Raw genomic sequence first — 57,671 nt, forward strand, 5'->3', positions numbered from 1 at the left:
TAACAATGCCATTGCGAGAGTGGGCGCTGCAGGTTTGTCGGCTGAAAGCCCTTGGGGTGGTGAAGACCCGGCCAAGGCAGACAAAAAAGGCCAGCAGGCGCTCAAGCAATATCAGCAGCTGCGTCAGGAAATTGAGGTTGCCCACTCGACAAGCCTTGCCAAAATTGACCTGGAAGAACGGAACTCACAGGCCAAACTGATCGCCACGGCAAAAGCTGCCGGGGCTAGTCAGGCAGATGTGCAACGTGTCATGTCTTTAAACGCAGAGAATTTCCAGCGGCAGCGGTTAGAACTGGCTGAACAATATGCGCCAGGTCAGGCGACGGTGCGTAAGGAGCAGGAAACCAGCCGGGAGCTGAAAGCGCTGTATAACGCACGTTTGCTGACGGAACGCGATTATCTGGTCGCCCGCCATACCCTACAGCAGGATATGGCCCGCGAGAGGTTAAAGGCAGAGGCTGATGCCATTGCGGCCCCACGGCAAAACATCGCCGGGGATGTTGATCCCTCCGTTCAACTGAGTAACCAACTGGCGCAGCAGCAGGCCCAGTATCAGGCGTACTACCAGCAAGGTTACATTGACAAACAGCGCTATGAGCAGTTGTTGCAGGCGGCAACACAGGAATCAACTGACGCGCAATATCAGCAGGCAATGAAACTTTACGCTGGGCAGAGCCAGGTCAATAAGCTGCAGCTTGGGCTGATTGATACGATGCGGGAACGCTCCACCAACATGCTGACCGGGTTACTTACCGGTACCCAGACCTTCAAAGACAGCATGGTGGGTCTGTTTTCCTCCCTCACGCAGTCCATCGTTCAGAATCTGATAGAAATGGCGGCTCAGGCTTTGCTGACCAAAACTATTTTATCTACGTTTATGAGCTTTGGCGGTGGAGCGGCTGGCGGTGGTAATAACCCTGGCACTGTTCCGATGTTCGCAAACGCCAAGGGTGGCGTTTACTCGTCACCGTCCCTGAGTGCCTACAGTGGCCAGGTGGTAAGCCAACCCACAACGTTTGCGTTTGCCAAAGGGGCTGGCTTGATGGGCGAAGCGGGGCCGGAAGCCATTATGCCGCTCAAACGTGGCGCAGATGGTTCATTGGGCGTCCGGGCGATGGTTGCTCCACAGCAGACGGCTGCAGCCCCGATTGTGTATATCACAGTAGAAGCTGGCGGTAATGTCAGTACCCAGGCCGATCCAGGCTGGGAAGAGTTTGGCAAACAGATGGGGAATATTGCCGCTCAGGAAAGCCAAAAGGTCATCAATCGTAACCTGAAGCCGGGTCAGCCGATCTGGAAAGCAATCAAGGGGATGTAATGGCCATTCAGATATTTGGTTTCCCGGCGCGGGTTAATGCTGCCGGCGATACCCGATTCCGTATCCGGAAAGCGCAGTTTGGTGATGGATACATGCAGGTTTCAGGCGATGGGATTAACCCGGTTATTCGCTCTTGGGACCTGACCTTCATCGGTAAATATGACTACATCACGCCCATAATCGCCTTCCTCGAGACTCATCAGGGGGTTAAATCCTTTCAATGGACCCCACCAACCAACGTTCCCGGCCTGTACCGTTGTGAAGGCTATAAGTCTGTTGCGATGGGCGGGGAGAATTACTCTTTGACGGCCACTTTCACAGAGGCCTTCCACGTTTAATCGGAAATAATCATGCTGAATTCAGACCTGCAGAAATTGGAGCCGGGCAACCGCATTCGCCTCATTGAAGTAGATGGCACAAAGTTTGGTGCCGATATTCTGCGTTTTCACTGTGACACGCTGCCCTATACCCCAGAGGAACTCGCTGCTGCCGGCGGTGATGAATCCAAGTTGCCAGCGAAGCCAATATGGTGGCAAGGCAAGGAATATGGCCCGTGGCCGTTTACCGTTGAGGGGCTGGAAATATCCTCAGACAGCCAGAGCACCGAACCAAAGCTAACAGTGGCTAACCTTGATGGGTTGATCACCGCGCTTTGCCTCCAGTTTGAGGATATGGCACAGGCCAAGGTGCTGATCCACGATACGTTGGTTCACTACCTTGACGCCCGTAATTTTCCAGAGGGCAACCCTACAGCTGATCCGGTGCAGGAAAAGCTGCAGGTCTTCTACATCGATCGCAAGGCAACGGAAAGCGATGAATCGGTTGAGTTTGAAATGTCCAGCCCGGCTGACCTGCGGGGGCTACGTATCCCGACTCGGCAAATTCATAGCCTGTGTACCTGGTGCTCCCGTGGCTGGTACCGTACAGGCAAAGGCTGCGATTATGCTGGTACCCGATACTTTGACGACAAGGGCAACCCGGTTGATGATCCCAGCAAGGACCGTTGCGGTGGGTTGCTGAGCGATTGCCAGAAACGTTTTGGCGATAACGAGCCATTACCGTTCGGCGGGTTCCCCGGTGCTTCATTGATCCGACAGTAGGAGGATAGATGAAAGAGAAAACCATAGCGGCCATTATGGCGCATGCTGAGGCCGAGTATCCGCGTGAATGCTGCGGCATCGTGGCGCAGAAATCCCGCGTTGAGCGTTACTTTCCTTGCCGTAACCTGGCTGAAAACCCTACTGAACAATTTCACCTGGCGCCAGAAGACTACGTAACCGCATCGAAATGGGGCACAGTCACAATGATTGTGCATAGCCACCCTGATGCCACAACGCAGCCGAGCGAACTGGATAAGGCGCAGTGTGACGCGTTAGAACTTCCCTGGGTGATTGTCAGTTGGCCTGAAGGGGATTTGCGCACGGTTATGCCGCGTGGAGATTTGCCGCTGGTAGGGCGCCAGTTTGTGCTGGGCCATACGGACTGCTGGGGGCTTGTCATGAGTTATTTCCGGCAGCAGCATGGCGTTGAACTACGAGATTACCGGGTTGATTACCCGTGGTGGGAAAGGGGCGAAAACCTCTACACGGATAACTGGCACGAATGCGGTTTCCGTGAGTTTAATGGCCCGCCGCTGCAGGGGGATATGGTGATAATGCAGGTTTCGGCACCAGTAGCGAACCACGCCGGTATCCTGCTGGAAGATGGCATGTTACTGCACCACATGTACGGAATGCTTAGTCAGCGGGTGCCCTATGGCGGTTACTGGAAGGAACGAACTGTGAAGGTGCTGCGCCACAAAGAACTGATGTGATGCTATCATTCCACTTTTCAGCTTAAGGAAAAGGGTTATGAAAAAGGCTTTATTAATCACGGCACTTGTTATTTCTGGGTGTTCATCGATGAGTGATATGAGAAATTCACCGCCAGCATCATCCTTTACATCATCCAAGGATGCTAAATCTGTATCTGAGTGTATTCTTTTCGGATGGCAAGAGAAAAGTTCTAGATATGGAGATGTTTTTATTCAACCAAATAAAAATGGATTTACGGTTTACTCCCCATCTAATATAGAAATTGTTGATGTATTAAATGTTTCAGGTGAAACAAAAGTTGAATATAGGCATCAAAGCGGAATTTTTTCATACCGAATAGATGACAGAGTAAATAAAATAAAAAGCTGCATTTAAAATAACCCGCCACTCGGCGGGTTATTTATTGGAGGGAACATGGCTTTTATAGACGCACCGCTTAGAACCATCAATTTTCATGGTCCAATGGTTAAGTTATTTGGTCGTAAATTTGAGTATCGTGCACATAGTGTCCCCAAAGCTATTGATGCAATGAAAAATTTACTTGATGGTTTCGAACGGTACATGTTGGAAGCTCACAAGAGAGGGCTAACATTCGCTATTTTTGTTGGTAAGCGAAATATAGGGAAGGATGAGTTAGAGTTAACGAAGGGAACAGAAGATATCCATCTGGTACCTATCATTATAGGTAGTAAACGCGCTGGGTTATTTCAAACTATTCTTGGTGTTGCTTTGATTGCGGTTGCCGCCATAGCTACAGGTGGTGTTGGGGCTGCATTTACAGCTGGTGGAGCTTGGGGGGCAACTGCAATGGCTGGTGCCTCAATGGCCCTCGGAGGGGTTGTCCAAATGCTTTCCCCTCAAGCTGGTGGATTGCGTATGCGGCAAGATCAGGACAACAAACCGAGCTATGCCTTTGGTGGCCCGGTGAATACAACAGCACAGGGTAATCCTGTGGGTGTGCTGTACGGTACACGTGAGATCGGCGGGGCAGTTATATCTGCAGGAATTTACACCGAAGACCAGCAATAAAACCTTTTTGAACAGACAGCCGCAAAAGCGGCTTTTTTTTATGGGCAAAATATGGCACAGAAAATTATCCGTGGTCGAAAAGGCGGCGGCGGCGGTGGCCACACGCCTGTTGAGTCTCCAGACAGTGTTCAATCCATCTCCAGAGCCAAAATGCTGTTCTCACTGGGAGAAGGTGAGTTTGCCGGTCGGCTGGATGGTACAAACGTTTATGCTGATGGTACTCCAGTGCTAAACAGTGACGGGACTGAAAACTTTCCCGGTTTTCGCTGGGAATTTCGACCAGGTACCCAGGCACAAGATTATATCCAGGGCATCCCATCTGTTGAGAACGAGATCGCCATCAGTACAGAATTGAAAAGCGGCACTCCCTGGGTGCGATCAGTGTCAAATCTGCAACTGTCTGCCGTTCGCTTGCGCTTCGGTTGGCCGATGTTGCAATCACAGGCCGAGAATGGGGATGTTAACGGCTATCGTATTGAATACGCCATTGATATTTCGACTGATGGCGGCAGTTATGAGGAAGTATTAACGGCTGCGATCGACGATAAAACTACCTCGCTGTATGAACGTTCGCACCGTATCAACCTGCCGAAAGCTACAACCGGTTGGCAGGTACGCGTGCGCCGCCTGACGCCGAATGCGAACAGTGCCAGAATCGCAGACCGTATGAATATCGAGGCGCTTACTGAAATTATTGATGCCAAGCTGCGCTATCCAAACACCGCGCTGCTGTATGTGGAATTTGACTCCAAGCAATTCCCGAATATACCGAAGATCAGTTGTAAGCCGCGTGGACGAGTGATCCGCGTACCGGATAACTATGACCCGGAAACACGAAGCTATAACGGTGTTTGGACCGGTGGTTTCAAGTGGGCTTACAGCGATAACCCAGCCTGGGTGTTCTACGACATTATTTTAGCTGAGCGCTTCGGCCTTGGTGATCGCATCGATTCCTCTCAGGTATCTGAGTCCGAGCTATACCGCATTGCGCAGTATTGCGATCAGCTTGTGCCTGATGGACGTGGTGGCGACGGTACTGAGCCGCGTTTCACCTGTAACGTTTACATTCAATCGCGTGAGGATGCCTGGACCGTCCTGAGCGATTTAGCTGGCATCTTTCGTGGCATGACCTATTGGGGACGAAACCAAATGGTTGCCCTGGCGGATATGCCGCGTGATATGGATATCACCTACACCCGTGCCAACGTCATTGATGGGAAATTTACCTATTCGTCAGCAAGTGAGCGTACCCGCTATAGCACGGCGATGGTCAGTTGGTCCGATCCCGCCAACCACTATGCCGACGCGATTGAAGCTGTTTTTGATAATGATTTGGTTCGTCGCTATGACGTTAACCAGACGGAGTTAACAGCAATCGGCTGTACCCGCCAAAGTGAGGCCAACCGCCGGGGTCGTTGGGCGTTACTGACAAATAGCAAAGACAGGGCGGTAACGTTTTCTGTCGGTCTGGATGGCATGATCCCCATGCCTGGGCACATCGTTGGCGTTGCGGATCAGATGGCCGCCGGTAGGGTTATCGGTGGCCGCATCAGTAGTGTGGAAGGCCGAAAGGTGAAGCTGGATAGAAAGCCAGGCGCCAAAGTGGGTGATCGCCTGATTGTTAATCTGCCATCTGGTAAGGCACAGGCGCGTACCGTGCAGGCTGTGAATGAGCGTGTTGTGACCGTCACGACTGATTACAGCGAAACACCGGTACCGGAATCAGCCTGGTCGATAGATGCGGATGATCTCGCCGTCCAGCTGTATCGCGTCGTGGGTATTGCTGATAACGGTGACAATACTTTCACTATCAACGCGACAGAGCACGATCCAAACAAATATACCCGGATTGATACGGGGGCGCGTATCGATGATCGCCCCATCTCAATTATTCCTCCGGGCGTCCAGGCACCACCGAAAAATATCACCATAGAAAGCTATTCCTCTGTGAGCCAGGGGATCGCCATCACAACGATGCGAGCAGCATGGGGCTCGGTGGAGAACGCGATAGCGTATGAGGCTGAGTGGCGAAAAGATAACGGTAACTGGGTATCAGTCCCGCGCACATCGGCTTTGGGTTTCGAAGTCCCGGGTATTTATGCCGGTCGCTATTTGGTACGCGTTCGGGCCATCAACGCCAGCGATATTTCGTCAATCTGGGCGACATCGATGGAAACCTACCTGAAGGGTAAGGAAGGCAAGCCGCCGGTGCCGGTTGGGTTCAGGGCCTCTCCTCTGTTGTGGGGCATCCAGTTGGATTGGGGATTTCCATCCGGCGCAGAGGATACGCTGAAAACCGAAATCCACTATGCGGACAACGCTGCCGGCGACAACGCGATGCTGCTGGCCGATATTCCGTACCCGCTCCATACCCACACCATGACCGGATTGAAGGCGGGCCAGGAGTTTTGGTTCCGTGCACGCCTGCAGGACAGGACCGGCAATATCGGGGACTGGACCGGCTGGATTAAAGGGCAATCCAACGCGAACGCAGACGATTACCTTGAGAGCATTGGTGATGGATTCCTGACGGACAAAGACGGTGACCGGCTGACGGGTGACATCGATACAAACATTGAGGCCATACTGCAGAACGCCCTGGCCAATAACGCGACGGTAGAGCATCAGTGGGCGCAGTACGGTACGGTGCGTGCAGATATTCTCATTGTGAAGACCACGATCGCCGAGGTTGATCGGGCACTGGCCGAGATGTCTACCCAGGTGCAGGCGCAGATTGACGACGTTACCGCCGTTCTGGAGGACAAGCTGACGGCCACAGTTGACGCCGACGGCGCAACAGCCATCCACACACTGAAAGCCGGCGTGCGGGTCAATGGCGTTTTCTATAATGCTGGTATGTCGATCGCTGTTCTGGCGGAAACAGGGAAACCAGTAATTACCCGCATTGGCTTCAATGCTAATCAGTTCGTGCTGATGAGCGGCAGCGGTGACAAGCAGTATTCACCCTTTGCTGTCATCAATGGCCAGGTGTTTATCAGCGATGCATTCATTCAAAACGCCTCGATCACGTCTGCGAAAATCGCAGATGCAGCCATTACTAACGCCAAAATCAGCGGGTTTATTCAGTCTGACAATTTCAGCGCTACCAATGGATGGCGCCTTGATAAAAGTGGCGCCGGTGCCGGTCAGATACAAATCAACGGCGGCGACGGCGGCGGACGCATGGAGATACGCGGCGATCAGATTAACGTTTATGACGCAGGCGGAAATCTGAGGGTAAGGATGGGGAGGCTTTAATATGGCCTATGGGTTGGTTGTGAATGGTAAGGAGTTGGCTGCAGTGAATAGCCCATCATTGTTAGCCAACGATAAAGAACCCTGGGCCGATGGAAATCGACAGAAGATATATACCCCCCCGGATTATGTTCCGGGGAATCCAGTTTTTATTGTTGGGCAAACGGGCTATATATTTGGCAGCGCGACAAATCCGCCATTTTATGGTGGGATCACTGGGTGGCGAGCGGATGGGAATAGAATCATCGTTGATTTTTCATCGGCGAATAATCAGGCCTTTTTTACCGAGTTCAGCATATATCAGGTTCAGACTCCGCAATCAGTTTCCGGAACTTACGGAATAATTATCCAAAACTCTGTTGACTGGATGAGTATAAACAGTGCGCAGCGGCTTGGTTATGTTGCATGGAAAGGGGTGGTTACAATAAACGGGCAATGGACTTTGCCAACTGTTCAAAATGACAACACAAAAATTGTTTATGTTCGTTGTGATGATCCAGGTGTATCTGTGTATCACTCTGTGGAATATAACGAATTAACGGTATCGCGTGATAATGGGAGTGGTGAACCTTTCCGAACTACTGCCAGCGTGCAAGTTGTGATTATGAATAGCGGGTATTACCCGCCAACACCAAGCGGCTACGGCATGGTGATTAAAAATGCCGCTGGGAATAACACGTTTACGAGCGATTGTGAACCTTTGCTATGGGATGGGCGTTCAGTAAATGTCGGCAGGAATCCCGACGATTTAGTTGAAACGGGAATTCCGAGGCCTATGATCCCCCTTGCCGTAAATGCATTTATGCGTGGCAACTCAGAAATGAGTGGAGGTTATTATAACTATTACAGTTGTGGCTATAGATTTAACGGGTCGGCGGTTCAATTCTGGCGTGCTGATTCCGGAGCTAAAATACAGACGAAATGGAATGTATCAACGCGATGGTATTCGTCTCAAATGCCGCTAATGGTTATTAACGCTGACCACTACTTCTAACAACCGGCCATTGAGCCGGTTTTTTTATATCTGAATTCAGGAGAACATCATGCCAGCAGGCACTCTAACCCTAACGAATAACTCCGCTGTAGTTAAAGGTGCGGGAACTGCTTTTAACACTGAGCTGAAAGCCGGTGACATGATTGTGAGCGTTGTAGGTGGCGTAACCTATACGCTACCAGTAAAGGCCATTGATAGCGCTACCCAGGTCACACTGATTAAAGCCTATGACGGGCCGACGCAGGCCGGGGCCGCATGGTATGCCGTGCCGCGAGAGGCAATGAACCTTATCACCGCCCAACTGGCAGCAGAGACAGCCAAAGCGTTGCGAGGTCTAAACCTCGACAAAGATAACTGGCAGCAACTATTCAGCGGAACTGGGGACGTTACGGTTAAATTACCAGACGGCAGCGCGTTTACCGGCCCTGCTTGGAATAGCTTTACAGCGGCACTAAATTTAAAAGCTGATAAAACAGACCTTGATAAAAAAGTCGATGCAGCATCACTCGGCAACTCTGCAACTCGTGATGTGGGAACTGGCCCAGGAAACGTTGCGGCGGGGAATGATGGCCGGTTTAATTCAATCGATGGGAATTACGGCGGAGAGCTTGCACGAAATGCCGGGTTAGGTGTTGCTGTGAATGGTTCAAATACATCAGGAACATATAACACAACGCCTCGTTTTGAGACGATTATTCGAGGGCGGGGGCCGACTACAGACCCTCGCGGGGCCAAATTTTCATTATTGATGCAAGAGCAAGTCGATAACACTGCTAATGGGATACTTGAATTTGATGGTTTTGGGAAGAATTTTACGTGGAGGTTTAACCTTGAAGGGAATGGAACAGCACCTGGCTCATGGATTGGTAATTCTGACCGTCGGATAAAAACGAATCTTGAAACTATTGATAATGCACTTTCCAAAGTTGAAAAACTTACAGGATACACAGGGCTTAAAGATGGTCACCCATTTACAGGGTTAATTGCCCAAGATGTACAAGAGGTATTGCCTCAGGCTGTGTCCGTAACGGGGGATTTAAAATTACAAAATGGCGAGATGGTCGAGAATGTATTAGGCGTTAGCTATGGTGAGTTGGCTGGGCTGCTCGTTGAAGCAATTAAAGAGTTATCGGTAAAAGTCAGCCGTCAGGATGAAGAAATTAAAAAATTAAAAGAGTCAATGACTCGTTAATTTAGACACAATGAAATAACCACCAACTCCGCTTCGGCGGTTTTTTTATGGAGAAGTACGATGGTTTTAATCAGCGGTGTATTAAAAGGACCTTATGGAGACCCTCGACCAAGTGTGACAATCACGATGCGCTCTCTAAAAACCTCGTCAACGGTGCTTAACCTGGCAAAATCACAATCTGTGACAAATGACAGCGGCCAGTATTCGTTGAATGTGGAACCTGGTGCGTATGAAGTTATTATTTCTGTCTACGGTGCTCAGCCTGAGCGGGTAGGTGCGATAGAGGTTTATGCGGACTCGCTACCAGGTACACTCAATGACTTCCTGCGGCGCCCAGGTGAAAGCGACATCACGCCGGAGATTATTCAAACTGTCGATCGCATGCGTGTAGACGCCGCTGCATCAGCGGATAAATCTGCCGCATCAGCTGCAGCGGCAAAACAAAGCGAAGATAACTCGGCGGCCACGTTAGCAGCAGCGGTAAAAGAGAGTTCGCGTGCGGTCATCGTCCCTGCAGTAGTCAACGCGATCGGTAACTTTCAGGGATATTTTAAGTTGGCCACACTGCCGATAACCAACACAGGCGTGAATGGTGTGCACTTTATGGTTGCAGCGGGGAGGACGTACGGAACCCCAGGCATGGATATAAAGTTTGTTCAGTTTTCGGCACGCAACGCATCGACGACAGCACTCGATAGCAGAGGGCTAAAAGTTGCATCGCTGGGGCCGGCTGGGCAAGACGTTAAGTTTGGTGCAATTTACAACGCCCAAACAGCGCGGTGGGAGTTATGGATGCTAGGGCCTGCATACAGCATGCCATCGGTATCAATACTCGCAAGCAGCAGCTCAAACGCCATGTCAGGAATTGAATTGCTGAAGGATAATACATGGCAAAAAACCAAGCCTGATGGGTTTACTCCCGTCGCAGAAGATAAAATTTATTCTGGTTATAACGTGACGGTAGACGGCAATGGCTTCCTGAAAGCTGCATCACCGATCGCCAGGCTGACCGGTGAGCCTGAAAAAATGGCCGATGATTACCTGAACGGATTTACCTTGGCCGGCAACGTTGCCGTGAACAGTGAGGCTGCGGGGGTAACTGCAGATCGGGTTTCTGTCGGGGTCTACAAAATCACTGGTTCATTAGGCTTCGCTGAGGAAGGCTGGAGCATCGAGGTTCCTCAGGACGTTAACGGTAACCGCTTGTGCTTTGTGGAAACCAGTACTGGCAAGGACGGCACAATCTATGTGAAGGTCAGCAAACGCCGCTTTGACATCGATACAGCTGCGATTGTAGCTGGTGATCCGATGGATATTCCAGATGGTCGCTGGATTGACCTACGGCTTGAAATGCCTATGCGGGAGGTAGTTGAAGATCCATTGCCAGTAGAACCAGCTCAGCCGCCTGAAGAATTTGACCACCCAGTAGCGCCGGCGGGTGAAGAGTAACCTTTAAGATGCCGGGATAACCCGGCTCTTAAGTCATGGCTGAAACCAGTCGTCCGCACTTTCCCACGTTTCCTGCAGTATCTCCTCGATCGCCTCTCTATCAGCAGTGGTGCCGTTGCGCACAGAAAGCCCGTCCATACCTGCCATGCGAACAGTGGCTTCAACATCGGGAAATTTACGCTGCATCCGCTTGTTCAACTCAATGGCCAGTGCAGAGGCTGCGCCAGCGGGAAGTTGTTTTTTCTTGTCGATAGTCACTTCAACGTAAAGCATGATTGCCCCCTCAGTTGTCGCTTACCAGCCACTGATCCGATTCTTCAAACATTTCTTCCAACATCCGGTTCAGCTTTTCTTTGTCGTTTTTGCTGGCGTCGGTGTTCAGGCTGTTTGCCTGCATTGGTTTTACCCGAACGTCAGCGGCAGGAAAAATACCGTGAACCCGTTTGGTCAGTTCTGCTTTGATCATTTCAGCAGCACCAGGGAGTTTTGCCACATTGCGCTTATCAAACACGAGTTCTACGAACATTCATACGCCCTTAAATTTAACTGTGATTTTATACAGTATATTCGGGTGGGTTATTTTTTCAATGCTTAGCGAGCCAATGGGGCATAAATGGGGCATGGATAGTGCAAAAATGGGTGTTTCTGAGCGGGAGTAGGTTTTTCAAGAAAGATAAAAAACTCAGTAAAAACATAATATAAGCAGTATTGAGCAGGTGTGACAAAAAGAGGCTCATTACGGTATAGACGTATTGAGCCTTTGGGGGCTACTGAGTTTTTTCGTTTTGTTTTGGACTTACAATATTAATCAACTGCCCAGCAGAAATATGATTGTTTTCAGTTACCTCTAGATAACTAATTTCCAAGGTTGTTTCTTGGGCAACCGCATCAGTGAAAGCCTTCAACTCTTCGGTTGATGTAATTTCAGAGCTGGTTTTTATGACGAATGTTTCACCATTTGAAGCGCGGGTCACGGTGATGCTTATGTCTTGGTTAGTAGGGCCGGTACGCGTTACCCCTTTGATATAAAACTCATCTTGTTTTGTGACTTTGAGACGGTCAATAGATTGTCTCTGATTGTAAGTGTTGAGTTCTGCTCTCGTTATTGTTTCGTCACCTATCTTCACCGATTTCACTTTTGGGTCCTGGGATATGTTTTTTAAGAACTTTTCTTTCCCATCCTCCCCATGAGCTAGAACTTCACGACTTATGTTTGTTTGGCCAGTCTTTAGCAATTCTAACGCATTTTTTTGAGCCTGGTTGACGGCATCTGTCGATGTTTTGACAAGTTCGACTTGCGAACTGGCTTCGTGGCGTTGGGTTTCGTAATACTCATTTACCCAGTTACCACCAAAAGTGCCTGCCGAAATAACAATAGCAACAACAGCGCATAGCGCTTGCCGTCCTGTCATTTTTCCAATAGCATCTCTAAGCACCGTCACAGCTCCGTTTACAATAGCATCAGAATCACCATCCGCTTGGCTGGAACCTTCGCTAATATGATAAACGATGTCCAGTAAGTTCTTATCCGAATTAGTTAGTTTCTGCCTGTTATGGGTTTCATGCCTGATAACAGTGAATGCTTTTTGAATCTCATGTGTTAACTCAGCCATACCAAAAAGCATTGATGCCGTCAAAGAAGAATTATACCTTTTTTTATCTCCTTTCACATTAATGCTGATGGTTGGCCACCCTTTAAACTCTACCTCAGGGAAGTCGAATTCATCGGAGTCCAGATCCTTTCTGGAAAGCATGGATGCGATAAATGCATTAAAATCGTTTTCGCTTTCAATCAGATACTTTTCTGCTGTAGTCATTTTTTTCACCTTTTAACTCCCTGGCAAAACCTTGCGTGCCGATCGACTGCCGGCTTCGCGCTGCGTGTAATTATTCAAACAAAATGCTCTGGAATTGACCCCTGATTTTCGGCGGGTATGCCAGCTAAAAGCATTAAGGGATCATCGTCTCAGAATGGTTTTTCGTCGGTAGTTTTACCATGGTTTTACCATCATTTTACCATGTTAAAATTGTAGGTATAAAAAAACCAACCGTAACGGGTTGGTTTTTCTAAGTATTTTTGGTCGGCATGAGAGGATTCGAACCTCCGACCCCCGACACCCCATGACGGTGCGCTACCAAGCTGCGCTACATGCCGACGCTGTAGCAAATTATACTACCCTTTCTCAATTTCAAATCAAGAGCGCACCAGCTGACTGATTGTATTTTAAGCAATTAGTTGGCGATAAAGCGTTTCACATCGGTCAACACCTGCAGCAGCAGGGCGAGCTGTGGCTTCTCGTCCTTGATCTCTTTGTCGTTCTTATCATACGCGCGGTAGTTGCCGCTGCTGTCCAATACCAGGGTTTGTGTTGGTGTGGTGATCACCAACAAGCTGTTGTCACCGGTTGCGACCCAGTTGTTCCGGCGCTGGGCGGTAAACAGGTCTTCACCCTGCGAATAATCATTAGGGCTGGTTTTCACGTGCAGCAAACGCTGCATCAGCGTGCGCATCACGTCGTTATGGCCGGTCAATTTATTGATGGTCTGCGCCGGCGTACCCGGCCAATGGATAACCAAGGGGACTTGCAACTGTTGCTGGTTGAAACTGGTGCCTGCGCCCCAGTAGCCTTTGCCGGTGTCATTAAATTCAACGCCGTGTTCTGCGGTAATCACCACCACGGTTTTATCCAGAACACCACGCTCTTTCAGCGTACTAAGTACCTGAGCAATTTGCGCATCCACATCCTGCGCGCCTGCGCGGTAGCGCTGAATAAAGTCGGCAGGGGCTGGCGTTTTCTCTTTGGCAGCAGGTTCAGCGCCACGGAAATTAATATAAGAGAACCATGGGCGGCTACTGTTTTGGTCGGCCAGCCAACGTTGCCATTGTTGCGTGGTCGCCGTGTCATTTTGCTGTATTGGCGCCGGTAGCGTGAAGTCGGTCAACAGCGCCTGGCGATACAGGCTGGCGTTAAAGCCGTCTGACGAGAACAAACCAAACTGATAACCCTGGGCGCTGAGTGCGCTGACCAGAGCAGAAGGTTTGCGTGCGGCGAGAATGCTGTCCAGATAGGTCGGTGAAATGCCGTAGAACAGGCCAAACAGACCGGTATCCGCATGATTGCCGGAACTGTAGTGATCGCTGAAGCGGACATTTTCCTGTGCGAAGCGGGTCAGGGCAGGCATATCCTGCTTCATATCCTGCTCACGGACGCCGTCCACCACGATCATCAGCAGATTATAGCCGCTGCCTTTGTCACTGTAGCTAAGATCGCTAAGTGGATATTCTACCGCAACGGCTTCCGGATTCCCTTGCTGCACCAGGCGGCGTTCATATTCTTGCGAATCGAGCAGGCCATGTTTTTCAAGGAATTTACGCGCGGTCATTGGGTATGACAGTGGCAGGTTGGCCCGCTGCATGGTGATCGGGCGGTAGAAATTGGCGTCGGCCCAGATATAAATCAGGTGCGAGGCGAAAAAGGCACTGATAAACAGCGCAGCCAGCGGCTTACCGAACCTTTGACGATTCAGACTGCGTAGCTTTTGCCAGCTCCAGGTGCCAAACAGCATCTCGACCAGAAAGATCACTGGCACGCAGATAAACATCAGTTGCCAGTCGCGCGCCAGCTCACTTTGGTCCGGATTGACCACCAGTTCCCACACCACCGGATTAAGGTGAAGGTGGAAATGCGTGAATACTTCGCTGTCTACCAGCAACAGCGTCAGTCCGGCGGTGGCCAGCGCGGCGGAAATAAATCGCAGCAGCCGCTGCGACATCACCACAAAGGTGAGCGGGAAGATCACCAGCAGATAGCCGGCGAAAACGATAAAGCTGAAATGCCCCAGTAAGCTGACCAGGGCATAAACCCGGCCCAACAAGGAAGAGGGCCAATCGGTGACAAACAGGTAGCGGCTGCCCAGCCCGAGGGCAAGCAGGATATTGAATAAGGCGAACCAGTGCCCCCAGCTAATCATCTGGGAGACTTTTTCACGATAACGCTGACGGTTTGTCACCATAATTAATTATTAATGCGCTTTATCTTCACGAATAGAAGCTTGCAGAGCTTCTGCAAACGATCTTGCCAATGTTTTCCGCTGCGCGGGGGCAACACTGGTGTTGATCAGATTAGTTACCATGTTACCCAGCACCATCAGAGAAAGATCGGTGGGAGTATGGTGTTTTTCCAGAACATTAACCAGCTCAGAGAGCAGCTGTTCAACATGTTCGTCACTGTAACGGGATGATTGTGGCATAAAAATTGCGCTCAACGCCTGACAAAGTCCCATATCTTACCGTATAGGACAGTGATTTTCCGCTCTTTTATCGATTCCCTTTGTCTTTCAAACCCTAGCGTGGCAGGTGGTGCGAGTGGCCTCCGTTGCGGGCTCGGGCCAACTGCAAGCCTGTTGCCTGAAATTCAGGGGGTATTCCAGTTATTTACGACCTGTATGGGAGTTGGGAATTTATCGATGGCTGGTGATGTGATCGCTGCTTAAAAGTTGCAGCACGGTAGCCTTCAGTGTTTGAATACGCGCCTAAAGAACAGGAGGATTTACCATGAGTCTGGATATCGACCAGATCGCTCTGCACCAGTTGGTCAAACGCGACGAACAAACGCTGGACGTGGTGCTGCGCGATTCTCTGCTGCCAACCAATGCGGCGGTGGAAGAGATGATGGAAGAGCTGCATCGTGTCTACAGTGCCAAGAGCAAGGCTTACGGGCTGTTCAATGAAGGCAGTGAACTGGCGGACGCGTTGCGTACCTGCCGCAAGGAAGACAAGGACTTTTTGGCCTTCAGCCGTGCGGCGACCGGTCGCCTGCGCGATGAGTTGGCCAAGTATCCGTTTGCCGAAGGTGGCGTGGTGTTGTTTGGCCAGTACCGTTACCTGGCGGCGGAGTATTTACTGATTGCGGTTCTGAACAGCCGCAACAGTTCGCGCGTTAACGAAGAGCTGGATATCAATACCACCCATTATCTGGACATCAACCACGCCGATATCGTGGCGCGTATCGATCTGACCGAGTGGGAAACCAATCCGGAGTCAACCCGTTATCTGACCTTCCTGAAAGGGCGAGTGGGTCGCAAGGTGTCCGATTTCTTCATGGACTTCCTGGCGGCGGCCGAAGGGCTGGACACCAAGGCGCAGAACCGGGGCTTGCTGCAGGCGGTTGACGATTATTGCGCCGATGCGCAGTTGGATAAGAATGAGCGTCAGTCGGTACGTCAGCAGGTTTACAGCTACTGCAACGAACAGCTGCAGGCCGGCGAAGAGATTGAGCTGCAGGAATTGTCGAAAGAGATTGCACCGGTAGGTGAGAAAGATTTTCTGCAGTTCTCCAGCGAGCAGGGTTATCAACTGGAAGACAGCTTCCCGGCCGATCGCGGTACGCTGCGTCAGTTGACCAAGTTTGCCGGCAGCGGCGGCGGTATCAGCATCAACTTTGACGCCATGCTGTTGGGGGAGCGAATTTTCTGGGATGCGGCTACCGATACGCTAACCATCAGAGGCACGCCACCGAACCTGCGCGATCAGTTACAACGTCGCCAGAACAGCGGCAATAAGTAATTTTGCCGGATAGCAGACAATAAAAAACGCCGCAATTGCGGCGTTTTCTACTTCGGCGTCCCGAAAGGTTCGATTTCGTTGCGATTAAACGCGACGGAAGTCGATGTGAGCCAGTTTCGGCTTGAACGGGTGACGCTGTACAGCCTGAACTTTCACTTTGGTTTCTTTACCGTCGATAACCAGAGTTACTGCTTCGCTGTAGAATTCTGGTTTGATTTCCATGTTCTTAACAGAATCATGGTCCAGTTCGATGGAAACTGGAGCTTCTTCGCCACCGTAAACGATAGCTGGGAATTTGTTGGCAATACGCAGGCGGCGGCTCGCACCCTTACCCTGGTCTTTACGTACTTCTACATTAATAGTGAACATTGTTTTTTCTCTAAAAAGAAAATTTACCCTGCTACAGGCGACCCAGTAGCAAGTTCGATTTACCCGTTGTCTTCCAGGCCACAGCTTGAAATTCGCAGGATATAACCTGCTTTAGCACCGGGAGAACCCAGGCAAAGCGGGCGGCAGTTTAACGGAAAGCCGTCCGCAGGGCAATGGAAACCTGCCCGATTTGCAGGCAGTCAGGATCAATACAGTTCATTGGCACGGCGGAAGCGGCCTTGATAATCGAACACTTTTTCCCGTACCTGCCAGAATTGTCCGCGCTTGCGGGCCACCACAAAATCCGGATGGCGCAGCAGCGTTTGCTGGGCCAACACGTCGGCGGCGGTTTGCCAGGCAAACGGCACCCCGGGTGCACGCTGATGCGGGCGCAGGAACAGCATTTCGAAGGCTTTGCGCTGCGCCGGCGTTTGCAGTCGAAAACGTTCGCTGGTGCTGGTGCCGTCTTCGTCGAAATAGGTGGCTTTCAGCCACTCGCCTTTATCATCGCGGCCAGTTTGCAGCTCCATGCCGCCACAGCGCAGGACCAGAGCGTCTTTTAGCTTCAGCGCGGCCTTCAGCATATCGTCAGGGTCGACCAGCACTTCCTGGCACTGATGGCAGCGACGGGCGGCAATGTCATTTTCCGCACCACAGTGCGGGCAAATTTTGAAGCGGAAACGGTAGTCGCATTGCTCGCGATGGCCTTCATCGTCCTCCAACCAACCCTGACAACGGCGGCCGTAGTGTTCAATGATATCGCTGCTCTCGGTGCACTTGCCCCAGAACAAATTGGCGAAGCCGCAGCCGGGGCAGAACACCTGTACCGGCTGACTGTCGCTGTGTGGCTTGCTGACCCCGACCTCAGGCGTAAACAGGTCGTGTGGGTTACCGGCGTAGTCGAGGATCAGACAATCCTCTTTACCGGGGGCCAGCCGCAGCCCACGGCCGACGATTTGCTGATACAGGCTGACGGATTCGGTTGGCCGCAGAATGGCGATCAGATCGACATGCGGTGCATCAAAGCCGGTGGTCAGCACCGCCACGTTGACCAGGTAGCGCAATTGCTGTTGTTTGAATGCCTCAATCAGCGCATCACGCTCGGCGGCGGGGGTTTCGGCGCTGACCAGCGCGGCTTCACCGGAAGGCAGCAGGCCGTGGATCTCACGCGCATGTTCAACGGTGGAGGCGAAAATCATCACCCCCTTACGTGTTTCGGCATATTCGACGATTTGGCTGATGATGTGCGGCGTAATACGATTTTGCTGTTTTAGCTCACGGTTCAGGTCTACTTCGCTGAACAGGCCGTTGCTTCTGGCCTCCAGGCGGCTGAAATCATACTGCACTATCGGCATATCCAGCCGTTCCGGTGGCACCAGATAACCGTTCTTGATCATATAGCGCAACGGCAGTTCATAAATGCAGTCGCGAAACAGGCTATTGGCATCACCGCGGGTAAAACCGTGATAGTGATACTGATAAATCCAGCCTTTACCCAGTCGATAGGGCGTGGCAGTCAGGCCCAGCAGCCGCAGCTGTGGATTGGTTTTTTGCAGATGCTGAATAATCTGTTGGTACTGGCTGTCGTCATCGTCGCTGATGCGGTGGCATTCGTCGATAATCAACAGGGAAAACGCCCCGTCAAACAGTGGCAGGTTCCGAGCCACCGACTGTACGCTGCCGAACACCACCTTGCCTGCGCTGTCTTTTTGCTGCAGTCCGGCGGCAAAGATATCGGCATCCAGCCCGTAGGCGCGGTATTTGGCGTGGTTCTGCGCCACCAGTTCTTTCACATGGGCCAGCACCAATACCCGGCCGCGTGCACGTTTCGCCAGCTCGGCGATCACCAGGCTTTTTCCGGCTCCGGTCGGCAGTACGATCAGCGCCGGTTGCGGGTGCTGACGGAAATGTTTGATGGTGGCTTCGACCGCTTCCAGTTGGTAAGGGCGTAGAGTAAAGGCCATAAATTAACGCCGTGAGTTGAGAAGGGCCGCAGGGAACAGGTTTTGTAACCTCTGATCCCACCAAAACAGTGACATTTTACTCCCCTGACGGCTAAAAAATTTCTATTATTATGCCTTCTGAGTACTCGCGGTGCGAGAAGCGTCGAAATTACCTCTGTCAGGGGGCCGTTTCCATCGCTATACTCGTGTGACAGTAATCGCTGTATCCCCCTCTTCGAACCTGCCCTGTTGCACCCGGTGCAACGGTGGGTGTCATATTTTAGCAATACGATCAATGCGATCATAACAACGACAGGCAAAGCAGATTCAATGCGACTGGACAAGTTTTTATCTCAGCAGTTAGGTGTTAGCCGTGCGCTGGTAGCGCGCGAACTTCGGGCAAAACGCGTCACCGTGGACGGTGAAGTGGTGAAGAGCGGGGCACTGAAACTGACTCCGGAGCAGGAGGTGGCGTTCGACGGCAACCCGCTGCAGCGCCAAAACGGCCCGCGCTATTTTATGCTCAACAAACCGCAGGGTTACGTTTGCTCCACGGACGATCCCGATCATCCGACGGTGCTGTATTTCCTCGATGAGCCGGTGGCCTACAAGCTGCACGCTGCCGGTCGCCTGGACATCGATACCACCGGCCTGGTGTTGATGACCGACGACGGCCAATGGTCGCACCGTATCACCTCACCGAAACATCACTGTGAGAAAACCTATCTGGTGACGCTGGAGCATCCGCTGGCGGAAGATACCGCGCAGCAATTTGCTGAAGGCGTGCAGTTGCATAACGAAAAAGACCTGACCCGGCCTGCGCAACTGGAACAAATTGAAGACAAGCTGGTGCGTCTGACTATCAGCGAAGGGCGTTATCATCAGGTGAAACGCATGTTCGCCGCGGTCGGCAACCGGGTTCTGGAGCTGCATCGTGAACGTATCGGCGCCATCGTGATGGATGAGGATCTGGCAGAGGGCGAATACCGTCCGCTGACCGAAGAAGAAATCGCCAGCGTCGGTGCTCCGCACCTGCAAGATTAATTCAATACTAGATTACGGCTGATGAAGGAGTCGTCGAACGTGTTACAGAACCGGTCATCTCACCTCGGTTTGATTTTTATTCTGGGTCTGCTGTCCATGCTGATGCCGCTGGCCATCGACATGTACCTGCCCAGTATGCCGGTGATTGCCAAACAGTTCGGCGTCGGGTCGGGCAGCGTACAGATGACGCTCAGCGCCTATATGCTCGGCTTTGCCCTGGGGCAGTTGTTCTACGGGCCAATGTCAGACAGCATTGGCCGCAAGCCGGTGATCCTGTGGGGAACGCTGATCTTCGCGATTGCCGGTGGTGCCTGCGCTATGGCGCAGTCGATCGACCAATTGATCAACCTGCGTTTCCTGCATGGACTGTCGGCGGCGGCGGCCAGCGTAGTGATTAACGCCCTGATGCGCGATATGTTCACCAAGGACGAGTTCTCGCGCATGATGTCGTTTGTCATCCTGGTGATGACCATTGCGCCGTTACTGGCACCGATGATCGGTGGCGCGCTGCTGTTGTGGTTCAGTTGGCATGCGATTTTCTGGACCATGGGGGCCGCGGCGCTGATCGGTTCGTTGCTGGTGGCGTTCTTTATTAAAGAGACGTTGCCCAAAGAGCGGCGGCAAAAATTCCATCTGCGTACCACGCTGGGTAACTTCGCCTCATTGTTCCGCCATAAGCGCGTGCTGAGCTACATGCTGGCCAGTGCCTTCTCCTTCGCCGGTATGTTCTCGTTTCTCAGTGCCGGGCCATTCGTGTATATCGAACTGAATCATGTTTCCCCGCAGCACTTTGGCTACTATTTTGCGCTGAACATTGTCTTCCTGTTCCTGACGACGTTGGTCAACAGCCGTAATGTCCGGCGGTTGGGCGCGATCAAGATGTTCCGTTTGGGGCTGTTTGTTCAGTTGGTCATGGGGCTGTGGCTGCTGGCGGTAAGCGCTATTGGCCTGGGGTTCTGGGCATTGGTGATTGGCGTGGCGGTGTATCTGGGCTGTATTGCCATGATTTCATCAAACGCCATGGCGGTGATCCTGGACGATTTCCCACATATGGCGGGCACGGCGTCTTCACTGGCCGGTACCTTGCGTTTCAGTATCGGTGCATTGGTGGGGGCGATACTGGCAATGGCTCCCGGCAAGAGCGCCTGGCCGATGGTTTCCTCGATGGCGCTGTGCAGCATCGTTGCGGTGCTGTTCTATCTGTATGCCAGCCGACCACGGCATAAAGCGTCGCCTGATACCCCGTAGTTTCTCCTTTCTGACTCAGGCTCAATCTGGTGTTGAGCCTGAGTGAAATCAGCCCTCTGTCACTCCCTTCTGAAATTCTGGCGCAATAAAAAATTCGTTGCTAAATATAAGTGCGCTAAGCGATGGTTTGCCGTGCTGCCTGTGTGCTTTTTGTTAAAAAAAATGCTCTGCCTGCGCCGGGCTGCAACCGGTCTTTGCCCAATAGGTTTGACCAGGAAACGGTACGCAATTTAACTTAGTGATAATGATAATCAATGAGTTAACGCGTTATCACTGGTTGTTGAACAACCTTAAATGTTTCCTCAATGTAAAATTATGCGGAGCAATAAGTAACCGTATTGCAAGAAAAAAGAGTTGAGATCGCGGCGGGAAAGGGTTACATATAACGAAAAAATGCGAGCTGAGTCTCAAAATGCCGTGAAATGACCCCAACGGGCGTCACTAAAACAGCAGGACATCGGCAAGCGCAGGGGGCTAGTTAACTGCTTGTGACGTATTTTACATTTAAATAACATTCATGAGCGGCAGAGTCAGGCGTCAACGGCTATAACTTAGTTACCCTGTCAGGTAAAAAGTGTTTCATTTTTCAAACTAGGGATTTCATGTGGAAAGTATCCAACTTTCGGTAGTTCATCGCTTGCCGCAAAGTTATCGTTGGCTATCAGGTTTTACCGGCGTCAAGGTTGAACCGATTCCGCTCAGCGGAATAGACGAAGATAACAATCTGATGGGGCTGAAACTGCTCAGCCATGAGGGCGCCGACGCCTGGCAGGTGATGCAGCAGCTTAAGCTGTCTTTGCAGGAAATTCAGGTCGACTGCGCCATCGTAGAGTGGGAAGGGGAACCTTGCCTGTTTGTGCATCGCGGCGATGAAAGCGCCACCATGTGCCGGTTAAAAAACGTAGGTGCCGCTATTGCCGAGCAGATGAGCGCTCAATACCCTTTCTGAACTCCGTCGCTAATCCGCCAGTTGTAACAGCTGCTGCGTATAAGCGGCGGTCGGTGAGTTAAAGATCGTCTGGCAGTCGCCTTGCTCCACCACTTCCCCCTGTCGTAACACAATCACCTGATGGCACAGTGAACGCACCACCTGCAAGTCATGGCTGATAAACAGATAGGCCAGTCGGTGGCGTTGTTGCAGCGATTTCAGCAACGTCAGGATTTGCGCCTGCACCGACTTATCCAGCGACGAGGTCGGCTCATCGAGGATCAGCAACTGCGGTTGTAAAATCAGCGCCCGTGCGATGGCGATGCGTTGGCGTTGGCCGCCGGAAAACTCGGTAGGGTAGCGATAGCGCAGGGCGGGATCCAGCCCCACCTCCTGCAATGTTTCAATCACCCGCTGCTCTCGTTGTGCAGCGCTCAGTTTCTGGTGGACTTCCAGCCCCTCGGCGATGATTTGCAGCACATTCAGCCGTGGATTCAGCGCGGAGAAAGGATCCTGGAACACAATCTGCATCTGGCTGCGGTACGGCAACATTTGCTTCATGCTGAACTGGTGCAACGGCTGGCCTTTAAACCACATGGAGCCGTTGGCATTAAGCAAACGCAGTAACGCCAACCCGGTGGTGCTCTTACCCGATCCTGACTCGCCCACCAGTCCGACGCTTTCCCCGGCCTTCAGTTCAAAGCTCAAATCTTTCAGCGCATAATGTTGGTCCACCGTACGGCGCAGTAAACCACGCCTGATCGGGAAACTGACCTGGAGGTTTTCCACTTTCAGCAACGGGGCGGCATCGGCCGGCAGCGGCAGCGGGTCGCCCAGGTTCTCTGCTGCCAGTAATTGTTGGGTATAGGGGTGTTGCGGCTGGCTAAACAGGCGGGTTCGGCTGTTTTGCTCAACGCATTGACCCTGGCGCATCACCGCCACGTTGTCCGCCAGGCGGCGCACAATATTCAGGTTATGGGTGATAAACAGCAGGCCCATGCCCATTTCTTGCTTCAATTCGTTCAGCAACAACAGAATTTGCGCCTGAATGGTCACATCGAGCGCGGTGGTGGGCTCATCGGCAATCAGCAGCTTAGGCTGGGTTAACACCGCCATGGCGATCATCACCCGCTGACGCTCGCCGCCGGAGAGTTGGTGCGGGTAGTCTTTCAAACGCCCTTTAGCGTTGCGAATGCCAACCCGATCCAGGCATTGAATTATTTCACCGCGAGCAACATCGCGCCGCATACCTCGATGCAGCGCCAATACTTCCGCCAGCTGTTTCTCAATGCTGTGTAACGGGTTGAGCGACACCATCGGCTCCTGGAAAATCATTGAAATCTGGTTGCCGCGCACCTTGCGCAGTTCGGCCTCCGAGGCATGGAGTAACGAATGGCCGTTGAACTGGATATCACCGCCGGTATAGACCACCGGTGGCGAAGGCAGCAGGCGCAGCACCGACAGCGCGGTGACGCTTTTGCCCGATCCGGACTCCCCGACCAGCGCCAGCGTTTCTGCCTTTTCTATCTGTAGCGAAATACCGTTGACTACCTGATTCAGCTGGTCACCCTGGCGGAAAGCGACGCCGAGATCCTGAATTGAAAGCAAAGGAGTGCTAGCCATATCAATGCGCCTTGCTGGGGTCAAAAGCGTCGCGTACCGCTTCGCCAATAAAAATGAGTAAAGACAGCAACACGGCCAACACCAGGAACGCGGTGATGCCGAGCCACGGCGCCTGCAGGTTGTTCTTGCCCTGCAGCAACAACTCCCCGAGCGACGGAGAACCGATCGGCAGGCCAAAGCCCAGGAAATCGAGTGAGGTCAGGGTAGTGATGGAGCCGCACAGGATAAACGGCAAAAAGGTCAGCATCGCCACCATCGCATTGGGCAGCATATGCCGGTACATAATGACCCGGTCCTGCACCCCCATGGCGCGGGCGGCGCGGATGTAGTCATAGTTACGGGTGCGCAGGAACTCGGCGCGTACCACGCCCACCAGGCTCATCCAGCCAAACAAAATGGTGATACCAAGCAGCCACCAGAAATTGGGTTGTACGATGCTCGACAGCAGAATAATCAAAAATAACGTCGGCATGCCTGACCACACTTCAATAAAACGCTGGCCCCACAGATCCACGCGGCCGCCGTAGTAGCCTTGTATCGCACCGACACAGACGCCAATCACGCTGGAAAACAGCGTCAGCGCCAGCCCGAACAACATCGAAATACGAAAGCCATACAGCACGCGGGCCAGTACGTCGCTGCCGTTACCGTCGGTACCTAACAGATTTTGGCGCGAAGGGGCTGAGGGGAAGGGCACCTCGGTAGCAAAGTTGATGGTGTCGTAACTGAAGCGAATCGGTGGCCAAACCGCCCAGCCGTGGTTGTCGATCTGTTTTTTGACGAACGGATCCTGGAAGTCGGTGACGGTATTGAGCTCACCGCCGAAGGTGGTCTCGCTGTAGTCGATAACGAACGGCAGGTACAAGCGGCCCTCATAGCGCACCAGCAGCGGCCTGTCATTGGCGATCAGGTTGGCTCCCAGGCTGAGGATAAATAGCACCAGAAAAATCCACAGTGACCAATAACCACGGTGATTGCTGCGAAAGCGTGCCCAACGTGCCTGATTGATTGGGCTTAAGCGGCTCATTGGCGGGCCTCGAAATCAATGCGAGGATCGACCAGGGTATAGGTGATATCGCTGAGGATATTCAACAGCAGGCCAATCAGGGTGAAGATATACAGCGTGCCGAACATCACCGGATAATCGCGCTGCAGGGTAGCGTCATAGCCCAGCAGCCCCAGACCGTTAAGCGAGAACATCACCTCGATCAACAAAGAACCGGTGAAAAACATGCTGACAAAGGTCGCCGGGAAACCGGCGATCACCAACAGCATGGCGTTGCGGAACACGTGGCGGTAAAGGATCTTGTTTTCGTCCAGCCCTTTGGCGCGCGCGGTGACTACGTATTGTTTGCGGATCTCATCAAGGAATGAGTTTTTGGTCAGCATGGTCAGGGTCGCGAAGCCGCCAATCACCGTCGCTAACACCGGCAGCGTGATATGCCACAGATAATCTGTGATCTTGCCATACCACGGCAGGGTATCGAAATTACTGGAAACCAGACCGCGTAGCGGGAACCAGTCGAGGTAGCTGCCACCGGCGAACAACACGATCATCAGAATGGCGAACAGGAAGGCCGGGATAGCATAGCCGATGATAATCAGGGTACTGCTCCAGGTATCGAAGGCGCTGCCGTTATGCACCGCTTTGCGGATCCCCAGCGGGATCGACACCAGATAGATAATCAGCGTGCTCCACAGTCCCAGGGTGATCGACACCGGCAGGCTATGGCCAACCAACTGCATCACCGACGCGCCACGAAACAGGCTGTCACCGAAGTCGAGGCGCATGTAATTCCACAGCATGGTGAAATAGCGTTCGTGCAGTGGTTTGTCGAAGCCATAGCGTTGGGTGATCTCGGCGATCACTTCCGGATCCAGCCCGCGTGAGCCACGGTATTGGCTATCCGTCGCACTGCCGACACCGATACGCGCATGTCCCAACCCTTCACCGGCACCGCCGCCACCAAAGCCGCTGCTCTGGCCCATTTCGATAGTGGCAATCGCCTGATCGACCGGGCCGCCGGGGGCGATTTGCACGATAAAAAAGTTAATGGTGATGATCGCCCACAGGGTGGGGATGATCAGCAACAGCCTGCGAATCAAATAAGCCGTCATCGCTGACCCCTTACTTTTGTTGAGCCGGCAAACGCGCCGCCTTGTTGACGTCAAACCACCAGTTATCGAAACCAATCACGTAGGCCGGGCGGATCGACGGCGTGGAGAATTTGTCCCAGTAGGCATAGCGGTCGTGGTTGGAATACCACATTGGCAGCATATACCGGTTCCAGGTCAATACCCGATCCAGCGCGCGGCCCAGCGGCAGCAGGGCTTTCTCGTCGCCCTGATGCGCGGCAATCTGCCTGACCAGGCTATCGACCGCAGGATCGCTGACGCCGGGGCTGTTCCAACTGGAGTTAATGTATTTGGAGTCCCAAAGGGTCTCCAGGCTGGAGCCTGGGAACGGCATCGCCAGATAAACCGTCGGCATCATATCGAAATCACCATCGCGCATGCGCTTGGTGAATTGGGATATGTCGATTTCACGGATCTGCATATCAATGCCCAGCCGTTTCAGGTTGTGCTGGAACGGCAATACGTACTGAAAGTTGCTGCCGCTAAGTAACATCAGTTCAAAGCTAAACGGCTGACCGGTTTTGCTATTGACCAACTGCTGGTTTTTCACTTCCCAGCCGGCCTGTTTCAGCAACTGAGTGGCTTTCAACAGGTTTTGGCGATCGTTGCCGCTGCCATCAGAGGAAGGGGGTTGATAGATGCTGGTAAACACCTCAGCCGGTACCTTGCCCTTCAGCGGGCCCAGCAGCGCCAGTTCGGCCGCATCCGGGTAGCCGCTGGCGGCGTATTGAGTGTTTTGGAAGTAGCTGTTGGTACGCTGATAGGCGTTGTAATACAGCGCTTTATTCATCCAGTCGAAGTCAAAGGCCAGTGTGAGCGCCTCACGCACCCGGGGATTGGTGAACAGAGGGCGCCTCATATTGAAGGCCATCCAGCGGGTGTTTTGCGCCGACTGGTTGGTTTCGTCCTGTTTGATAATGTAATTGCGGGCGAAATTGCCGCCCTGATACTGGGTCGCCCAACTTTTTGGCGAACCTTCAACGCGAAAATCGTAGGCACCGGCCTTGAAGGCCTCCAGCGCAACTTTGTCATCCAGATAATAGTCGTAGCGGATACTGTCGAAGTTAAAGCGGCCGCGGTTGACCGGCAGGTTAGCGGCCCAGTAATCGCGCACGCGCTGATAGGTAATGTATTGGCCGAGCCGGTAACTGGCGACCTTATAAGGACCACTGCTGAGGGGCGGGGTGTTCAGCGGCTCGTTCAGTTTGTGATCTTTCCAGAAGCTCTGCGGCAAAATAGGCAGGCTAAACAACCCAAGCAGCTTGTCTTTATCCGGCTGGGGGAATTCAATACGCACCGTCAGGCGTGAGATGGCCTTGACCGAGATCCCCTTATACGCCACGCGAAACTGCGGTACGCCTTCGGTCATAAACTTGTTAAAGGTGAAGGCGACGTCGGCAGCGGTGATCGGCGAGCCATCGTGGAAGCGGGCGCGAGCGTTAATGTCCAGTTCCACCCAGCGCATATCGGCCGGGAAGCGAGCAGATTCGGCAATCAGTGGGTAGTAGCTGCCGATCTCATCGTCTGAGGTAGTAAACAGGGTGTCATACAGCGCGTCGGTACGCTCGCCGGATACGCCACGTGGCGCATAGCGGTTAAAGCTGTCATAGGTACCGATCGCTGCCAGTCGCACGTCACCGCCTTTCGGTGCCGCTGGGTTGACGTAGTCATAATGGCTGAAGTCGGTGGCGTATTTCGGCTCACCGAGCTGGGCGAAAGCATAGCTTTCATTGAGGGTTTCGGCCTGCAGGCCAAAACTCAGTGCTGAGAGCACCAGGGCAGCAAAAACGCGCACGGACATCTTGACGGTAAGCTCCTGCTGTAAAGTCAGTTAAACCTGGCGGCAGCATAACATTTTCTGCCGTGCCTAAGGGTAAAGAAGTTAAAAAATTCAGTCCTTTAGCGCCTGATGATCCATGACCGTATGGGCGTTGCAGAAGGCCACGAAGTTATCGATGCTCAGCGGTTTACTAAAATAATATCCCTGCATAAAGTTAACGTCCTGTTCCTTCAGGAAGTGCAGCTGTTCGGCGGTTTCCACCCCTTCAGCCACGGTTTGCATTTTCAGTTTCTTAGCCAGTGAAATCACCGCGTCCAGCACCGGGGCAGTGACCGTATCCCGTCCGATGGAGTTGACGAAGCCACGGTCTATCTTCAGATAGTCCATGCTAAAGCGTTCCAGATAGATCAATGCGCTATGGCCGGTGCCAAAATCATCGATAGCGATTTCAATACCTTGCTGATGCAGCCAGTCGAACTCGGTCAACGCGTTGCCTTCCTCCACCATGCCACGTTCGGTAATTTCAAATACCAGCGTGAAGTAGTCCCCCGGCAATTGCGCCAGTAGTTCGTACACATCGTGATGGAAAGAGGGGGCATTGAGGTGGGAAGGGGAGATGTTCAGGCCGAGCTTGGCCCCCTGCGGCAATGCCGTTGCCAACTTGGGCGCGTCTTCGGCAATCAGGCGGAACAGGTGTCGTGTCAGCGGTACAATCAGCCCTTCGTTCTCGGCATAGGGAATGAACAGATCTGGCGGAATACGTCCTTCGATTGGGTGCTGCCAGCGGATCAGTGCTTCCAGCCCGCCGATGGTGCCGGAACGGGTATGAAACACCGGCTGATATTCGATAAAGAACTCGTTGCGTTTAATGCCGCGCATCAGTGCCCGCTCCGGGCTTTGGCGTAGCAACAGCATGTAGTAGCACAGCACGCCGGTCATCAAAGACAGCACCAGGCTGCCCAACAGCGTCAGGCGGATGTCGTTGGGCGTTAGTTTTTGGTTATAAAACAGAATGGTCATCGGCGTGCCGGCGATGGAAATGCGGTCGGCTTCTTCGTCCGGTAGCTGGCTCACTGGCATCAGGTTTGGACTAAAACTGGTCAGGGCGCGATCGTCCAGAATAATGGCAACGCCATGGGTTCGACCGGTGCTGGTGCCGAACATCTGTTGGGGCATCAGGCCAATATCCAGGGTGGCCAGTATGCCGGTGTCTTCTTTGCCTGGCTGGCGCAACCAAACGGCAACCGCCGGTTTTCCGGGGACCAGTGGGGTACCCTGCTGCAGTTTGAGATCCAGCCGCTGCTGTTGGTCAATTTCCGGGTAGATATTTTTTAGTGCCAGCATCATGTTGCCGGTAGCGGAAGAGCAATAGGCGAAGCCGTCTTTCACTAACATAAAGGTGCGTACGCCGGAATGAAAAGCGGCCTGGTAGGTAATTTCCGGCTGGCTGGTGGCACAGGAGTGTTCGGTCAACGGCATCAACTGTTGCATGACTGCCGTCAGGCTATTAAAGGTCTCGAGGGTGAGTTTCTGCGTCCGTTGTTCTACCGCACGTTGATATTGCGTGCGCTGGTGGCTAATCAAAGAAAGCGTAATAGCCATAAACAGGATAAAAAATACCAGGGCCACGATGCCGCTTTTAGCCAGGCTGCGTCGTCTGTGCGAAACGTGGCGTGCAAATGCCCTTTTCAAGCCCATAAACCTGCCCCCTGAGCACGGCGTATCAATTTGTTTTTGTTATAGAGTGACTGTCTAATATATCGCAATGACCGTGTTGCAGCCATTATTCATCGTTTATCCAAGGGTGATAATAGGCTAAACCCTGCATTATCACTGTTATTCCTATTTGACGATAATAGGTGAGTTTTTCATCGTCGGCGTAGTTTCCCAGCAATAATCTCGTGAAATATAAAGGGGGATGTTGAAAACAACGCGAATAGATAACGGCGGCACTCTGAGAGGGGGGCTCCGTGTAAAAAAAACGCTGCCCGTAGGCAGCGTTCTATCGCTCGTTTGGTCTTCAGGACAATCAAGTTTTGCTCCGTCAGCTGCTTGTCAGCACCCGGCGGGCTTCGCGATAACGTTTATTCCAGTAGTTATCGCTCAGTTTCGAAATCATCACGCCGCTGCTGGTAGAGGCATGAACGAATTGATCGTTACCTAAATAGATGCCGACATGGCGTCCGGTAGAGCCGGCGCGGAACAGCACCAGATCGCCAGGACGCAGTTTGGTGCGCAAGATTTTCTTGCCGAGGTCTTCCTGTTCGTAGGTAGAACGAGGTAAGTCCATGCCAAACTGTTCACGGAAAGTGCGTTGTACAAACGCTGAGCAATCAATGCCGCGCTTGGTTTCACCGCCTAAACGGTAGCGAACACCTTTCCAGTCTGCATACTGATCCATAATTTTTGACTTAACGTCAACGTTACGGACCATTGCTTCGAATTCATCCTGAGAGGCTTGCAGTAAAAGACCATCTTTGTCATTAACTGCACGCATCTCAGTTTGTGCGTTATTCAAGTTCGAAGTGTGTGTCGTGCTGCACGCGGAGAGCATTACCGCTGCGGCAATTGCAGGTACTACCCGCAAAAAATATCTCAGAAACGGTTGAGATCTGACCATTGTTATTGTTTTCCCTTGAAGTCCTTAACGACGTCAGTCGCTATCTGAAAAATGCCAAACGGAACGAGACTAATCTGCACCTGCTTTATCGACAATCAGATACCGCCGAAAACGTGCTGGAACGCACATTTTTAATGGATTTGATGCTGAGTCGAGTTAAACCAGGCACAAACGCATCCGAGATTACCGTAACGAATTGGGGATTGCGAGTCTTTTTCCGCCCTTTTATATATGAATTTGTGATGTAACATAATGTAAATCTTCATATAAAAAACGCCGATTGTCCGTTGTGTTGGTTTTGCGTGAAATTAGGTGACAGAAGCGTTAACGCGGTGATGTGGAAATAAACAGAAAGCGGCGGGGAAATCAGCAGGAGGCCGGCGGCCTCCTGCGGGTCATAACGATGGGTTATGGTTGTGCTGGGCGGTGCTTACCGGGCAGCATACGATTCAGGCGCAGGATTAACACATCGCTGAGCGGGGTCATCAGGCACCAACTGGCCCCCACCAGCACCACCGACAGGGAACCGACGGCGATATCCGTAAACCAGTGAGCGCCAATCATTACGCGTGGTAATGAAAACACCACCGTGATCAGCAGTGCGACGGTAAACGCGCGGCGGTTAAAGTAGCGCAGCATAAAGCAGGAGAAAATCATCAGCATCATGCCGTGGTCACCGGGGAAGCTGTCGCTGGAGGCATCCTTGGTGGGAATGCCGGTCAGTTCACTGACGCGATTAACATTCTCAAAACTCAGCGACGGGCTGGGGTGCTTGACCGGTAACAGATGCCCCAACTGGTTCAGTACCACCGCGGTCAGCAGCATGACCACGCCGGTGACCAGCAAACGGCGACGGCCGGCGGCATCCTGTTGCAGATAAAAGCACAGGTACAGCAACCCCATGGCAATCAGCGAAATTACATCAAACGCACGGTTATTGGTGATGGCCACCAAATGCAGAAAAGCGGGGTCGGTTGCCAAATGACGATTAAAAAAGAAGAAAATCGACGAGTCCAGGGTAAACCAATAGCCGTGGTTGGCCGGCAGGAACCAGGACAAAAACAGCGCAATGCCCAGTATATTGAAGAAAATGATGAAGGGTAAATTGCGGCGAGTCATGGCATAACCTGTTGTAAGTCTAAAATTAAAAGGGTGCTAACGGTAAAGATCTCAACTTAAACGAATGTTAAACAATCCGGATTGCAGCGCGTTCCAGTCCGCATTCTCGCTGTGAATCAGTTCAATTCGGCTGTCCAGCGGTGCGACAGGGCGTGTTTCGATACTGAGATCCTGTCCCTGACGGTTGATCAACAGTGTGCCTTCAGCAATACGCACTACGCCTTTGGCGCGTTCGACCGGTGCCAGCCGTATCCACTCCATGATGCCAACGGTATCGAACACCGTGTCGGCGTCAAAGATCCAGCCACAGCTGGTAAATCCCTGGCCCTGGTTGAGCGCTCGTCGCCAGCGTGAGTTTTCCGGCAGCCGCAGTGCGGCCAAACCCTGTGTTTTGCTGTGGCTATGATGATGCTGCGCATCCGGTAATTCTGTGCGATTCGTGCGAGGCATATCCAGCAGCGCGACATCCGCCTGGCCCTGTTGGATATGATAAAGCGGCCGCTGTCGGGGATCTTGCTCCGCCCATTGCTGCAGGGCCAATAGATCCTGTGGCTGATAGGTGTCGCTCTTGCTGGCCAGAATAATGTCGGCTGCTGCCAACTGATCGCGGAAGTTTTCGTTTTCGCGGTAACGCGGTTCGCTGAGCTGGCGCGCGTCCAACAGGCACAGGGTAGCTTGCAAGTCGATCCAACCGGCATAGCTGTCCTGCGTCAGCAACGACAGGATCTGTTTGGGATGCCCCAGGCCAGTGGGTTCGATCAACAGTCGGTCGGGTTTACTCTGTTGCAGCAGCATATTCAGCCCGACCTGCATCGGCAGCCCGTTGACGCAACACATGCAACCGCCAGGGATCTCTTTGAGCACCGCACCGCTGTCTGCCAGCAGTGCGCCGTCAATGCCAATTTCACCGAACTCGTTCACCAGCACCGCCCAGCGTTCATGCTCTGGCTTGTTAGCCAGGAGGTGACGAATGGTGGTGGTTTTACCGCTGCCAAGGAAACCGGTGATCAGGTTAGTTTTAGTCATGGATTATTCCTGATGTAATAGTAGTGATTGATCAATAAATAAGCATGGTAACTCTATCCGAGCTAATGATGTTGCTCTACCTGCGCCAGATCACAAATTTGACAGGTTAAGATGCGATATTTAACCGGCTAAATCCACGATAAATTATCGGAAAATTCTTAGTAAAAACCATAAATTAGCTATGGATACTGTTTGTTATTAGCTTGTTTTTTCTTTGTTAATTGCCCGATTACCCGCCAAATAATTCCTCTGACCTTGCGATTATTCTTAAGAAGATCCTCTATGGTTAAATTGACTTAACAAAAAATGAGGTTGCCATGAATGTCTTCCGGTTATTTTTGATCGCAGGAATATTGTTTTCATGGACGGCAGCAAGTTATGCAGGAACCACTGGCGGGGTTATTCGTTTTGTTGGTTCTATTGTGGAAAGTCCCTGCACGGTGAACATCGCCGATTCAACGGCCAAAGCACAATGTTACCGCAATGGGCAGCACTATCAAGGTCAACAGACACTGTCCAAATTTGATGCTACACGCAAAGAGCTGCCACTGAATTTAGGGTCGACCGAGATGAAGTGGGTAGATCAGCAGAAAAAACTTGCAGTAATGACGGTAGTTTATCGTTAAGTCGTTCGGCCATGCCGGACGCCCGGCATGGCCATTTTCCTCTCATTGTTCTTTCAGGCTATCACTAGGTTTAAGCGGGGAATTAAGCCAGTTGAGTCGACACCCAGTTTTGCACCGTTTGACGTGCCCCGCGATCGCGCAGTGACAGATAGGCGCGGGTAACCGCCGTCACGAACGCCTCATTAACCGCCAGTTGCTCACCAAAAACTGCCTTCAACCCCAGCAGCGCTTTCACTCGCTGTTCATCGTCCGGCGTTGCGGCCACCGTTTGCTGCAGCGTTGCCAACAGCGGATCGCGAATATCGATAGCTTGTCCGGCGTCATCCACACCGCCGACATAGCGCATCCAGGCTGCCACGCCCAGTGCCAGACCGGCGTAGCTGCCGGCATGTTGCAGATGCCAGCGGATCGAGTCCAGCATGCGCTGTGGTAATTTCTGCGTCCCGTCCATGGCGATTTGCCAGGTGCGGTGTTGCAGCGCTGGATTGCTGTAGCGTTCAATCAACTGCGCGGCATAGGCGGCCAGATCGATGCCACTGACGCTAAGCGTCGGTGCCTGTTCGGCCAGCATCAGGTGAAGCGCGGCATGGCGATAAGACTCATCGGCCATACAGTCGTTGATATACTGATATCCTGCCAGATAACCGAGATAGGCCAGGAAAGAATGGCTGCCGTTCAGCATGCGCAATTTCATCTGTTCAAAAGGCAGCACGTCATTCACCAACTGTGCACCAGCCCGTTCCCAGGCCGGACGACCCGCGACAAAATTATCCTCTACCACCCATTGAATAAAGGGTTCGCAGGCGATGGCGCATTCATCACGCACACCGCCCAGTGCGACGGCCACTTCCTCCAGCGTTTCCGGCGTGGCGGCAGGAACAATGCGGTCGACCATAGTGCTGGGGAAGCTGACCTGTTGGGCAATCCAGTCGGCCAGAGCCCCGTCGCGCGCCTGCGCCAAGCCGATGATGGCGTTACGCAGCACATGGCCGTTTTCCGGAATGTTATCGCAAGAGAGCAGGGTAAAGGCGGGCAGGCCACGTTCCAGGCGCAGACGCAGTGCTTCGACCAAAATACCGGGCACGGTGGTGGGTTGGGCGGGATTCGCCAGATCGGCGCGGATCCCTTGGTGTTGCAGATCCAGTTTCCCGCTGCCTGGTTCGATGCAGTAGCCTTTTTCGGTGATGGTCATTGAGACGATCGCTACCTGAGGCTCAGCCAGTTTTTCCAGTACCGCATCGATCCCTTCCAGCTTGCGATGCACGCTTTCATGCACCGCGCCAACCACGATGGCCTGATTACCCGCCGCGCCTTTCTCCAACACGCTATAGAGATGGTCTTGCTGACGCAGCGTCTGGAACAGAGTATCGCCACCAAACAGGCTGATCTCACAAATTCCCCAGTCTCCCCCCTGGCGATTCAATACCCGGTCGGTCAGCAAAGCCTGATGAGCGCGGTGAAAAGCGCCAAACCCAATGTGCACCATGCGGCTTTGCAGCGCGCTGCGGTCGTAGTGGGGTTGCAGGACGGCGTCGGGAAGCGGTGAGTTGGCGATAGTCTTCATGCATGGCTCCAAAGCTGAATGAAAGGTGCTGGCCGGTAACTTGTCAAAAGTTATCAGACCAGTTTTGCGAGCAGAAAACGGCACGGCGCTGACCCTTTTCCTCACGCTTTTCTGCCGCCAGTGTAAGGCTGGCAGAGCGTTAATAACATTGCTTAGCCCAAAATATGCCAGAATCGTGAAGTGGATCAACCAATCACGGTTTCGCTTTTGACAGTCAGAAACGAAAGAGTAAGGTGAAAGATAACTGATATCTAATTCAATTTGGTATAACAAGATTGCTGGAAGTGTGCGATCTTTACCCCCTCCATAATACTGGGCGATTCTTACAAGGATAAAAAATGGAACAAACATGGCGTTGGTATGGGCCGAACGATCCTGTCTCTCTTGACGATGTACGCCAGGCCGGTGCGACCGGCGTGGTTACTGCATTGCACCATATCCCGAATGGTGAAGTGTGGCCGATCGAAGAGATCAAGGCCCGCCAGGCGCTATTGGCAGAAAAGGGGTTGGTGTGGTCGGTGGTGGAAAGTATTCCGGTGCATGAGGAGATCAAAACCCACAGCGGCAATTATCAGCAGCATATCGCTCATTATCAGCAATCGTTGCGTAACCTCGCGGCCTGCGGCATCGACACCGTGTGCTACAACTTTATGCCAATCCTCGACTGGACGCGTACCGATCTGGAGTATTTGCTGCCGGACGGGTCAAAAGCGCTACGTTTCGATCAGATTGCCTTTGCGGCTTTTGATTTGCATATTCTGCAACGCGCGGGGGCAGAGCAAGATTACACGCAGGAAGAGCAGCAGCAGGCCGCCGAGTGTTTTGCTGCCATGAGCGCGGCAGAGGTTGCCAAATTGACCGGCAACATCATCGCCGGGCTGCCGGGGGCGGAAGAGGGTTATACGCTCGATCAGTTCCGTGCCCGCCTGGCCGAGTACGATGCCATCGACAAGGCGCAACTGCGTGAAAATATGGCGGTGTTCCTGCGCGCCATTGTTCCGGTAGCGGAGGAGGTCGGTGTGCGGCTGGCGGTGCATCCGGACGATCCACCGCGGCCGATCCTGGGCCTGCCACGCATTGTCTCGACCATCGAGGATATGCAGTGGTTCAAGCAGACGGTCGACAGCCTTTATAACGGCTTTACTATGTGTACCGGTTCCTATGGGGTGCGTGCGGATAACGATCTGGTGCGGATGATTGAAACCTTCGGCGATCGCATTCATTTCACCCACCTGCGTGCCACTTGCCGTGAAGAAAACCCGAAAAGTTTCCATGAGGGCACGCATCTGCAAGGCGACGTTGACATGGTGGCGGTGATTGAGGCGATCCTCAGCGAGGAGCAGCGGCGTCATCAGGCGGGCGATACCCGGCCGATACCGATGCGTCCCGATCATGGGCATCAGATGCTGGATGATTTGAAGAAAAAAACCAACCCAGGCTACTCGGCGATTGGTCGTTTGAAAGGGCTGGCGGAGCTGCGCGGGGTTGAACTGGCGCTCAAACGCCGCTTCTTCCCTGAGTTGCCGTAGCGATAAAACAACAGGGGCCAGTAATCGGCCCCTGAATTTCAACTAGTCGGCACGGCTCATATAGCGGCGTTCGGCAATATGAATGCGGATTTTGTCACCGGGGCTCAGGTATTCCGGCACCTGAATGGTCAGGCCGGTCGCCATGGTGGCCGGCTTGTTGCGGGCACTGGCGGAGGCACCTTTGATGCCTGGCGCGGTGTCGACAATTTCCATATCCACGGTTTGTGGCAATTCCAGCGCCAGCACCTGGCCATCCAGCGTTAATACCTGCATGCCCGGCAGACCGGCTTCAGGGATGAACAGCAGTTCGTCTTCGATCTGGTCTTTCTTGAAGATGTAAGGGGTGTAATCCTCATCATCCATAAACACGTATTCTTCACCGTCGATGTAAGAGAAGTTCACCTTACGGCGGGACAGACTAATGGTGTCCAGAATATCGTCGCCCTTGAAACGCTCTTCTACCTTCAGCCCGGTACGAACGTCAGAGAAGCGCATTTTGTACAAGGTACTGGCACCACGTGCGCTTGGGCTCTGTACATCGATGTCTTTTACCAGCAGCAGTTTGCCGTTGTAGCTGATCGCCATGCCACGCTTAATTTCGTTAGCCTTTGCCATATAAAATAACCTGCAATAAAGAGTTTTTGGGAAGTTGCGACAAGTTACTCGCGCCGATGATTTCAGGCAAGCAGATCGAGCAAAAACAGGGGCAGAAAAAGGGATGGCGGGCCATCCCCTGCGGGATTACTTGAAGACCGGCAACAGACCGAGCAATGTCAGCACGTGTGCGACGGCGTTGATCACCCCGAACAGGATGATGAACAGGATCATACCCCGGCCGCCGGGAGCGCGATATTGCGCCTCGGCAAAGCGACGGCGGCTGGCGCGCGCCATCATTGCCGGCACGATCACCGCCCAAATGGTTGCCGCCAGCCCGGCGAAACCGATGGCATACAGGAAGCCGTTTGGGAACAGCAGGGCGGCGATGGTCGGCGGTGCAAAGGTCACCAGTGCGGTCTTACTGCGTCCCACGGTGTCATCACTGAATTTGAAGAAGTCCGCCAAATAATCGAACAGGCCCAGTGAAACCCCAAGGAACGAACTGGCCAGGGCCATGTAAGAGAAGGCGCTCAGGAGCTGGCCAACGGTCTGGCTGCTGGACACGTTGCCCAGCTGCTTGAGCAGGCTGCCAATGTTGCCACCTTCGGCAATTACCTGGCGAAAGGCGTCACGGGCGATGTTGCCCTGAATCACATACTGCCACAGGATGTAGATCGCCAGCGCCAGCAGGGTGCCGTACACCAGGCTGCGCACCACGGCACCGCTGTCTTTGTGGTAATACTTCACCAGCCCCGGCACGTTGCCGTGATAGCCGAATGAAGTCAGCAGATAAGGCAGTGCCGCCAGGGCATAAGGCAGATAGCTGGCCTGGTCGTCACCGCGGTTGAACAGCACCGCCGGTTGCACATGAGTGAACATATCGCCCACCGACATCACAAAGGTGATCACCATACCGCCAATCAGGATAGTGCTCAGACGATCGACGGCGCGGGTAGACAACCAGACGATAAACGCCACCACGATAGCAAACACCAGCCCGGCGGTGGCCTGCCCGACGCCAACAATCCCTTCCAGCGTGTGGGCGATGATCGAGCCGCCGGCGGAAATGTAAGCGTAGGTCAGAATGTACAGCACAAAGGCGATAGAAATGCCGTTAATGGCGTTCCAGCCTTTGCCGAGCAGATCCTTGACGATGGTATTGAAACTGGCACCGCTCGGGTAATGCAGCGCAGCTTCCAGGATCATCAGGCCGGAAATCAGCATGCAGGCCCAGGTATAAATCAGCAGCGCGACCGAGCCGCTGAACCACACGCCAGAAGTGACAATAGGGATGGAGAACATGCCGGCGCCGACGGCGGTGCCTGCAATGATCATCGCGCCGCCAAGGACCGAAGGGCGGGAAAGCTTCTGGATGGTGTCCGCGGACATTTTTGCTCCTGAGTGGCCGGGTTGGCCGTAAGTTCTTTTGTACTAGCTCAATAGTACATGTGCGGTTGGCGCATGTAAAGCCGTGAATGCGCTTGTTTCATGCATTAATCGGTGTGAATGGGGCTATTTGCGGCGTGTTTTTGCCCGACATGAGTGCAACCTATTAGCGGTGAAATGGGGGCGATGTAAAGATTGTTGGGCAAACCCGGATTATGCTGGCGGCGGATAAGCGCTACTGATATTGTCGCGCTTCAATTCCGCCAGCCCACCGGGAGACTTGCTGATGGACTGTCGTGCCGACTGTGGCGCCTGTTGTATTGCGCCTTCAATATCCAGCCCGATCCCCGGCATGCCCAACGGCAAGCCCGCCAATACCCGCTGCATTCATCTGAGCGAGCAACTGCGTTGCGGTCTGTTCCATTCGCCGCTGCGGCCCAGGGTCTGCGGCAGCCTGCAGGCCAGCCGCGAAATGTGCCACGACCACCGTGACGACGCGTTGATTTATCTGATCAAACTGGAAGCGGATACCGCGCCCTAAGCGTCTTTGAGCTTCCACAGGCACAGTACTGCGCCGACAACCATCGCCAGCGCGGAATAAAACACCGCGTGATAGCTCCAGACCTCCGCCACCACGCCGGCGATGGAACCGGCAAAAATCCAGCCGACACGTGTCGTATTGGTAAACAGGGTGGTGGCTGCGCCGGCCTGTCCGGGCATCAAATCCTGAAAATAGAGCATGCCAATCCCCGCCAGAACGCCGATAAACGCCGCATTAAGCAGTTGCAGGGCGATCAGTGACCAGGTGCCGGTGATAAACAATAACCCGAAGTAAAATAGCAGGCCCGCCACCACCGCCCAACGCATTAAAAAGCGTTTGCCGAAGCGTTTCGCCACCATGCCGGCAATCAGCATAGTCGGTATTTCCAGCCCGGCCGCCGTGCCCATCAAGATCCCAGCCAGCTTTTCCGGAAGTTGCAGCTCATGCACCATATACAGCGGCATATTGATCAGATACATGCTGTTGGCGGTCCACATAAAGGTGCAGGCCATAAACAGCAGCAGCGTATCGCGACGGTTCTGTCGTGGTGCTTCCAGCGTGGTGCTGGCCGCTACCGGCGTTTTACGCATCGACGGCAGCATTTTCCACACCAGCGCGCCGCACAGGATAAACGCTGCCGCGGCGGCCAGATACATCACCTTAAAACCGAACCCCAAGGCCAGCGCGAAGGCGATAGGCGGCCCGATCACCCAGGCAAGGGAAACCTGCGCCCGCAGGATCGAACTGAACATGACCGCTTCGCGACCGGTGCGATCGGCGTGCTCGCGCGCCAGGGCGAACATCTGTGGGTTAGCGGTGGAGCCGAAACTGGTCAGCACCACGCCAACGGCCAACAACAGGTAATAATTGCGGTTCCAGGCGAACAGCACACAGCCCAATGCACCCAGCATGCAGCAGAGGAAAATCAGCGTCTTGCGGTCGCCCTTTTGATCCGAACGGCGGGCAAGAAACTGGCTGACCAAAATGCCGATCACCGCGCTGCCGGTGAAAAACAGCCCAACCATGGAGGGGCGCACATTGACTTGAGTCGCCAGAAACAGGCTCAGCGTGGGGGTCTGTAGCGCCCCGGCAATGCCGGTGAGGAACGCCACCACTAAAAAGGCCAGCGAAGTAAGGTCGGGCGAGCGTCGCGTTACCGCAGTTGAAGTAGGCATAGAGGTCAGAAAATAGCCGTGAATGAAGGGTTCGCGCGCATAATACGCCCATTTATTTTAAAAAAGAAGAAAGAAACAGAAACCGGTTTCACCCTGCCTAATGGGAAAATTATTTCCCTGCGCGGGGACAAAAAAAGGGGCGATATTATCATCGCCCCTGATACTTTTGGAGCTGCCGTTACGCGCCGGCTGGCACGTCGTGTGCAGTGTTTTTCAACACCTCACCCTGATACTTCTCGATCTGCAACTGGGCCATCTGCCCACAGTTCCCCTGCGCCAGGCTGGATGAGCCGACGTCGAAGGTCAGGCAGTTGACGTTGCCGTTCTTGCATAGCGAGCCCGGCTGTGACGGATCGGCCGGATCGAACCAGGCCCCTTCGCTGATGCGAACCACGCCAGGACGCACGTCTTCACTGACTACCGCTCCCACCAGGATCTGGCCGCGATCGTTAAAGGCACGTACCAGATCGCCGCTGGCGATGCCGCGTGACTTGGCGTCCTGCGGATGGATCACAATCGCTTCCCGGTCTGCTACCGCATACTTTTTACGCAGCGGCGTGTTGTCGAGCTGCGAATGCAGGCGGTTGATCGGGTGTGCGGTGTTCAGCGACAGCGGATATTTAACCGCTTCCGGCCCACGATACCATTCATGCGGCGGCATCCAGGTTGGGATACCCGGGCAATCCTGGTATTTCATTTTGGCAATGGCGTCAGAATAGATTTCAATCTTGCCGGACGGTGTTCCCAACGGATTGAGCAGGGGATTTTCGCGATAGTCGGCGAAGCGAACCCATTGGGTGTTGGCTTCAGGTACCGGGAAGCGCACATAGTTATTGGATTCCCAGAACATATCGAACGGCGGCAGGGCTACCCGGGCGGCACGTGCCTGGGTTTTCATGTCGTCGTACATGCCTTTCAGCCACTGAGTTTCATCTTTGCCTTCGGTAAAGGCATCCTGCACACCCAGCTTGGCCGCCATGGCCGCGAAGATATCGAAATCGCTACGCGACTCATGCTGTGGCTCCACGCACTGATGCATTGGGAACACGTACAGTTGCGAGTAGTCGCCGCCCATTTCCAGATCGTTGCGTTCATAGCTGGTAGTGGCCGGTAACACGATATCGGCGTGTTTGGCGGTAGCGGTCCAGTAAGGTTCGTTCACCACGATGGTGTCCGGCCGCTGCCAGGCCTTGACCAGATTGTTGGTGTCCTGGTGCTGGTGGAAGGTGTTACCCCCGGCCACATACACCATTTTCACTTCGGGGTAGGTGACCTGTGCGCCGTTGAAATTAATGGTCTTGCCAGGGTTGGACAGACATTCGGCGATACGTGCCACCGGGATCGGTGCCGGTGAGTTTTTCGGCGCATTACCGGCAGAAATACCGGAAATAATGCCGCCTTTCGCCGTCGGGCTGCCGCCGGAAGAGTAGTGATAGCTGAAGCCAAAGCCGCCGCCCGGCAGGCCAATTTGGCCGAGCATCGCTGCCACGGTGACCAACAGCCAGTGCTGCTGTTCACCATGATGCTGACGCTGAATGCCCCAACCGCCCATGATCATGGTGCGATTTTTCGCCATATCGCGTGCCAGTTGGCGCAATACGTCGGCATCGACGCCGCAAACGTCGGCGGCCCATTCGGCAGTTTTCGGCGTGCCATCGGTTTCGCCCAGCAGATAAGCCTGGAATTTGTCGAAGCCGGCAGTGTAAGTTTTCAGGAAGTCCGGGTTATGCAGTTTTTCAGTCAGCAGCGTGTGGGCGATGCCGATCAACATGGCGCCATCGGTATAAGGACGTGGGGCGATCCATTGCGCATCGATAAATTTGGCGCTGTCGTTGTGCACCGGATCGATGCTGATCACGCGGGTGCCTTTTTTCTTCAGCGCCTCAAAGCCCGTCTGGCCGTAGTGGTCCGGCACGTTCCAGCTGTTTTTCAGCGTGATCATCGGGTTACAGCCCCACAGGATCACCAGTTGGCTGTTTTCAATCACGTTTGGCCAGGCGGTTTGCTGTTCGTAAACCTCCATGGAGCCAACCACGTGTGACATGATCACCTGCGCGGCGCCGGTAGAGTAGTCGCCGGCATAACCGAGGAAACCGCCGGTCAGGTTCATCAGGCGTTGCAGTAGCGTGCGGCTGTTGTGCAGCATGCCGACGCTCTTCCAGCCATAGGAACCGGCATAGATTGACTGCGGGCCGTGATCTTTTTGCAGACGGGTGATTTCACCGCAGACCAGTTCAATCGCCTTGTCCCAGCTGACGCGCAGCCATTCGTCGCGGCCGCGCAGTTCGGTATGGCTACCCGGGCCGCCTTCCAGCCAGCTTTTACGCACCATGGGATACTTGATGCGGTTTTCAGCATGCACCTGGTAGGGCGCCATGGTGATCAGTTCGTTCGGGTAAGGATCGTCTTTGACCGGCTGCACGCCAATCATTTTGCCGTCCTGCACTATGGCTTCAAACGCACCCCAGTGCGCGCCGGTCAGAATGCCTTTCTGCGCCTGACGCAGGACTACAAACTGTGGCAGCGCCTGGCTGATGGCCTGCGCCAGTGCCGACTTGGGCCACAGGCCTGCCAGCAATGGGGCGGCGGCCAGCGCGGTGGCACCGGTCAGGAAGCGGCGGCGGCTCATTTTTAACGCTTGTTGTTGATATTTGCTCATTTCGCTTCTCCCTTAAAGCTTGGCTGGTGCGGCTGGCTGCATGTCACTGGCGTGTTTCTGCACGTATTGTGTCAGAACGCGCAGTTGTTCCTGCGTCAGCGAGGTGCGTGGAGCCATGCCTTTAATTACGCCGATCCACTGGTTGGCGTTGAAGCGATCGAGGGCGGTCAGGCCGTGACAACCGGTGCAGTTGGCCGACATCATATCTGCGGTGTAACGCCAGATTTTTTGCTGATCGTCGATCAATTGTTTACGCGGCAGCCAGACCTGCAGGGAAACCTGATGCCACACCAGGCCGGTGTCGCTATCGGTCATGGTGGTGCCGGTTTTCAGCAGTTTGCGGGCGTCTTCCCCCAGCAATACGCTGAGGATACGCTTGCCCTGCGCGGCGTAGAACACTTCACTGACGCCGTCTTGCTGCCAGCCGGTGACGCTGGCCAGCACCTTGTCGCCTTCCTGCTTTACCACCTGAACTTCGGTGGATGGCATCAGGTTGCCGGCATTGTGGCTGTCGTCCGGTTTCAGGAAGAAGGGTTCAGTGGCAATGGTGTACAGCGTGGTGGCCGTCGGTGAGGTTTCGGCCGCGGCCTTCGCCAGTTCGGCGGCACCGGCCTGAGCTGCACCGCTCATGTCTGGCAGGATATGCGCCACCCCTTTATGGCAATCGATACAGGTTTCACCCTGTTTGATGGCCACCGGATGCTGGATACGCGCTTCAGGCCGCTGAGCGGTGATGTCCATGGCGTCAAAGCTGTGGCACGAGCGGCAGGTGGCGGAATCACTTTCTTTCAGCGTTTTCCATACCGACTGGGCCATCGCCAGTTTATGCGCTTCGTATTTCTCTGGTGTATTGATGGTGCCCACCATCTCACCATAAATATCTTTTACCGCGCGGATCTTGGTCCACAGGTAATCGAGCGGCTCGTGCGGGACGTGGCAGTCGGCGCATTCAGCGCGAATACCCTTGGTATTTTGGAAGTGAATGCTGCCCTGATACTCGGCCAGCGGTTGTTGCATGGTATGACAGGACACGCAGAAGGCGGTGTCGCTGGTTTTATGGAATACCGTGGCGGTACCCGCCAGTAATGCTGCCCCGAGGATAATCCCCAGCAGCAAAAGCCACAGCCATCCCCAGCGGTGCTTTTTTATCAAGCCAGTGAATTTATTGGTCATATTGAACCCGCTTATAATTATGAAATACCAAGGAAAACCTTGCCAAAAAAATGGCCGGCCGAGTGCCGACACACTTGAAGAAGTATAGGTATAATTAGCAATGACATCTAATACTATAGGGTTATTTTTAGCAGGAAAACGGTCATTCGAGGGATTTTTCAGCGTTATATTCTGGATTATATAACGCATTTTTTATGGGGCTTTATCAGTCTATGAGCAAGATCACGGACAGAGTGGAAAAACCATGATTGAAAACAGCTACTTTGTGGGCAAGTAGCTCTGGCCCGTCAGCCAAAGATGAATGGCATTGCGGCTGGCTTCGAAGTGCGGCTCCGGCAACTGATTCGGCGAGCACCAGCGCCACTCAGCACATTTTTCCGGCTCTTTCAGTTCGGGATCACCACCGGGATGCTGGGTCAGCAAACATACGGACAGGGTATGTTTTCCCTCGGCGCGCCAGGTTTGCAGATTATTGCTGATGCCGATAAAAGTGGGTGGGGCGATGATCAGCCCGGTTTCTTCGGCAATCTCACGTTGTGCACATTGTTCAATGGTTTCACCGGCATCCAGATGCCCACCGGGAATTGACCAAAAAGGCGCGTGTTGGCCGCAGCGTTTCCCCAGCAATATTTCCCCTTGGGCATTTACGATGATCACCCCTACGCCAGCCACTACAGTCATGCTTTTCTCCGTCAGCAAAGTTTCAGCACAGTATGTCATTTTACCCTCGCGACAGGTAACCCTTCAGGAAAAGTGTGCGTAAGGTCAAAAATCTATCACATCAATTTTGAGAAAACTTGCTTTCGGCCAGTGCTACTCACACACTCCTTGAAACGTTTCAGCGTTATGGGCGCGATGATTCCGTACCGATAACGCTCCTTTTTCTCAATGAAGCTGAAACGATTCAATTCAGCAGGAGAGGAGAATCATGTTCCAGTTGTCACAGCAAGATATTCACCTGGGCGCGGCTGCCGGCAGCAAGCAGGAAGCCATCCAACAGGTTGCCGCCGCACTGACCGAGGCTGGCTGCGTCAGCGCCGGCTACGTGGACGGCATGCTGCAGCGCGAGCTGCAAACCTCCACTTACCTGGGTAACGGCATCGCCATCCCGCATGGCACCACCGATACCCGCGATCTGGTGCTGAACACCGGCGTACAGGTATTTCAGTTTCCACAGGGCATTGAGTGGGGCGAAGGCCAAACTGCTTTTGTGGTGATTGGCATTGCCGCCCGTTCCGACGAACACCTGGCGCTGTTGCGCCAGCTGACGCATGTACTGAGCGACGACAGCGTGGCCGAACAGTTGGCGAAAACCACCTCGGCTGAAGAGCTGCGCAGCCTGCTGATGGGCGAAAAGCTGACGGCGGAATTCCAGTTTGACGCTTCCCTGATTGCGCTCGATGTGGCCGCTGACAGCCTGATGACGCTGCAGGCGCTGAATGCCGGTCGTTTGCAGAAGATCGGTGCGGTCAACGCCCAGTTCGTCAGCGACGTCATTACCCACAAGCCGCTGAATCTGGGGCAGGGCATTTGGCTGAGTGATAGCACCGAAGGCAATCTGACCAGCGCAGCCACCCTGAGCCGTCCGGTGCAGGCGTTTGACGAAGACGGCGAGAAAGTTGCGCTGCTGCTGACGCTATCGGTGGCTGACCAACAACCGCTGGCGGTGCTGAACTACCTGAGTGACCTGCTGTTGGCGAATAAAGCTGAACGTTTGCTGAACGCCGATGCTGTCACCGTGTTGGCATTGCTGACCAGTGAGGTTGAAGAAGAAAATACCACCCTGAGTGCTGAATACGTGATCCGTAACGAACACGGCCTGCATGCCCGTCCGGGTACGGCACTGGTCAACGTCATCAAGCAGTTCAACAGTGAAATTACCGTCACTAACCTGGATGGCAGTGGCAAACCGGCCAACGGACGCAGCCTGATGAAGGTCGTGGCGTTGGGCGTGAAGAAAGGACATCACCTGCGCTTTACCGCCAAAGGTGAAGATGCTGAAACGGCGCTGAAGGCGATCGGAACGGCAATTAACGAAGGACTGGGCGAGGGCGCAGCATGAGCAGAAGAGTAGCAACAATTACCCTGAATCCGGCTTACGATCTGGTGGGTTTTTGCCCGGAGATCGAGCGCGGTGAAGTGAATCTGGTTAAAACTGCCGGCCTGCACGCCGCCGGAAAAGGCATTAACGTTGCCAAGGTGCTGAAAGACTTGGGCATTGATGTGACAGTCGGCGGCTTCCTCGGCAAAGACAACCAGGACGGCTTCCAACTGCTGTTCAGCGATCTGGGCATTGCCAACCGCTTCCAGGTGGTGCCGGGCCGCACCCGCATTAACGTCAAATTGACGGAAAAAGACGGCGAAGTGACCGATTTCAACTTCTCCGGCTTTGAGGTCACCGGCCAGGATTGGGAACGTTTCGTGACCGACTCCCTGAGCTGGCTCGGTCAGTTCGACATGGTGGCCGTGAGCGGCAGTCTGCCGGCCGGGGTTGATCCCGATGCCTTTACCGACTGGATGGTTCGTCTGCGCGCTCAGTGCCCATGCATCATTTTCGACAGCAGCCGTGAAGCCCTGGTTGCCGGCTTGAAAGCCGCGCCGTGGTTGGTGAAACCAAACCGCCGTGAGCTGGAAATCTGGGCCGGTCGTCCGTTGCCACAGTTGGCAGACGTGGTTGAAGCCGCCCATGCGCTGCGCGATCAGGGTATTGCCCACGTAGTGATTTCTCTCGGTGCCGAGGGTGCGCTGTGGGTCAACGCTTCCGGCGCCTGGATCGCCAAACCCCCGGCCTGCGAAGTGGTCAGCACCGTCGGTGCCGGTGACTCGATGGTGGGTGGCCTGATCTATGGCCTGCTGATGCGCGAATCCAGTGAACATACTTTGCGTTTGGCCACCGCCGTGGCTGCACTGGCCGTCAGCCAGAGCAACGTTGGCGTGACTGATCGTCCACAGTTGGCCGCGATGATGGCGCGTGTCGATCTGAAACCTTTTAATCAATAGCAGGAGGCAGAATGAAAACACTGCTGATGATAGACAGTTCGCTGGGGCAGGCGCGTGGTCACCTGGCGAAACGCATGCTTGGCGCTGCTGCTGCAAAAACCGGCCTGACGCTGGTTGAGTCACTGGCCGAGGCTGAACTGGTGGTGGTAGCAGGGCAATCTGCGCCTGCTGACGCCGCGCTGAACGGCAAACGGGTTTATGTAGGCGATGTGGAACACGCGGTGCGTGAGCCGGAAGCCTTCCTGACGCAGGCCATCGCCGAGGCAAAAGCCTGGCAGGCACCGGCAACGGCTGAACCGGTCAAAGCGGCCGGTCAAAAACGCATTGTGGCGATCACTGCTTGTCCAACCGGCGTGGCGCATACCTTTATGGCGGCAGAGGCCATTGAGAGCGAAGCCAAAAAACGCGGCTGGTGGGTAAAGGTTGAAACCCGTGGTTCCGTAGGCGCAGGCAATGCCATTACGCCTGAAGAAGTAGCGGCGGCCGACCTGGTGATTGTGGCGGCTGACATCGAAGTGGATCTGGAGAAATTTGCCGGTAAGCCGATGTACCGCACTTCGACCGGTTTGGCGCTGAAGAAAACCGCGCAGGAACTGGACAAGGCACAGGCCGAAGCCGAGATTTTCCTGCCGCAGAAAAGCGGTACTCCGGCCGCAGCCGGCAAGAAGAAAGAGAGTGCCGGGCCATATCGCCACCTGCTGACCGGCGTGTCCTACATGCTGCCGATGGTGGTGGCGGGCGGTCTGTGTATCGCACTGTCGTTCGTGTTCGGTATCAAGGCATTTGAAGTTAAAGGCACGCTGGCGGCTGCGCTGATGCAAATCGGTGGGGGATCGGCTTTCGCGCTAATGGTGCCGGTACTGGCCGGTTTTATCGCGTTCTCGATTGCTGACCGTCCGGGCCTGACGCCAGGGCTGATCGGCGGCATGCTGGCCGTGAGCACCGGAGCCGGTTTCCTCGGCGGTATCATTGCCGGTTTCCTGGCGGGTTATGTCGCCAGATTTATCAGCACCAAACTGCGTTTGCCGCAGAGTATGGAAGCGCTGAAGCCTATCCTGATCATTCCGCTGGTGGCCAGCCTGATCGTCGGTTTGATCATGATTTTCATCGTCGGTACGCCGGTGGCGAAAATCATGGAAGGCCTGACCCACTGGCTGCAGTCTCTGGGTACCGCGAATGCGGTGCTGCTGGGGGCGATCCTCGGTGCCATGATGTGTACCGATATGGGCGGCCCGGTCAACAAGGCGGCCTATGCCTTTGGCGTGGCGTTGCTGAGCTCTTCGGTGTATGCGCCGATGGCGGCGATTATGGCTGCCGGTATGGTGCCACCGCTGGCGATGGGGTTGGCTACGCTGCTGGCGCGTCGCAAGTTCGACAAGTCACAGCAGGAAGGGGGCAAAGCTGCGTTGGTGTTGGGCCTGTGCTTTATCTCTGAAGGGGCGATCCCGTTTGCTGCCCGTGACCCGATGCGTGTACTGCCTTGCTGCATTGCAGGTGGTGCATTGACTGGTGCGCTGTCCATGGCGTTTGGTGCCAAGCTGATGGCGCCGCACGGCGGGCTGTTTGTGCTGCTGATCCCTGGTGCTATCACCCCGGTGCTGCTGTATCTGGTGGCGATTATCGCCGGTACATTGTTGGCGGGCGTATCTTACGCGTTGCTGAAACGTGCTGACGTCCCGGCGGCTAGCGTGGCTTAACGCTTACGCAGGTGATAAAAACCGGAGCCCAGGCTCCGGTTTTTTATTACGGCGACTACTGCTGAGCTTTCAGCCAGGCGATCTCTTCCGCCCAGATATCCGGGTTCACCGTTTCCAGGATCAGCGGGATATTGTCGAAACGCGCGTCGCGCATGATGTAGCTGAACACCGTTTTACCGATGTTTCCCTCACCCAGGCTGTGGTGCCGATCGACGCGGCTGTTGAATGCGCTCTTGGCGTCATTCAGGTGCATACCGCGCAGATAGTTGAAGCCCACCACCTCACCCAGCTCCTTAAAGGTCTGTTCGCAGGTTTCCTCGGTACGCAGGTCGTAACCAGCGGCAAAGGCGTGGCAGGTATCGATGCAGACGCCGACGCGGCTTTTGTCTTCGACGCCGTCGATGATCGCTGCCAAATGTTCAAACTTAAAGCCCAGATTGCTGCCCTGACCGGCGGTGTTTTCAATCACTGCCGTCACGCCGGTGGTTTTATCCAGCACCAGATTGATGGATTCGGCGATACGCGCCAGGCATTTGTCTTCGTCAATTTGCAGCAGATGGCTGCCAGGATGGAAGTTCAGCAGCGTCAGCCCCAGTTGCTCGCAGCGTTGCATTTCATCAAGAAAGGCTTCGCGGGATTTTTCCAACGCCTCGGTCACCGGGTGGCCGAGATTAATCAGGTAGCTGTCGTGCGGCAGGATCTGCCCTGGGCCGTAACCGTATTGCGCGCAGGCGCTTTTAAACTTATCGATCACGTCAGCAGGCAGCGGGGCGGCCTTCCATTGACGCTGATTTTTGGTGAACAGGGCGAATGCGGTCGCCTCTAATTCGTGCGCGCGGATCACTGCTTGATCCACGCCGCCTGACGCGCTGACATGTGCACCGACAAACTTCATTTTCATTCTCCTGTGTAATCGGCGTCATTATGGCATTGATAGCGGAAGGATTGAATGGCTGGAAAAGTTCAGGCCCGCGATGGCGGGCCTGAGGTCGGAAAACAACTGCGGAAATAATCAGAGGAAATGTTGCACCAGCAGGTTAATCACGGTGCCACCGACAATCAGCCAGATGAACAACAGGGTGGCCAGCAGAATCGGTTTGATCCCTGCCTGACGCACTGCGCTGATGTGGGTAGTCAGCCCCAGTGCCGCCATCGCCATCGCCAGCATCCAGGTATCGGCGGTAATCAGGTGTTTCACCAGCGTCGCTGGGATCAGGTCGAATGAGTTCAGCCCGGCGACTGCGATGAACAGCACGGCGAACCAGGGAATGGTGATGGCAGATTTTTCTGCCTTCTCCCCGGCGTTGCCGGTGCTACGGCTGCGGCTGATAAACCCGGAGAGCACGACCAGGAAGGGTGCCAGCATCATCACGCGGATCATTTTGGAGATCACCGCGGCATTTTCGGCATCCGGCCCGATGGCATGCCCGGCGGCGACGACCTGTGCCACTTCGTGGATGGTCGAACCGGTGAAGATACCGAAAGTTTCCTGATTAAACGGCAGCCACTGGAATTGCTCGTTCAGATGGTACAACCATGGGTAGGCGAAGATCGCCAGCGTGCCGAACACCACCACGGTGCTTACTGCGACGGCCACTTTATTGGCATCGGCTTTCAAGACCGGCTCGGTCGCCATGACCGCTGCCGCACCGCAGATGCTACTGCCGGCGCCGATCAGCATGGTGGTATGACTGTCGAGGCCAAACACCCTTTTGCCCAACCAGCAGGCCAGCAGGAAAGTGGTGGTGAGCGTCAAGGCATCAATGATGATGCCGGTAGTGCCCACGTCGGCAATTTGCTGGAACGTCAGACGGAAGCCGTAAAGGATAATACCGAGACGCAGCAGGCGCTGTTTGGCAAATTGAACGCCGCCATGGCAGCTTGGTTGCAACCAGGGATACAGCGTATTGCCTACCACAATGCCGAGTAAAATCGCCAGCGTCAGCGCCCCCAGTCCCAATCCGGCCACCCACGGAATATCACCAACCCATACCGCTAACGCGGTGATGACACCGGTCAACAACAGTCCGGGGACCAGGTGAGGTAAACCGAACAGGGGGAATTGTCGAGTGGGGAAATTGTGTGTGGTATTGGTCGCCATAAGTCAGCCCTTTTATTCAAATTCTTGAGCACAGACTACGTTCTGGCAGCATAAAAGTGAAATTGATTATATGGTTATAACCTATCTGAATAAGTGGTTAATCGACCTGGCTGGCTTCCATGCTGATTTCTGCAAACGTGGTACCATTACTAGTATTCACCCTGTGCGTTGTTGCCGGTCAGCAGCGCAGATTTTGCATTAATTTCAGTGACTTTTTTCGATGTCACCTTTGATCAAAACCGAGACGCTATGCATATCACCTTACGTCAATTGGAAGTGTTTACCGAAGTGCTTAAAAGCGGCTCGACCACGCAGGCCTCGGTGGTTCTGGCGTTATCACAATCGGCGGTCAGCGCAGCGCTGGCCGATCTGGAAGGGCAGTTGGGGGTGCAGTTATTCGATCGCGTGGGTAAGCGTTTGGTCATTAATGAGCACGGCCGCTTGCTGTATCCGAAGGCCCTGGCACTACTGGAGCAGGCGGGAGAGATTGAACAGCTGTTCCGCCATGACGGCGGCGCGTTGCGCATCGGTGCCAGCAGCACCATCGGCAACTATATGCTGCCGGAGATGATCGCCCATTATCGGCATGATTTCCCCACCTCACCGTTGGAACTGAACGTCGGCAACAGCCAGGATGTGATTGGCGCGGTAGCGGACTTCCGGGTCGATCTGGGGTTGATTGAAGGCCCTTGCCATATGCCGGAGCTAATCACCCTGCCGTGGCTGGAAGATGAGTTGGTGGTGTTTGCCGCGCCGGACAACCCGCTGGCCGGGCAACCGCTGACTCTGGAGATGCTGGCTACCGCTCCCTGGATCTTGCGTGAAGGAGGCTCGGGTACGCGCGAGGTGCTGCATCACCTGCTGCTGGCGCACTTGCCGCACTTCCAATTGGTGATGGAACTGGGCAACTCGGAAGCGATCAAACACGCGGTGCGCCACGGTATGGGGATCAGTTGTCTGTCGCGGCGGGTGATTGGCGAACAGCTGGACAGCGGCGTGCTGGTGGCACTGAATGTGCCGCTGCCACCGTTGATGCGGACCCTTTATCTGATCCATCACCGGCAAAAGCATCTCTCCAACGCGCTGCAGCGTTTCCTCGGTTACTGCGGGTTTCAGCCCCAATAAGGTCTCTGTAAGCAGAAACAAAGCATAAAAATCTGCTGTCTGTCACATTAATGACAGTAAGTAAGGTATTGTGGCTAGCTGCTAATAATTAGCCCTGAATTATGAAGCTATCTTATATCAGTGCAATGTTACTAGTTCGCCGGCGGGTATTTGTTACAATCCGCCCTCATTTTTTTTTGACCAGCAGATAGGGTAAGAATGGCTCAGCAGGATATAAAAACATCGGGGCAACCAGCACCCGGATTGCGCCGCGAGCTGAAAGCTCGCCACTTAACCATGATTGCTATTGGTGGCTCTATTGGCACCGGTCTGTTTGTCGCCTCTGGCGCTACGGTTTCTCAGGCCGGTCCGGGCGGGGCACTGCTGTCCTACGCGCTGATCGGGTTGATGGTTTACTTCCTGATGACCAGCCTGGGCGAATTGGCGGCCTTTATGCCAGTCTCCGGCTCGTTCTCCACCTACGGTGCCAAATACGTAGAAGAAGGCTTTGGCTTCGCGCTGGGCTGGAACTACTGGTACAACTGGGCGGTGACCATCGCCGTTGACCTGGTGGCCTCACAGTTGGTGATGACCTATTGGTTCCCGGACGCGCCAGGCTGGATCTGGAGCGCACTGTTCCTCTGCCTGATGTTCCTGTTGAACTACATTTCGGTCAAAGGTTTCGGTGAAGCGGAATACTGGTTCTCGCTGATCAAAGTGACCACCGTCATTATCTTTATTGGTATCGGTGTGCTGATGATCTTCGGCATCCTCAAAGGGGGAGAGCACGCAGGCTGGCAGAACTGGACCATAGGCGACGCGCCGTTTGCCGGAGGGTTCTCGGCAATGATAGGCGTGGCGATGATAGTGGGCTTCTCGTTCCAGGGCACCGAGCTTATCGGCATCGCGGCCGGTGAGTCGGAAAACCCGGGCAAAAACATCCCGCGCGCAGTGCGTCAGGTGTTCTGGCGTATCCTGCTGTTCTATATCTTTGCCATCCTGATTATCAGCCTGATCATTCCTTATACCGATCCGAGCCTGCTGCGTAACGATGTGAAAGACATCAGCGTCAGCCCGTTCACGCTGGTGTTCCAGCACGCCGGTCTGCTGTCGGCGGCGGCGGTAATGAATGCGGTGATCCTGACGGCGGTACTGTCTGCCGGTAACTCCGGGATGTACGCTTCTACCCGCATGCTGTTTACTTTGGCATCGGAAGGTAAAGCGCCACGTATCTTCGCCAAGCTGTCGAAGGGCGGGGTGCCACGTAACGCGTTGTACGCGACTACCGTGGTGGCGGGCCTGTGCTTCCTGAGCTCGATGTTCGGCAACCAGTCGGTTTATCTGTGGCTGCTGAATACCTCGGGTATGACCGGCTTTATCGCCTGGTTGGGGATTGCCATCAGCCATTACCGCTTCCGTCGTGGCTATATGATCCAGGGGCGCGATCTCAACGATCTGCCGTACCGTTCCGGCTTCTTCCCGCTGGGGCCGATCTTTGCCTTTGTCCTGTGCCTGGTTATCACGCTGGGACAGAACTATCAGGCGTTCCTGCAAGACCGGATCGACTGGTACGGTGTGACGGCTACCTATATCGGTCTGCCGCTGTTCCTGATTATCTGGTTCGGCTACAAGCTGACGCGCGGCACCCGTGTCGTGAAGTACAGCGAAATGGAATTCCCGAAAATGGACGTGAACTAACTCCGATCTTTAGCCTGTGAATTTCAAGCTGCAGCTGATTGCCTGGCTGCAGCTTGAAACCTCGCGTTATTCCTTCCCTTTTTCTCCCAGCGCTTGCTGCGCCGCCGCCATCAGGTTTTCAACCGTCTTATAATCCTGCGTTAACGCCAATGCACCGCTATGCAACTGCAGCGTCACCTCACCGAAGGCACCAAAGTCGTAAGGCGCTTTCAACGGGGGAACGATACGTGCCAAAAACTCCCCTTCGGAACCGTAAGGCAGGCCGTGCACCAGGATCAGAAACTGACCCCCGCTATAGCGACAGACAAAATCGCTGGGACGAACCAGCATCTTCAGGCGTTCGCCGATGGTGCGTAACACGTCATCACCGATCAGCACACCGTGGCTTTGGTACAACGCCGCCAGTGGAGTGAATTCGATAATGAACAGATGGGAAAGCGGGTGAAGCGTCGGGGAAGGGTGGCAAATTTCCTTCATTACCGCTTCGCCGCCCGCGCGGTTAAGAAAACCGGTCAAATGATCGTGATGGGCCGCTTGCTGTTTTTCTGCGGTCAGAGTGACCAGCTGCGCCACCTGGCGATGGTAAAACGCGATCAGTCCATGGGCCAACAGCAGCCACAGCGGGATGATATCCGCCAGTAAAAACAGATTTTGCACGCGTGACAACGGCGCGGCCAGCAGATAGGGCAGCGTCAGCAGCATCACTTCCAGCAAGGCAAAGCGCGGTGCGGCGGCGTGACGCTGTATCAGCCAGAATGCCAGCGCGGTAATCAACAGGCCGGCAAACAGGATCAGTACCATGCGGCCAGACAACATTGCCAGCAGGGCAATGGCTCCCACCAGGGCGCACCACAGCAGCACCGTTACCAGCATGGCGGTTGGCCTGCGGGGGGGACTGACGCGCGTTAGCCACCAGCGTCCTCCTGTCAGCAGAACCAGCAACGCCAGCAGTGCGGCAGCCATCGTCATCTGGCTCAGCCAGGCATAAGCCAGCAGCAGCAGCGCCACGCCGACGGCATTCAGCCAGGGGGTAGCGGGTGAAGGCACCAGGGTAAGCCGCATCTGGCGTTGGAATTGGGCGTCATCAGCCTGCTGCGGGCTTTGCACCAGCCAATGCAGCAGGGCGGGTTTTTTAGGCGTTAAGGTTTGGGTTCGACTTCTCAATGCAGCCTCTTTCATCGGGGCCTTGCCAACAGGCCAAAATATCCGGTATGGCGCGGCGAGCACGTCATTTACCGGTCTGGTTTTGGATTCTATGTGGTTTCGTTGCAATTTGTCACAGCCGGACCGAGGGAGGTGAAACTTTCGGAATTATTAACCCTGTCCGCTAACCACAGCTTGTCAGACCTGTTTGGCTAATCACCTTATAAAATAAAGCGTTACATATTCACATAGCGGGTAATAGCAATTGATATGATTGATAAGTATTATCGTTTGCTTTATTGTTACCGGCTGCTTATCAGGTTCAAGCGGTCGTCTGGCACACCGCTATGGTCATCGTCGTAACAGGTATCCGAAATAATGAGCGTATCCACCGATCCTCTGTCTGACGCCAAGGGGCAACCCGACGTCAACGTTATGGGGCGTTATCACCATATTCTCCGCCACCGTTTATTGATGATGGGGGTGTTGGCATTGGCGATTTTGGGTTCGCTGCTGCTGGATTTTACCCTGGGCCCCTCAGGTCTTTCGTTGTCCTCGCTGTGGCAAACGCTGATTGATCCTGCGACGGCCGATGCCGGAACGCGGGTGATCGTCTGGGATATCCGCCTGCCTTATGCCTTGATGGCGGTGGTGGTGGGCTTTGCGCTTGGCCTGGCCGGTGCTGAAATGCAGACCATCCTGAATAACCCGCTTGCCAGTCCCTTTACCTTGGGTGTGTCTTCTGCAGCGGCTTTCGGCGCGGCGCTGGCCATCGTGTTGGGGATTGGCGTACCGGGCATTCCCGACCAGTGGTTTATTTCCGCCAATGCGTTTGTTTTCGCCCTGTTCGCCGCGCTGATGCTGGACGGTATTACGCGCTGGACGCGGGTTGCCACCTCCGGGGTGGTGCTGTTCGGTATTGCGCTGGTGTTCACCTTTAACGCTCTGGTTTCCATGATGCAGTTCATTGCCAGCGAAGATACGCTGCAGGGGCTGGTGTTCTGGACCATGGGCAGTCTGGCGCGCGCCTCATGGGACAAATTGGGTATCCTGCTCGGGGTATTCGCCGTGCTGCTGCCGTTGTCGATGATGAGCTCGTGGAAGCTGACCGCGCTGCGTCTGGGCGAAGATCGGGCGGTGAGCTTTGGTATCGACGTGCGTCGTCTGCGTCTGACCACTTTATTGCGTATCAGTATTCTTTCCGCATTAGCGGTGGCGTTTGTCGGGCCTATCGGTTTTATCGGTCTGGTGGCGCCGCATATCGCCCGGATGATTTTCGGTGAAGATCACCGTTTCTATCTGCCGGCCAGTGCGCTGATTGGTGCGCTGGTACTGTCGATGGCTTCCGTAGTGTCGAAAAACCTGATCCCGGGGATCATCATTCCGGTCGGTATCGTCACCTCGCTGGTGGGCGTACCCTTCTTCCTGAGTATTATTCTGCGTCATCGGGGGAATGTATGAGTCAGGGATTACGCATTGAGCATTTTTCTGCCGGTTATCCGAAGCGTCAGGTGATCAGCGATCTGGCGGTCCCGATGTTATCTCGCGGTCAAATTACCGTGTTGTTGGGGCCGAACGGCAGTGGTAAGTCGACTCTGCTGCGCTCATTGGCGGGGTTAAACCCGGCGCAGGGGCAACTGTGGCTGGATGATACCGATTTAATGCAGATGCCTTTTGCCCGCCGGGCTGAAAAGGTGGTGTATCTGCCGCAATCGTTGCCTGCCGGGGTGCATTTACACGTGCTGGAGTCGATTATTGTGGCGCAACGCGCTTCAGGCGGCCGCAGCAACGCCGGCAGCGAGGCCGAGGTGATGGCGCTGCTGGAGCAGCTTGGCATCGCCCATTTGGCGCTGAGCTATCTTGATCAGCTCTCCGGTGGGCAGAAGCAGTTGGTCGGCCTGGCACAGTCGCTGATCCGCCAGCCTTCGCTGTTGCTGCTGGATGAACCGCTGAGTGCGCTCGATCTCAACTACCAGTTCCACGTGATGGATCTGGTGCGTAAAGAGACGCGTAAACGCAATATCATCACGGTGGTGGTGGTGCATGACATCAATATCGCCCTGCGTCATGGTGACCACGTATTGATGCTGCAGAATGGCGAATTGATTGCCGACGGTGTGCCGGAAGAGGTGATTACGCCGCAGAGTCTGGCGCGGGTGTATGGTGTTCGTGGGCGTATTGAGCGCTGTTCGCAAGGGACACCGCAGGTGTTGATCGACGGGTTGGTGAACCAGCCGGCGATTTGATACCAGGAAGGCCCGGTGATTGCCGGGCCTTTTGCTATTACTTCTTGTTCAGCGCGTCGGCGACGCGTTCGACGATATGCTGGCTGGTGATAATGCCGCCAGACAAATAGACCTCAGCCGCCGGCAAATAAACCACCTGACCTTTCTTGACCGCCACGGTGTTTTTCAGTGCGGTAGTCGTCAGTATTTTCTGCGGCGCAACCGCGTTCGGCCGACCGGTTGCCGCATCACGATCGATGATAAACAGCCAGTCCGGGTTCAGTTTAGCTACCTGCTCAGGCGACAGCTTGTTGCCGCGGACATCGGGGTTTTCGCTCTGTAACGCCGATGGGAATCCAAGGGCATCATAGGTAAAGCTGAAGCGGCTTTTAGGCGCATAAGCACTGATTTTCCCTCCTGAGAACAATACCACCAGGCCACGCCCGGCTTTTGCCACTTGCGGTTTGACGGCTGCAATTTCAGCATCAAGTTTGTCGACCGCGGCCTGTGCCTGCTGCTGTTTATCGAACAACTCACCCAACTGCAGCGTCCGTTGCTTCAGGCTGCCCAGTTGATCTTGCGGATCAATCGCCATATTCAACGTCGGCGCGATACCACTCAGCTCGTCGTAAGCCTTGGAAGAACGACCGGCGATCAGGATAAGATCCGGTTTGGCTGCGCGCAGCGTGGCCATGTCCGGTTCAAACAGGGTGCCGGCGTTGAGATATTTGGCATTCTGATATTGCTTCAGGCTATCCGGCAACATGGTGCGGTTGCCCGGCAGCGCCAGTGGCTCGACGCCCAGCAGTTGCAGGGTTTCCAGCGAAGCGTAGTCCAGCACGACCACGCGTTGCGGGTGTTTTTTCACTTCTGTGGTGCCGTTAAGATGTTGAAAGTTGACCGTTGCCGGGGCCGCGGTGTGGGGCTGACTGTTGCAGCCTGCCAGCGCCATACAGGCCAGCAGGGCGATAACCATAGGGGAACGACGTAATGTCATTAA

At 54.2% G+C, this 57,671-nt stretch carries 50 protein-coding genes and 1 tRNA gene; 24 read left to right on the top strand and 27 right to left on the bottom strand.

Annotation, left to right across the window (positions count from 1 at the left end; all coding sequences use genetic code 11):
• The 10 genes from OC597_RS24450 to OC597_RS24495 all read left to right on the top strand — a co-directional run.
• Positions 1 to 1,318, top strand: a 1,318-nt coding sequence (locus tag OC597_RS24450; protein WP_510181750.1) for a phage tail tape measure protein, incomplete at its 5' end; no start/stop codon positions are given.
• Positions 1,318 to 1,656: a phage tail protein gene (locus OC597_RS24455; protein WP_262210869.1), complete on the top strand. Its 339-nt coding sequence runs from the start codon at positions 1,318 to 1,320 to the stop codon at positions 1,654 to 1,656. The genes OC597_RS24450 and OC597_RS24455, both read left to right, overlap by 1 nt.
• 9 nt (positions 1,657 to 1,665) lie before the next feature.
• On the top strand, positions 1,666 to 2,418 hold the full coding sequence (locus tag OC597_RS24460) for a phage minor tail protein L (protein WP_262210931.1): 753 nt from the start codon (positions 1,666 to 1,668) through the stop codon (positions 2,416 to 2,418).
• An 8-nt stretch (positions 2,419 to 2,426) separates the two neighbouring features.
• Positions 2,427 to 3,131, top strand: a complete 705-nt coding sequence (locus OC597_RS24465; RefSeq protein ID WP_262210871.1) for a C40 family peptidase — start codon at positions 2,427 to 2,429, stop codon at positions 3,129 to 3,131.
• Positions 3,132 to 3,168: 37 nt separating this feature from the next.
• Positions 3,169 to 3,507, top strand: a complete 339-nt coding sequence (locus OC597_RS24470; RefSeq protein ID WP_262210872.1) for a hypothetical protein — start codon at positions 3,169 to 3,171, stop codon at positions 3,505 to 3,507.
• A gap of 39 nt (positions 3,508 to 3,546) precedes the next feature.
• The gene (locus tag OC597_RS24475; protein ID WP_129941359.1) at positions 3,547 to 4,161 is read left to right on the top strand and encodes a tail assembly protein; all 615 of its coding nucleotides are present in this window, start codon (positions 3,547 to 3,549) and stop codon (positions 4,159 to 4,161) included.
• 51 nt (positions 4,162 to 4,212) lie between these two features.
• Positions 4,213 to 7,419 (top strand): TipJ family phage tail tip protein, encoded by a 3,207-nt coding sequence (locus OC597_RS24480; RefSeq protein ID WP_262210874.1) that lies wholly within the window; start codon positions 4,213 to 4,215, stop codon positions 7,417 to 7,419.
• Position 7,420: 1 nt separating this feature from the next.
• Complete coding sequence (locus OC597_RS24485; RefSeq protein WP_262210876.1) at positions 7,421 to 8,410, top strand: DUF6453 family protein; 990 nt, start codon at positions 7,421 to 7,423, stop codon at positions 8,408 to 8,410.
• 49 nt (positions 8,411 to 8,459) lie between these two features.
• On the top strand, positions 8,460 to 9,602 hold the full coding sequence (locus OC597_RS24490) for a tail fiber domain-containing protein (RefSeq protein WP_262210878.1): 1,143 nt from the start codon (positions 8,460 to 8,462) through the stop codon (positions 9,600 to 9,602).
• A 60-nt stretch (positions 9,603 to 9,662) separates the two neighbouring features.
• Positions 9,663 to 11,051, top strand: a complete 1,389-nt coding sequence (locus OC597_RS24495) for a phage tail fiber protein (protein ID WP_262210879.1) — start codon at positions 9,663 to 9,665, stop codon at positions 11,049 to 11,051.
• Positions 11,052 to 11,084: 33 nt separating this feature from the next.
• On the opposite strand, the gene OC597_RS24500 is transcribed toward OC597_RS24495, so the two are convergent.
• From OC597_RS24500 to OC597_RS24525, 6 genes are all read right to left on the bottom strand, one after another.
• Positions 11,085 to 11,324: a DinI-like family protein gene (locus OC597_RS24500; protein WP_262210880.1), complete on the bottom strand. Its 240-nt coding sequence runs from the start codon at positions 11,322 to 11,324 to the stop codon at positions 11,085 to 11,087.
• A 10-nt stretch (positions 11,325 to 11,334) separates the two neighbouring features.
• Positions 11,335 to 11,577 carry a DinI family protein gene (locus tag OC597_RS24505; RefSeq protein ID WP_262210882.1) on the bottom strand — a complete coding sequence of 81 codons (243 nt, stop codon included), beginning with the start codon at positions 11,575 to 11,577 and terminating at the stop codon, positions 11,335 to 11,337.
• A gap of 241 nt (positions 11,578 to 11,818) precedes the next feature.
• Positions 11,819 to 12,868: a hypothetical protein gene (locus OC597_RS24510; protein ID WP_262210934.1), complete on the bottom strand. Its 1,050-nt coding sequence runs from the start codon at positions 12,866 to 12,868 to the stop codon at positions 11,819 to 11,821.
• A gap of 261 nt (positions 12,869 to 13,129) precedes the next feature.
• Positions 13,130 to 13,206: transfer RNA gene (locus OC597_RS24515), tRNA-Pro, on the bottom strand.
• Between the two features lie 77 nt (positions 13,207 to 13,283).
• Positions 13,284 to 15,065, bottom strand: a complete 1,782-nt coding sequence (yejM, locus tag OC597_RS24520; RefSeq protein ID WP_262210883.1) for an LPS biosynthesis-modulating metalloenzyme YejM — start codon at positions 15,063 to 15,065, stop codon at positions 13,284 to 13,286.
• A 9-nt stretch (positions 15,066 to 15,074) separates the two neighbouring features.
• Positions 15,075 to 15,302 carry a YejL family protein gene (locus OC597_RS24525; protein WP_006317912.1) on the bottom strand — a complete coding sequence of 76 codons (228 nt, stop codon included), beginning with the start codon at positions 15,300 to 15,302 and terminating at the stop codon, positions 15,075 to 15,077.
• Between the two features lie 304 nt (positions 15,303 to 15,606).
• Between OC597_RS24525 and yejK the strand changes: the two genes are divergently transcribed.
• Positions 15,607 to 16,617 (top strand): nucleoid-associated protein YejK, encoded by a 1,011-nt coding sequence (yejK, locus tag OC597_RS24530; protein WP_261258063.1) that lies wholly within the window; start codon positions 15,607 to 15,609, stop codon positions 16,615 to 16,617.
• Between the two features lie 84 nt (positions 16,618 to 16,701).
• Here the strand turns inward: yejK and rplY are convergent, their stop codons facing one another.
• On the bottom strand, positions 16,702 to 16,986 hold the full coding sequence (rplY, locus tag OC597_RS24535) for a 50S ribosomal protein L25 (protein WP_085117681.1): 285 nt from the start codon (positions 16,984 to 16,986) through the stop codon (positions 16,702 to 16,704).
• 206 nt (positions 16,987 to 17,192) lie between these two features.
• The gene (gene radD, locus OC597_RS24540) at positions 17,193 to 18,950 is read right to left on the bottom strand and encodes a DNA repair helicase RadD (protein ID WP_262210885.1); all 1,758 of its coding nucleotides are present in this window, start codon (positions 18,948 to 18,950) and stop codon (positions 17,193 to 17,195) included.
• A gap of 309 nt (positions 18,951 to 19,259) precedes the next feature.
• On the opposite strand from radD, the gene rsuA reads away from it, so the two are divergent.
• From rsuA to OC597_RS24555, 3 genes are all read left to right on the top strand, one after another.
• The gene (gene rsuA / locus OC597_RS24545) at positions 19,260 to 19,973 is read left to right on the top strand and encodes a 16S rRNA pseudouridine(516) synthase RsuA (RefSeq protein ID WP_099063710.1); all 714 of its coding nucleotides are present in this window, start codon (positions 19,260 to 19,262) and stop codon (positions 19,971 to 19,973) included.
• A gap of 39 nt (positions 19,974 to 20,012) precedes the next feature.
• Positions 20,013 to 21,221: a Bcr/CflA family multidrug efflux MFS transporter gene (locus OC597_RS24550; RefSeq protein WP_085117674.1), complete on the top strand. Its 1,209-nt coding sequence runs from the start codon at positions 20,013 to 20,015 to the stop codon at positions 21,219 to 21,221.
• A 604-nt stretch (positions 21,222 to 21,825) separates the two neighbouring features.
• Positions 21,826 to 22,170, top strand: coding sequence for a YejG family protein (locus tag OC597_RS24555; protein WP_085117672.1), 345 nt, complete (start codon positions 21,826 to 21,828; stop codon positions 22,168 to 22,170).
• 9 nt (positions 22,171 to 22,179) lie between these two features.
• On the opposite strand, the gene yejF is transcribed toward OC597_RS24555, so the two are convergent.
• From yejF to OC597_RS24595, 8 genes are all read right to left on the bottom strand, one after another.
• A complete protein-coding gene (gene yejF, locus OC597_RS24560) occupies positions 22,180 to 23,772 on the bottom strand; it encodes a microcin C ABC transporter ATP-binding protein YejF (RefSeq protein ID WP_261258057.1) in 1,593 nt (530 codons plus the stop codon).
• Between the two features lies 1 nt (position 23,773).
• Positions 23,774 to 24,799 carry an ABC transporter permease gene (locus tag OC597_RS24565; RefSeq protein ID WP_262210889.1) on the bottom strand — a complete coding sequence of 342 codons (1,026 nt, stop codon included), beginning with the start codon at positions 24,797 to 24,799 and terminating at the stop codon, positions 23,774 to 23,776.
• Positions 24,796 to 25,890 (bottom strand): microcin C ABC transporter permease YejB, encoded by a 1,095-nt coding sequence (locus OC597_RS24570; protein WP_261258053.1) that lies wholly within the window; start codon positions 25,888 to 25,890, stop codon positions 24,796 to 24,798. Before OC597_RS24570 ends, OC597_RS24565 begins: the two co-directional genes overlap by 4 nt.
• Positions 25,891 to 25,900: 10 nt before the next feature.
• Positions 25,901 to 27,709 carry an extracellular solute-binding protein gene (locus tag OC597_RS24575; RefSeq protein ID WP_262210892.1) on the bottom strand — a complete coding sequence of 603 codons (1,809 nt, stop codon included), beginning with the start codon at positions 27,707 to 27,709 and terminating at the stop codon, positions 25,901 to 25,903.
• Between the two features lie 90 nt (positions 27,710 to 27,799).
• Complete coding sequence (gene pdeN / locus OC597_RS24580) at positions 27,800 to 29,386, bottom strand: cyclic di-3',5'-guanosine monophosphate phosphodiesterase PdeN (protein ID WP_262210894.1); 1,587 nt, start codon at positions 29,384 to 29,386, stop codon at positions 27,800 to 27,802.
• A 346-nt stretch (positions 29,387 to 29,732) separates the two neighbouring features.
• Positions 29,733 to 30,308 (bottom strand): bifunctional murein DD-endopeptidase/murein LD-carboxypeptidase, encoded by a 576-nt coding sequence (gene mepS, locus OC597_RS24585; protein WP_261258047.1) that lies wholly within the window; start codon positions 30,306 to 30,308, stop codon positions 29,733 to 29,735.
• 408 nt (positions 30,309 to 30,716) lie between these two features.
• Complete coding sequence (locus OC597_RS24590; protein WP_261258045.1) at positions 30,717 to 31,427, bottom strand: phosphatase PAP2 family protein; 711 nt, start codon at positions 31,425 to 31,427, stop codon at positions 30,717 to 30,719.
• Between the two features lie 51 nt (positions 31,428 to 31,478).
• Complete coding sequence (locus OC597_RS24595; protein WP_261258043.1) at positions 31,479 to 32,453, bottom strand: CobW family GTP-binding protein; 975 nt, start codon at positions 32,451 to 32,453, stop codon at positions 31,479 to 31,481.
• 317 nt (positions 32,454 to 32,770) lie between these two features.
• Between OC597_RS24595 and OC597_RS24600 the strand changes: the two genes are divergently transcribed.
• The gene (locus OC597_RS24600) at positions 32,771 to 33,079 is read left to right on the top strand and encodes a YmdA family protein (protein WP_262210898.1); all 309 of its coding nucleotides are present in this window, start codon (positions 32,771 to 32,773) and stop codon (positions 33,077 to 33,079) included.
• Between the two features lie 82 nt (positions 33,080 to 33,161).
• On the opposite strand, the gene OC597_RS24605 is transcribed toward OC597_RS24600, so the two are convergent.
• On the bottom strand, positions 33,162 to 34,643 hold the full coding sequence (locus OC597_RS24605; protein WP_262210900.1) for a mannitol dehydrogenase family protein: 1,482 nt from the start codon (positions 34,641 to 34,643) through the stop codon (positions 33,162 to 33,164).
• Positions 34,644 to 34,981: 338 nt separating this feature from the next.
• On the opposite strand from OC597_RS24605, the gene uxuA reads away from it, so the two are divergent.
• Positions 34,982 to 36,172, top strand: coding sequence for a mannonate dehydratase (gene uxuA, locus OC597_RS24610; RefSeq protein WP_261258037.1), 1,191 nt, complete (start codon positions 34,982 to 34,984; stop codon positions 36,170 to 36,172).
• Between the two features lie 42 nt (positions 36,173 to 36,214).
• Here the strand turns inward: uxuA and yeiP are convergent, their stop codons facing one another.
• Both yeiP and mtr read right to left on the bottom strand, forming a co-directional pair.
• Positions 36,215 to 36,787 (bottom strand): elongation factor P-like protein YeiP, encoded by a 573-nt coding sequence (gene yeiP / locus OC597_RS24615; RefSeq protein ID WP_085117648.1) that lies wholly within the window; start codon positions 36,785 to 36,787, stop codon positions 36,215 to 36,217.
• Positions 36,788 to 36,913: 126 nt separating this feature from the next.
• Positions 36,914 to 38,158, bottom strand: a complete 1,245-nt coding sequence (mtr, locus tag OC597_RS24620; protein ID WP_261258035.1) for a tryptophan permease — start codon at positions 38,156 to 38,158, stop codon at positions 36,914 to 36,916.
• 283 nt (positions 38,159 to 38,441) lie between these two features.
• Between mtr and OC597_RS24625 the strand changes: the two genes are divergently transcribed.
• Positions 38,442 to 38,696, top strand: coding sequence for a YkgJ family cysteine cluster protein (locus tag OC597_RS24625; RefSeq protein ID WP_099063723.1), 255 nt, complete (start codon positions 38,442 to 38,444; stop codon positions 38,694 to 38,696).
• Here OC597_RS24625 and OC597_RS24630 read toward each other — a convergent pair.
• From OC597_RS24630 to OC597_RS24645, 4 genes are all read right to left on the bottom strand, one after another.
• Positions 38,693 to 39,871, bottom strand: a complete 1,179-nt coding sequence (locus OC597_RS24630; protein ID WP_262210901.1) for a sugar efflux transporter — start codon at positions 39,869 to 39,871, stop codon at positions 38,693 to 38,695. The genes OC597_RS24625 and OC597_RS24630 overlap by 4 nt on opposite strands.
• 178 nt (positions 39,872 to 40,049) lie before the next feature.
• Positions 40,050 to 42,530 (bottom strand): trimethylamine-N-oxide reductase TorA, encoded by a 2,481-nt coding sequence (torA, locus tag OC597_RS24635; RefSeq protein ID WP_262210903.1) that lies wholly within the window; start codon positions 42,528 to 42,530, stop codon positions 40,050 to 40,052.
• A gap of 12 nt (positions 42,531 to 42,542) precedes the next feature.
• On the bottom strand, positions 42,543 to 43,703 hold the full coding sequence (locus tag OC597_RS24640) for a NapC/NirT family cytochrome c (protein WP_261258028.1): 1,161 nt from the start codon (positions 43,701 to 43,703) through the stop codon (positions 42,543 to 42,545).
• 258 nt (positions 43,704 to 43,961) lie between these two features.
• A complete protein-coding gene (locus OC597_RS24645; protein WP_261258026.1) occupies positions 43,962 to 44,384 on the bottom strand; it encodes a nucleotide triphosphate diphosphatase NUDT15 in 423 nt (140 codons plus the stop codon).
• Positions 44,385 to 44,631: 247 nt separating this feature from the next.
• Here OC597_RS24645 and fruB point away from each other — a divergent pair, with 247 nt between their 5' ends.
• Genes fruB through fruA form a run of 3 tightly spaced genes read left to right on the top strand, consistent with a single transcriptional unit; the run spans position 44,632 to position 48,400 of the window.
• Positions 44,632 to 45,765, top strand: coding sequence for a fused PTS fructose transporter subunit IIA/HPr protein (gene fruB / locus OC597_RS24650; protein ID WP_262210905.1), 1,134 nt, complete (start codon positions 44,632 to 44,634; stop codon positions 45,763 to 45,765).
• Complete coding sequence (fruK, locus tag OC597_RS24655) at positions 45,762 to 46,703, top strand: 1-phosphofructokinase (RefSeq protein WP_099063729.1); 942 nt, start codon at positions 45,762 to 45,764, stop codon at positions 46,701 to 46,703. The genes fruB and fruK overlap by 4 nt, the downstream gene beginning before the upstream one ends.
• 11 nt (positions 46,704 to 46,714) lie before the next feature.
• The gene (gene fruA / locus OC597_RS24660; RefSeq protein WP_262210908.1) at positions 46,715 to 48,400 is read left to right on the top strand and encodes a PTS fructose transporter subunit IIBC; all 1,686 of its coding nucleotides are present in this window, start codon (positions 46,715 to 46,717) and stop codon (positions 48,398 to 48,400) included.
• 55 nt (positions 48,401 to 48,455) lie between these two features.
• Here the strand turns inward: fruA and nfo are convergent, their stop codons facing one another.
• Entirely contained in the window at positions 48,456 to 49,295 is an 840-nt protein-coding gene (gene nfo / locus OC597_RS24665) for a deoxyribonuclease IV (protein WP_112348895.1), read from the bottom strand.
• Between the two features lie 117 nt (positions 49,296 to 49,412).
• Positions 49,413 to 50,501 (bottom strand): YeiH family putative sulfate export transporter, encoded by a 1,089-nt coding sequence (locus OC597_RS24670; protein ID WP_261255827.1) that lies wholly within the window; start codon positions 50,499 to 50,501, stop codon positions 49,413 to 49,415.
• Positions 50,502 to 50,750: 249 nt separating this feature from the next.
• Between OC597_RS24670 and yieE the strand changes: the two genes are divergently transcribed.
• Together yieE and OC597_RS24680 are read left to right on the top strand one after the other, a co-directional pair.
• Complete coding sequence (gene yieE / locus OC597_RS24675; protein ID WP_261255829.1) at positions 50,751 to 51,626, top strand: DNA-binding transcriptional regulator YeiE; 876 nt, start codon at positions 50,751 to 50,753, stop codon at positions 51,624 to 51,626.
• 198 nt (positions 51,627 to 51,824) lie between these two features.
• Positions 51,825 to 53,303 (top strand): amino acid permease, encoded by a 1,479-nt coding sequence (locus OC597_RS24680; RefSeq protein WP_085117630.1) that lies wholly within the window; start codon positions 51,825 to 51,827, stop codon positions 53,301 to 53,303.
• A 66-nt stretch (positions 53,304 to 53,369) separates the two neighbouring features.
• Here the strand turns inward: OC597_RS24680 and OC597_RS24685 are convergent, their stop codons facing one another.
• The gene (locus tag OC597_RS24685; RefSeq protein ID WP_262210910.1) at positions 53,370 to 54,467 is read right to left on the bottom strand and encodes a GGDEF domain-containing protein; all 1,098 of its coding nucleotides are present in this window, start codon (positions 54,465 to 54,467) and stop codon (positions 53,370 to 53,372) included.
• Positions 54,468 to 54,824: 357 nt separating this feature from the next.
• Here OC597_RS24685 and OC597_RS24690 point away from each other — a divergent pair, with 357 nt between their 5' ends.
• Together OC597_RS24690 and OC597_RS24695 are read left to right on the top strand one after the other, a co-directional pair.
• On the top strand, positions 54,825 to 55,907 hold the full coding sequence (locus tag OC597_RS24690) for a FecCD family ABC transporter permease (RefSeq protein ID WP_099063734.1): 1,083 nt from the start codon (positions 54,825 to 54,827) through the stop codon (positions 55,905 to 55,907).
• The gene (locus OC597_RS24695; RefSeq protein WP_261255835.1) at positions 55,904 to 56,692 is read left to right on the top strand and encodes an ABC transporter ATP-binding protein; all 789 of its coding nucleotides are present in this window, start codon (positions 55,904 to 55,906) and stop codon (positions 56,690 to 56,692) included. Before OC597_RS24690 ends, OC597_RS24695 begins: the two co-directional genes overlap by 4 nt.
• A 37-nt stretch (positions 56,693 to 56,729) precedes the next feature.
• On the opposite strand, the gene OC597_RS24700 is transcribed toward OC597_RS24695, so the two are convergent.
• Complete coding sequence (locus tag OC597_RS24700; protein ID WP_261255836.1) at positions 56,730 to 57,668, bottom strand: siderophore ABC transporter substrate-binding protein; 939 nt, start codon at positions 57,666 to 57,668, stop codon at positions 56,730 to 56,732.
• Between the last annotated feature and the right edge of the window lie 3 nt (positions 57,669 to 57,671).

The sequence above is a fragment of the Serratia proteamaculans genome (genome assembly GCF_946227095.1).
In the GTDB taxonomy this organism is placed as follows: Bacteria; Pseudomonadota; Gammaproteobacteria; order Enterobacterales; family Enterobacteriaceae; genus Serratia; species Serratia proteamaculans_E.

Coding starts and splice junctions, on each gene's coding strand:
- OC597_RS24505 (WP_262210882.1), bottom strand. CDS start 11,577: ATGTTCGTAGAACTCGTGTTTGATAAGCGCAATGTGGCAAAACTCCCT.
- mepS (WP_261258047.1), bottom strand. CDS start 30,308: ATGGTCAGATCTCAACCGTTTCTGAGATATTTTTTGCGGGTAGTACCT.
- yejF (WP_261258057.1), bottom strand. CDS start 23,772: ATGGCTAGCACTCCTTTGCTTTCAATTCAGGATCTCGGCGTCGCTTTC.
- OC597_RS24495 (WP_262210879.1), top strand. CDS start 9,663: ATGGTTTTAATCAGCGGTGTATTAAAAGGACCTTATGGAGACCCTCGA.
- OC597_RS24470 (WP_262210872.1), top strand. CDS start 3,169: ATGAAAAAGGCTTTATTAATCACGGCACTTGTTATTTCTGGGTGTTCA.
- radD (WP_262210885.1), bottom strand. CDS start 18,950: ATGGCCTTTACTCTACGCCCTTACCAACTGGAAGCGGTCGAAGCCACC.
- OC597_RS24625 (WP_099063723.1), top strand. CDS start 38,442: ATGGACTGTCGTGCCGACTGTGGCGCCTGTTGTATTGCGCCTTCAATA.
- OC597_RS24640 (WP_261258028.1), bottom strand. CDS start 43,703: ATGACCAATAAATTCACTGGCTTGATAAAAAAGCACCGCTGGGGATGG.
- OC597_RS24645 (WP_261258026.1), bottom strand. CDS start 44,384: ATGACTGTAGTGGCTGGCGTAGGGGTGATCATCGTAAATGCCCAAGGG.
- pdeN (WP_262210894.1), bottom strand. CDS start 29,386: ATGGGCTTGAAAAGGGCATTTGCACGCCACGTTTCGCACAGACGACGC.
- OC597_RS24500 (WP_262210880.1), bottom strand. CDS start 11,324: ATGCTTTACGTTGAAGTGACTATCGACAAGAAAAAACAACTTCCCGCT.
- OC597_RS24605 (WP_262210900.1), bottom strand. CDS start 34,643: ATGAAGACTATCGCCAACTCACCGCTTCCCGACGCCGTCCTGCAACCC.
- mtr (WP_261258035.1), bottom strand. CDS start 38,158: ATGTCCGCGGACACCATCCAGAAGCTTTCCCGCCCTTCGGTCCTTGGC.
- OC597_RS24680 (WP_085117630.1), top strand. CDS start 51,825: ATGGCTCAGCAGGATATAAAAACATCGGGGCAACCAGCACCCGGATTG.
- rsuA (WP_099063710.1), top strand. CDS start 19,260: ATGCGACTGGACAAGTTTTTATCTCAGCAGTTAGGTGTTAGCCGTGCG.
- yeiP (WP_085117648.1), bottom strand. CDS start 36,787: ATGGCAAAGGCTAACGAAATTAAGCGTGGCATGGCGATCAGCTACAAC.
- OC597_RS24525 (WP_006317912.1), bottom strand. CDS start 15,302: ATGCCACAATCATCCCGTTACAGTGACGAACATGTTGAACAGCTGCTC.
- OC597_RS24565 (WP_262210889.1), bottom strand. CDS start 24,799: ATGAGCCGCTTAAGCCCAATCAATCAGGCACGTTGGGCACGCTTTCGC.
- fruB (WP_262210905.1), top strand. CDS start 44,632: ATGTTCCAGTTGTCACAGCAAGATATTCACCTGGGCGCGGCTGCCGGC.
- OC597_RS24490 (WP_262210878.1), top strand. CDS start 8,460: ATGCCAGCAGGCACTCTAACCCTAACGAATAACTCCGCTGTAGTTAAA.
- OC597_RS24465 (WP_262210871.1), top strand. CDS start 2,427: ATGAAAGAGAAAACCATAGCGGCCATTATGGCGCATGCTGAGGCCGAG.
- fruA (WP_262210908.1), top strand. CDS start 46,715: ATGAAAACACTGCTGATGATAGACAGTTCGCTGGGGCAGGCGCGTGGT.
- OC597_RS24570 (WP_261258053.1), bottom strand. CDS start 25,890: ATGACGGCTTATTTGATTCGCAGGCTGTTGCTGATCATCCCCACCCTG.
- OC597_RS24480 (WP_262210874.1), top strand. CDS start 4,213: ATGGCACAGAAAATTATCCGTGGTCGAAAAGGCGGCGGCGGCGGTGGC.
- OC597_RS24595 (WP_261258043.1), bottom strand. CDS start 32,453: ATGACTAAAACTAACCTGATCACCGGTTTCCTTGGCAGCGGTAAAACC.
- fruK (WP_099063729.1), top strand. CDS start 45,762: ATGAGCAGAAGAGTAGCAACAATTACCCTGAATCCGGCTTACGATCTG.
- torA (WP_262210903.1), bottom strand. CDS start 42,530: ATGAGCAAATATCAACAACAAGCGTTAAAAATGAGCCGCCGCCGCTTC.
- yejM (WP_262210883.1), bottom strand. CDS start 15,065: ATGGTGACAAACCGTCAGCGTTATCGTGAAAAAGTCTCCCAGATGATT.
- OC597_RS24575 (WP_262210892.1), bottom strand. CDS start 27,709: ATGTCCGTGCGCGTTTTTGCTGCCCTGGTGCTCTCAGCACTGAGTTTT.
- OC597_RS24630 (WP_262210901.1), bottom strand. CDS start 39,871: ATGCCTACTTCAACTGCGGTAACGCGACGCTCGCCCGACCTTACTTCG.
- OC597_RS24695 (WP_261255835.1), top strand. CDS start 55,904: ATGAGTCAGGGATTACGCATTGAGCATTTTTCTGCCGGTTATCCGAAG.
- yejK (WP_261258063.1), top strand. CDS start 15,607: ATGAGTCTGGATATCGACCAGATCGCTCTGCACCAGTTGGTCAAACGC.
- yieE (WP_261255829.1), top strand. CDS start 50,751: ATGCATATCACCTTACGTCAATTGGAAGTGTTTACCGAAGTGCTTAAA.
- OC597_RS24590 (WP_261258045.1), bottom strand. CDS start 31,427: ATGACTCGCCGCAATTTACCCTTCATCATTTTCTTCAATATACTGGGC.
- OC597_RS24455 (WP_262210869.1), top strand. CDS start 1,318: ATGGCCATTCAGATATTTGGTTTCCCGGCGCGGGTTAATGCTGCCGGC.
- OC597_RS24670 (WP_261255827.1), bottom strand. CDS start 50,501: ATGGCGACCAATACCACACACAATTTCCCCACTCGACAATTCCCCCTG.
- OC597_RS24475 (WP_129941359.1), top strand. CDS start 3,547: ATGGCTTTTATAGACGCACCGCTTAGAACCATCAATTTTCATGGTCCA.
- OC597_RS24690 (WP_099063734.1), top strand. CDS start 54,825: ATGAGCGTATCCACCGATCCTCTGTCTGACGCCAAGGGGCAACCCGAC.
- OC597_RS24510 (WP_262210934.1), bottom strand. CDS start 12,868: ATGACTACAGCAGAAAAGTATCTGATTGAAAGCGAAAACGATTTTAAT.
- nfo (WP_112348895.1), bottom strand. CDS start 49,295: ATGAAGTTTGTCGGTGCACATGTCAGCGCGTCAGGCGGCGTGGATCAA.
- rplY (WP_085117681.1), bottom strand. CDS start 16,986: ATGTTCACTATTAATGTAGAAGTACGTAAAGACCAGGGTAAGGGTGCG.
- uxuA (WP_261258037.1), top strand. CDS start 34,982: ATGGAACAAACATGGCGTTGGTATGGGCCGAACGATCCTGTCTCTCTT.
- OC597_RS24600 (WP_262210898.1), top strand. CDS start 32,771: ATGAATGTCTTCCGGTTATTTTTGATCGCAGGAATATTGTTTTCATGG.
- OC597_RS24700 (WP_261255836.1), bottom strand. CDS start 57,668: ATGACATTACGTCGTTCCCCTATGGTTATCGCCCTGCTGGCCTGTATG.
- OC597_RS24485 (WP_262210876.1), top strand. CDS start 7,421: ATGGCCTATGGGTTGGTTGTGAATGGTAAGGAGTTGGCTGCAGTGAAT.